The 53,708-nt window shown below is 66.6% G+C and carries 72 protein-coding genes (1 of these 72 running past the window's edge); 47 read left to right on the forward strand and 25 right to left on the reverse strand.

What is annotated here, in order from left to right; translation table 11 throughout:
• Positions 1-118: 118 nt before the first annotated feature.
• Complete coding sequence (locus CUR96_RS00005; RefSeq protein ID WP_146008082.1) at positions 119-559, reverse strand: hypothetical protein; 441 nt, start codon at positions 557-559, stop codon at positions 119-121.
• Positions 560-611: 52 nt separating this feature from the next.
• Between CUR96_RS00005 and CUR96_RS00010 the strand changes: the two genes are divergently transcribed.
• From CUR96_RS00010 to CUR96_RS00040, 8 genes are all read left to right on the forward strand, one after another.
• Positions 612-1,493 carry a hypothetical protein gene (locus CUR96_RS00010; protein WP_102191243.1) on the forward strand — a complete coding sequence of 294 codons (882 nt, stop codon included), beginning with the start codon at positions 612-614 and terminating at the stop codon, positions 1,491-1,493.
• Positions 1,494-1,618: 125 nt separating this feature from the next.
• On the forward strand, positions 1,619-1,771 hold the full coding sequence (locus CUR96_RS18510) for a hypothetical protein (RefSeq protein ID WP_180968883.1): 153 nt from the start codon (positions 1,619-1,621) through the stop codon (positions 1,769-1,771).
• Positions 1,772-1,782: 11 nt separating this feature from the next.
• Positions 1,783-2,916: an AAA family ATPase gene (locus CUR96_RS00015; protein WP_102191244.1), complete on the forward strand. Its 1,134-nt coding sequence runs from the start codon at positions 1,783-1,785 to the stop codon at positions 2,914-2,916.
• Positions 2,913-4,154 carry a vWA domain-containing protein gene (locus tag CUR96_RS00020; protein ID WP_102191245.1) on the forward strand — a complete coding sequence of 414 codons (1,242 nt, stop codon included), beginning with the start codon at positions 2,913-2,915 and terminating at the stop codon, positions 4,152-4,154. The genes CUR96_RS00015 and CUR96_RS00020 overlap by 4 nt, the downstream gene beginning before the upstream one ends.
• Before the next feature lie 60 nt (positions 4,155-4,214).
• Positions 4,215-4,496 carry a hypothetical protein gene (locus CUR96_RS00025; RefSeq protein WP_146008083.1) on the forward strand — a complete coding sequence of 94 codons (282 nt, stop codon included), beginning with the start codon at positions 4,215-4,217 and terminating at the stop codon, positions 4,494-4,496.
• Positions 4,493-4,693 (forward strand): hypothetical protein, encoded by a 201-nt coding sequence (locus CUR96_RS00030; protein ID WP_102191247.1) that lies wholly within the window; start codon positions 4,493-4,495, stop codon positions 4,691-4,693. Before CUR96_RS00025 ends, CUR96_RS00030 begins: the two co-directional genes overlap by 4 nt.
• Positions 4,690-5,844 carry a hypothetical protein gene (locus CUR96_RS00035; protein ID WP_102191248.1) on the forward strand — a complete coding sequence of 385 codons (1,155 nt, stop codon included), beginning with the start codon at positions 4,690-4,692 and terminating at the stop codon, positions 5,842-5,844. The genes CUR96_RS00030 and CUR96_RS00035 overlap by 4 nt, the downstream gene beginning before the upstream one ends.
• Before the next feature lie 489 nt (positions 5,845-6,333).
• Entirely contained in the window at positions 6,334-7,614 is a 1,281-nt protein-coding gene (locus CUR96_RS00040; protein WP_180968884.1) for an AAA family ATPase, read from the forward strand.
• Here the strand turns inward: CUR96_RS00040 and CUR96_RS00045 are convergent.
• Positions 7,611-7,829: a hypothetical protein gene (locus tag CUR96_RS00045; protein ID WP_102191250.1), complete on the reverse strand. Its 219-nt coding sequence runs from the start codon at positions 7,827-7,829 to the stop codon at positions 7,611-7,613. The two genes, CUR96_RS00040 and CUR96_RS00045, sit on opposite strands and share 4 nt — an antisense overlap.
• Positions 7,830-7,969: 140 nt before the next feature.
• Between CUR96_RS00045 and CUR96_RS00050 the strand changes: the two genes are divergently transcribed.
• The gene (locus CUR96_RS00050) at positions 7,970-8,566 is read left to right on the forward strand and encodes a hypothetical protein (RefSeq protein WP_102191251.1); all 597 of its coding nucleotides are present in this window, start codon (positions 7,970-7,972) and stop codon (positions 8,564-8,566) included.
• A gap of 51 nt (positions 8,567-8,617) precedes the next feature.
• On the opposite strand, the gene CUR96_RS00055 is transcribed toward CUR96_RS00050, so the two are convergent.
• Positions 8,618-9,256: a hypothetical protein gene (locus CUR96_RS00055; RefSeq protein ID WP_146008084.1), complete on the reverse strand. Its 639-nt coding sequence runs from the start codon at positions 9,254-9,256 to the stop codon at positions 8,618-8,620.
• Positions 9,257-9,386: 130 nt separating this feature from the next.
• On the opposite strand from CUR96_RS00055, the gene CUR96_RS00060 reads away from it, so the two are divergent.
• Together CUR96_RS00060 and CUR96_RS00070 are read left to right on the forward strand one after the other, a co-directional pair.
• Positions 9,387-9,833 (forward strand): hypothetical protein, encoded by a 447-nt coding sequence (locus tag CUR96_RS00060; RefSeq protein ID WP_102191253.1) that lies wholly within the window; start codon positions 9,387-9,389, stop codon positions 9,831-9,833.
• Positions 9,834-10,391: 558 nt separating this feature from the next.
• A complete protein-coding gene (locus CUR96_RS00070) occupies positions 10,392-11,081 on the forward strand; it encodes an N-6 DNA methylase (protein WP_102191255.1) in 690 nt (229 codons plus the stop codon).
• 26 nt (positions 11,082-11,107) lie between these two features.
• Here CUR96_RS00070 and CUR96_RS00075 read toward each other — a convergent pair whose 3' ends face one another.
• The 8 genes from CUR96_RS00075 to CUR96_RS00110 form a co-directional block, all read right to left on the reverse strand.
• The gene (locus CUR96_RS00075; RefSeq protein ID WP_102191256.1) at positions 11,108-12,109 is read right to left on the reverse strand and encodes an ATP-dependent DNA ligase; all 1,002 of its coding nucleotides are present in this window, start codon (positions 12,107-12,109) and stop codon (positions 11,108-11,110) included.
• Positions 12,110-12,337: a DUF2188 domain-containing protein gene (locus CUR96_RS00080; RefSeq protein ID WP_102191349.1), complete on the reverse strand. Its 228-nt coding sequence runs from the start codon at positions 12,335-12,337 to the stop codon at positions 12,110-12,112.
• Positions 12,338-12,544: 207 nt separating this feature from the next.
• Entirely contained in the window at positions 12,545-13,072 is a 528-nt protein-coding gene (locus CUR96_RS00085; protein WP_180968886.1) for a PqqD family peptide modification chaperone, read from the reverse strand.
• 7 nt (positions 13,073-13,079) lie between these two features.
• Entirely contained in the window at positions 13,080-13,445 is a 366-nt protein-coding gene (locus CUR96_RS00090; RefSeq protein WP_102191258.1) for a hypothetical protein, read from the reverse strand.
• Positions 13,442-13,819 carry a hypothetical protein gene (locus CUR96_RS00095; protein WP_102191259.1) on the reverse strand — a complete coding sequence of 126 codons (378 nt, stop codon included), beginning with the start codon at positions 13,817-13,819 and terminating at the stop codon, positions 13,442-13,444. Before CUR96_RS00095 ends, CUR96_RS00090 begins: the two co-directional genes overlap by 4 nt.
• A 2-nt stretch (positions 13,820-13,821) precedes the next feature.
• Entirely contained in the window at positions 13,822-14,277 is a 456-nt protein-coding gene (locus CUR96_RS00100; protein ID WP_102191260.1) for a hypothetical protein, read from the reverse strand.
• A gap of 68 nt (positions 14,278-14,345) precedes the next feature.
• Positions 14,346-15,110, reverse strand: a complete 765-nt coding sequence (locus tag CUR96_RS00105) for a hypothetical protein (protein WP_102191261.1) — start codon at positions 15,108-15,110, stop codon at positions 14,346-14,348.
• A gap of 192 nt (positions 15,111-15,302) precedes the next feature.
• Positions 15,303-16,181, reverse strand: a complete 879-nt coding sequence (locus tag CUR96_RS00110; RefSeq protein ID WP_102191262.1) for a hypothetical protein — start codon at positions 16,179-16,181, stop codon at positions 15,303-15,305.
• 144 nt (positions 16,182-16,325) lie between these two features.
• Between CUR96_RS00110 and CUR96_RS00115 the strand changes: the two genes are divergently transcribed.
• The 12 genes from CUR96_RS00115 to CUR96_RS00165 all read left to right on the forward strand — a co-directional run bounded on the left by CUR96_RS00115 (position 16,326) and on the right by CUR96_RS00165 (position 23,759).
• Positions 16,326-16,763, forward strand: coding sequence for a DUF6573 family protein (locus CUR96_RS00115; protein WP_102191263.1), 438 nt, complete (start codon positions 16,326-16,328; stop codon positions 16,761-16,763).
• A gap of 251 nt (positions 16,764-17,014) precedes the next feature.
• Positions 17,015-17,353: a hypothetical protein gene (locus tag CUR96_RS00120; protein WP_102191264.1), complete on the forward strand. Its 339-nt coding sequence runs from the start codon at positions 17,015-17,017 to the stop codon at positions 17,351-17,353.
• A 139-nt stretch (positions 17,354-17,492) separates the two neighbouring features.
• Entirely contained in the window at positions 17,493-18,068 is a 576-nt protein-coding gene (locus tag CUR96_RS00125) for a DUF6927 domain-containing protein (RefSeq protein ID WP_102191265.1), read from the forward strand.
• A 145-nt stretch (positions 18,069-18,213) separates the two neighbouring features.
• On the forward strand, positions 18,214-18,537 hold the full coding sequence (locus CUR96_RS00130) for a hypothetical protein (protein ID WP_102191266.1): 324 nt from the start codon (positions 18,214-18,216) through the stop codon (positions 18,535-18,537).
• Positions 18,538-18,599: 62 nt separating this feature from the next.
• Complete coding sequence (locus CUR96_RS18520; RefSeq protein ID WP_180968887.1) at positions 18,600-18,737, forward strand: hypothetical protein; 138 nt, start codon at positions 18,600-18,602, stop codon at positions 18,735-18,737.
• Positions 18,727-19,989, forward strand: coding sequence for a hypothetical protein (locus tag CUR96_RS00135; protein ID WP_245861036.1), 1,263 nt, complete (start codon positions 18,727-18,729; stop codon positions 19,987-19,989). The genes CUR96_RS18520 and CUR96_RS00135 overlap by 11 nt, the downstream gene beginning before the upstream one ends.
• Before the next feature lie 250 nt (positions 19,990-20,239).
• Complete coding sequence (locus CUR96_RS00140; RefSeq protein ID WP_102191267.1) at positions 20,240-20,743, forward strand: hypothetical protein; 504 nt, start codon at positions 20,240-20,242, stop codon at positions 20,741-20,743.
• Positions 20,743-21,162 (forward strand): hypothetical protein, encoded by a 420-nt coding sequence (locus CUR96_RS00145; RefSeq protein ID WP_102191268.1) that lies wholly within the window; start codon positions 20,743-20,745, stop codon positions 21,160-21,162. The genes CUR96_RS00140 and CUR96_RS00145 overlap by 1 nt, the downstream gene beginning before the upstream one ends.
• A gap of 30 nt (positions 21,163-21,192) precedes the next feature.
• A complete protein-coding gene (locus CUR96_RS00150; RefSeq protein ID WP_102191269.1) occupies positions 21,193-21,492 on the forward strand; it encodes a hypothetical protein in 300 nt (99 codons plus the stop codon).
• A gap of 32 nt (positions 21,493-21,524) precedes the next feature.
• Entirely contained in the window at positions 21,525-21,764 is a 240-nt protein-coding gene (locus tag CUR96_RS00155; protein ID WP_102191270.1) for a hypothetical protein, read from the forward strand.
• Complete coding sequence (locus tag CUR96_RS00160; protein WP_102191271.1) at positions 21,761-22,297, forward strand: hypothetical protein; 537 nt, start codon at positions 21,761-21,763, stop codon at positions 22,295-22,297. Before CUR96_RS00155 ends, CUR96_RS00160 begins: the two co-directional genes overlap by 4 nt.
• Positions 22,298-22,355: 58 nt before the next feature.
• Positions 22,356-23,759 carry a hypothetical protein gene (locus CUR96_RS00165; protein ID WP_102191272.1) on the forward strand — a complete coding sequence of 468 codons (1,404 nt, stop codon included), beginning with the start codon at positions 22,356-22,358 and terminating at the stop codon, positions 23,757-23,759.
• A 3-nt stretch (positions 23,760-23,762) separates the two neighbouring features.
• On the opposite strand, the gene CUR96_RS00170 is transcribed toward CUR96_RS00165, so the two are convergent.
• Positions 23,763-24,092: a histone-like nucleoid-structuring protein Lsr2 gene (locus CUR96_RS00170; protein WP_102191273.1), complete on the reverse strand. Its 330-nt coding sequence runs from the start codon at positions 24,090-24,092 to the stop codon at positions 23,763-23,765.
• Between the two features lie 129 nt (positions 24,093-24,221).
• Here CUR96_RS00170 and CUR96_RS00175 point away from each other — a divergent pair, with 129 nt between their 5' ends.
• The 5 genes from CUR96_RS00175 (at position 24,222) to CUR96_RS00195 (ending at position 27,314) form a co-directional block, all read left to right on the forward strand.
• Complete coding sequence (locus CUR96_RS00175; protein WP_102191274.1) at positions 24,222-25,103, forward strand: ArdC-like ssDNA-binding domain-containing protein; 882 nt, start codon at positions 24,222-24,224, stop codon at positions 25,101-25,103.
• Positions 25,104-25,205: 102 nt separating this feature from the next.
• The gene (locus tag CUR96_RS00180) at positions 25,206-26,027 is read left to right on the forward strand and encodes an HNH endonuclease family protein (RefSeq protein ID WP_245861037.1); all 822 of its coding nucleotides are present in this window, start codon (positions 25,206-25,208) and stop codon (positions 26,025-26,027) included.
• Between the two features lie 17 nt (positions 26,028-26,044).
• Positions 26,045-26,584, forward strand: a complete 540-nt coding sequence (locus CUR96_RS00185; RefSeq protein ID WP_146008087.1) for a hypothetical protein — start codon at positions 26,045-26,047, stop codon at positions 26,582-26,584.
• Positions 26,585-26,604: 20 nt separating this feature from the next.
• Positions 26,605-27,027, forward strand: coding sequence for a hypothetical protein (locus tag CUR96_RS00190; protein WP_102191276.1), 423 nt, complete (start codon positions 26,605-26,607; stop codon positions 27,025-27,027).
• Positions 27,024-27,314 carry a hypothetical protein gene (locus tag CUR96_RS00195; RefSeq protein ID WP_102191277.1) on the forward strand — a complete coding sequence of 97 codons (291 nt, stop codon included), beginning with the start codon at positions 27,024-27,026 and terminating at the stop codon, positions 27,312-27,314. The genes CUR96_RS00190 and CUR96_RS00195 overlap by 4 nt, the downstream gene beginning before the upstream one ends.
• A gap of 115 nt (positions 27,315-27,429) precedes the next feature.
• Here CUR96_RS00195 and CUR96_RS00200 read toward each other — a convergent pair whose 3' ends face one another.
• Entirely contained in the window at positions 27,430-27,948 is a 519-nt protein-coding gene (locus CUR96_RS00200; RefSeq protein WP_102191278.1) for a hypothetical protein, read from the reverse strand.
• Positions 27,949-28,048: 100 nt separating this feature from the next.
• On the opposite strand from CUR96_RS00200, the gene CUR96_RS00205 reads away from it, so the two are divergent.
• Genes CUR96_RS00205 through CUR96_RS00220 form a run of 4 tightly spaced genes read left to right on the forward strand, consistent with a single transcriptional unit; the run spans position 28,049 to position 30,008 of the window.
• Entirely contained in the window at positions 28,049-28,561 is a 513-nt protein-coding gene (locus CUR96_RS00205; RefSeq protein ID WP_102191279.1) for a hypothetical protein, read from the forward strand.
• 13 nt (positions 28,562-28,574) lie between these two features.
• Positions 28,575-29,528, forward strand: coding sequence for a DUF3560 domain-containing protein (locus tag CUR96_RS00210; protein WP_180968888.1), 954 nt, complete (start codon positions 28,575-28,577; stop codon positions 29,526-29,528).
• Positions 29,525-29,779 carry a hypothetical protein gene (locus CUR96_RS00215; protein ID WP_102191281.1) on the forward strand — a complete coding sequence of 85 codons (255 nt, stop codon included), beginning with the start codon at positions 29,525-29,527 and terminating at the stop codon, positions 29,777-29,779. Before CUR96_RS00210 ends, CUR96_RS00215 begins: the two co-directional genes overlap by 4 nt.
• A 7-nt stretch (positions 29,780-29,786) precedes the next feature.
• Entirely contained in the window at positions 29,787-30,008 is a 222-nt protein-coding gene (locus CUR96_RS00220; RefSeq protein WP_102191282.1) for a hypothetical protein, read from the forward strand.
• A gap of 55 nt (positions 30,009-30,063) precedes the next feature.
• Here CUR96_RS00220 and nrdH read toward each other — a convergent pair whose 3' ends face one another.
• The 12 genes from nrdH to CUR96_RS00280 form a co-directional block, all read right to left on the reverse strand.
• Positions 30,064-30,297, reverse strand: a complete 234-nt coding sequence (gene nrdH, locus CUR96_RS00225; RefSeq protein WP_102191283.1) for a glutaredoxin-like protein NrdH — start codon at positions 30,295-30,297, stop codon at positions 30,064-30,066.
• Between the two features lie 48 nt (positions 30,298-30,345).
• Positions 30,346-30,624, reverse strand: coding sequence for a hypothetical protein (locus CUR96_RS00230; RefSeq protein WP_102191284.1), 279 nt, complete (start codon positions 30,622-30,624; stop codon positions 30,346-30,348).
• A 15-nt stretch (positions 30,625-30,639) separates the two neighbouring features.
• Complete coding sequence (locus CUR96_RS00235; RefSeq protein ID WP_102191285.1) at positions 30,640-31,176, reverse strand: hypothetical protein; 537 nt, start codon at positions 31,174-31,176, stop codon at positions 30,640-30,642.
• Positions 31,177-31,195: 19 nt separating this feature from the next.
• Complete coding sequence (locus CUR96_RS00240; protein ID WP_180968889.1) at positions 31,196-33,211, reverse strand: FtsK/SpoIIIE domain-containing protein; 2,016 nt, start codon at positions 33,209-33,211, stop codon at positions 31,196-31,198.
• A 598-nt stretch (positions 33,212-33,809) separates the two neighbouring features.
• Positions 33,810-34,184, reverse strand: coding sequence for a hypothetical protein (locus CUR96_RS00245; RefSeq protein WP_102191287.1), 375 nt, complete (start codon positions 34,182-34,184; stop codon positions 33,810-33,812).
• A gap of 139 nt (positions 34,185-34,323) precedes the next feature.
• The gene (locus CUR96_RS00250) at positions 34,324-35,529 is read right to left on the reverse strand and encodes a M23 family metallopeptidase (protein WP_102191288.1); all 1,206 of its coding nucleotides are present in this window, start codon (positions 35,527-35,529) and stop codon (positions 34,324-34,326) included.
• Positions 35,530-35,532: 3 nt separating this feature from the next.
• Positions 35,533-37,632, reverse strand: coding sequence for a hypothetical protein (locus CUR96_RS00255; RefSeq protein WP_102191289.1), 2,100 nt, complete (start codon positions 37,630-37,632; stop codon positions 35,533-35,535).
• Positions 37,629-40,160, reverse strand: coding sequence for an ATP-binding protein (locus CUR96_RS00260; RefSeq protein ID WP_180968890.1), 2,532 nt, complete (start codon positions 40,158-40,160; stop codon positions 37,629-37,631). The genes CUR96_RS00255 and CUR96_RS00260 overlap by 4 nt, the downstream gene beginning before the upstream one ends.
• 13 nt (positions 40,161-40,173) lie before the next feature.
• Entirely contained in the window at positions 40,174-40,782 is a 609-nt protein-coding gene (locus tag CUR96_RS00265; RefSeq protein ID WP_102191291.1) for a hypothetical protein, read from the reverse strand.
• 10 nt (positions 40,783-40,792) lie between these two features.
• Positions 40,793-41,083, reverse strand: coding sequence for a hypothetical protein (locus CUR96_RS00270; RefSeq protein ID WP_102191292.1), 291 nt, complete (start codon positions 41,081-41,083; stop codon positions 40,793-40,795).
• A 2-nt stretch (positions 41,084-41,085) separates the two neighbouring features.
• The gene (locus tag CUR96_RS00275) at positions 41,086-42,108 is read right to left on the reverse strand and encodes a conjugal transfer protein (protein ID WP_102191293.1); all 1,023 of its coding nucleotides are present in this window, start codon (positions 42,106-42,108) and stop codon (positions 41,086-41,088) included.
• A complete protein-coding gene (locus tag CUR96_RS00280; protein ID WP_102191294.1) occupies positions 42,105-42,335 on the reverse strand; it encodes a hypothetical protein in 231 nt (76 codons plus the stop codon). The genes CUR96_RS00275 and CUR96_RS00280 overlap by 4 nt, the downstream gene beginning before the upstream one ends.
• 267 nt (positions 42,336-42,602) lie before the next feature.
• Here CUR96_RS00280 and CUR96_RS00285 point away from each other — a divergent pair, with 267 nt between their 5' ends.
• From CUR96_RS00285 to CUR96_RS00350, 15 genes are all read left to right on the forward strand, one after another.
• A complete protein-coding gene (locus CUR96_RS00285; RefSeq protein ID WP_219721935.1) occupies positions 42,603-43,427 on the forward strand; it encodes a hypothetical protein in 825 nt (274 codons plus the stop codon).
• An 803-nt stretch (positions 43,428-44,230) separates the two neighbouring features.
• Positions 44,231-44,932, forward strand: coding sequence for a ParA family protein (locus tag CUR96_RS00290; protein WP_245861038.1), 702 nt, complete (start codon positions 44,231-44,233; stop codon positions 44,930-44,932).
• Between the two features lie 2 nt (positions 44,933-44,934).
• Positions 44,935-45,555, forward strand: coding sequence for a hypothetical protein (locus CUR96_RS18455; RefSeq protein ID WP_146008088.1), 621 nt, complete (start codon positions 44,935-44,937; stop codon positions 45,553-45,555).
• 4 nt (positions 45,556-45,559) lie between these two features.
• Positions 45,560-46,237 carry an SAF domain-containing protein gene (locus tag CUR96_RS00300; protein ID WP_102191297.1) on the forward strand — a complete coding sequence of 226 codons (678 nt, stop codon included), beginning with the start codon at positions 45,560-45,562 and terminating at the stop codon, positions 46,235-46,237.
• Positions 46,238-46,239: 2 nt separating this feature from the next.
• The gene (locus CUR96_RS00305) at positions 46,240-47,076 is read left to right on the forward strand and encodes a hypothetical protein (RefSeq protein ID WP_102191298.1); all 837 of its coding nucleotides are present in this window, start codon (positions 46,240-46,242) and stop codon (positions 47,074-47,076) included.
• Positions 47,073-48,662 carry a CpaF family protein gene (locus tag CUR96_RS00310; protein ID WP_102191299.1) on the forward strand — a complete coding sequence of 530 codons (1,590 nt, stop codon included), beginning with the start codon at positions 47,073-47,075 and terminating at the stop codon, positions 48,660-48,662. Before CUR96_RS00305 ends, CUR96_RS00310 begins: the two co-directional genes overlap by 4 nt.
• Positions 48,662-49,522 carry a type II secretion system F family protein gene (locus CUR96_RS18460; RefSeq protein ID WP_146008089.1) on the forward strand — a complete coding sequence of 287 codons (861 nt, stop codon included), beginning with the start codon at positions 48,662-48,664 and terminating at the stop codon, positions 49,520-49,522. The genes CUR96_RS00310 and CUR96_RS18460 overlap by 1 nt, the downstream gene beginning before the upstream one ends.
• Positions 49,519-50,403, forward strand: coding sequence for a type II secretion system F family protein (locus tag CUR96_RS18465; RefSeq protein ID WP_146008090.1), 885 nt, complete (start codon positions 49,519-49,521; stop codon positions 50,401-50,403). The genes CUR96_RS18460 and CUR96_RS18465 overlap by 4 nt, the downstream gene beginning before the upstream one ends.
• Before the next feature lie 72 nt (positions 50,404-50,475).
• Complete coding sequence (locus CUR96_RS00320; RefSeq protein ID WP_102191300.1) at positions 50,476-50,670, forward strand: hypothetical protein; 195 nt, start codon at positions 50,476-50,478, stop codon at positions 50,668-50,670.
• 96 nt (positions 50,671-50,766) lie between these two features.
• Positions 50,767-51,096, forward strand: coding sequence for a pilus assembly protein (locus tag CUR96_RS00325; protein WP_146008091.1), 330 nt, complete (start codon positions 50,767-50,769; stop codon positions 51,094-51,096).
• Positions 51,096-51,542, forward strand: coding sequence for a hypothetical protein (locus tag CUR96_RS00330; protein ID WP_102191302.1), 447 nt, complete (start codon positions 51,096-51,098; stop codon positions 51,540-51,542). The genes CUR96_RS00325 and CUR96_RS00330 overlap by 1 nt, the downstream gene beginning before the upstream one ends.
• Entirely contained in the window at positions 51,539-51,955 is a 417-nt protein-coding gene (locus tag CUR96_RS00335; RefSeq protein WP_219721936.1) for a TadE/TadG family type IV pilus assembly protein, read from the forward strand. Before CUR96_RS00330 ends, CUR96_RS00335 begins: the two co-directional genes overlap by 4 nt.
• 23 nt (positions 51,956-51,978) lie before the next feature.
• Positions 51,979-52,587 (forward strand): hypothetical protein, encoded by a 609-nt coding sequence (locus tag CUR96_RS00340; protein ID WP_102191304.1) that lies wholly within the window; start codon positions 51,979-51,981, stop codon positions 52,585-52,587.
• Positions 52,588-52,900: 313 nt separating this feature from the next.
• Positions 52,901-53,644 carry a hypothetical protein gene (locus CUR96_RS00345; protein WP_245861039.1) on the forward strand — a complete coding sequence of 248 codons (744 nt, stop codon included), beginning with the start codon at positions 52,901-52,903 and terminating at the stop codon, positions 53,642-53,644.
• Positions 53,641-53,708 carry the 5' portion of a LysM peptidoglycan-binding domain-containing protein gene (locus CUR96_RS00350; protein ID WP_102191305.1) on the forward strand. 3,370 nt of this gene lie beyond the right edge of the window, so 68 of the gene's 3,438 nt are visible here — the first part of the coding sequence; the start codon lies at positions 53,641-53,643; its stop codon lies off the right edge, out of view. The genes CUR96_RS00345 and CUR96_RS00350 overlap by 4 nt, the downstream gene beginning before the upstream one ends.

The raw sequence follows: 53,708 nt of genomic DNA on the forward strand, positions 1-53,708 counted from the left end.
CCGATACCCTGAGCGCTGCGCGCTCAGGGATGAGCCACCGGCAAGCCGGCGGCCGAGGCTGCTCACGTCCGGGCCGCTGCGCGTCCCTTCGGGTCTGCCGGACTATCGGCTGCCTCACTTAGTCCCCCTGGTCCTGGAGCGATTTGAGCAAGCTCGTCTTACCCACACCGGGCTTGAGCCGTTCTGACTGGTCTCGGATGTACCTAGCTGCTGCTTCCGAGTCCATCCCCTGGTCGTGAGCTTCCTGCCAGACCTCCTGATCGATAACGACCTGGGTGGCACCCAGCTTCATCAGCGCTTCCGAAGTGGCGTCCACCCACTCGTGGAAGCCGAGCTCAACGAGCTGGAGGGCTACCCCATAGTGCCGAGCCGCGTCAGCCGCATGAGCGGCCTTGATGTCGAGGTCAGTGGCCTGAGCCGCCTGAGCGATGCTGCCGTCCCCCAGAGCCTCAGAGGCCCGCACGATACGTGCTTTGTCTTGGGCTCCTGTATCGCCGATCAGCTTCCCTGAATCAACCATCGTTCTCACCGTTCCGTCTCTTTCGCGCTGCGCGCTCAATGTCTGAGGCTATCCCTAGTCTATTGAATGTCAGATTCACTAGCAAGGAGGGATGTCCATCATGGGACACGACATCAGGATCACCATCGCCGGGTCACCGGCAATTACCGAGCAGAAGGTGCTCACCGCGATCAACGAACACCTCAGCGGGCGCGTCAACGATCTGCAGTTCGATCGCCGGGACGATGGGGTGTGGTGGGTTGCCGCGACCTCGAAGTATGAGCCGGAGGGCGTCGAGTCGTTCGCTGAGGCCATGTCCGTCATGTTCACCGCGGCGCGCGTCGAGGTCACCGACGAATGGGACTCGAAGGACGCTGACGCTGCCGGTGTCACCGAGTACGCCTACATCGCGGGCACGCGGTGCCACAACCGGGTGACCGGCCTGGTGCCGTCCGACCTCGAAGCCTCCATCGCTCGGGTGCGCGTGGCGCTGTCGGGCATGGGCGATCTGCAGGAGGCCGCGCGCTGGCTGGTAGATGGTCTGGAAGGCACCCGACGCGACGAAGAGCCGCAGCAGGTTCCCCCGACCGTGACGGCAGTGACCGTTCGCGACCGCTGGGGGAACGACTACAGCGAGCGCTTCGCGGCGCTGTTCGACTACGCCGACGTGACCGAGCAGAACGGCATCGAGCTGTTCACCACACCGGGCTGGGGTGATCGCCGACTCACGTCCCGCGAGGACATCAGCGGCCTCATCGAAGCCTGGATCGAGCACGCCGAGCAGAACACCACCACCGCCTACGGCGTCGAGTGGTTCGAGGCCGGGGACGCCTACGTCATGCCCTACTGGGACGGCGAGAGCACCGGCTTCCTCACCATCCAGGACGACGGCGACGGCGACGGACGCATCCCGTTCGAGTCCATCGTCATGACTCTCGGCATGACCGTCGATGTGACGTGGAGCGACGGCACCACCGCCGGAGGCATCGCCTAACCGCCCGCGGCGAGCGCTCCGCGATTACCAATTCGCGGAGCGCTCGCCCCTCCCCGGCTCAATGTCGGTGGCCCCTCGTAATCTAATGAATGTCAGATTCACTAGTAACCCAGGAGGGCCGATCAATGGCTGAGAACACCACCCCCGAGCAGAACGGGCAGAGCACGACCGAGCGCGTGGAGGCCGCAGTGCGCCGCCTCCAAGACCTCTACACGGTGCAGTACGGCTCCGAGTACGCCGCCCTGATCCGCCCCGCTCACGACGACTTCGACCTCTGAGGAGAACGACCATGACTACCACCACCCTTCCCACCATCCAGCGCTCCGGCGACCCCGTCCTGACCGTCCTGCGCGCCGCGGGGCGTGCGGGCGTCGCGGTTCTACTGTGGGGCGACCCCGGCATCGGCAAGTCCTCGCTGTTCGCGGCTCTGGCCGCGGCTGAGGGCGTCCACATGGAGACGGTGCTCGCGTCCCTGCGTGAGCCTGCCGACTTCGCGGGCCTTCCCGTCGTCACTGAGGCTGGGGTCGCTCTCGCGGCCCCGGCTTGGGCGCATCGGCTGATCGCCGCGGAGGACGGCTACCTGCTGCTCGACGAACTGACCACCGCCCCGCCCGCCGTGCAGGCCGCGGTCATGCGCGTGGCGCTTGAGCGGATCGTGGGGGAGGCGGTTCTGCCGCGTGGCGTCCGTGTCGTCGCCGCGGCAAACCCGCCCGAGAGCGCAGCGGACGGCTGGGACTTGCCCGCACCACAGGCGAACCGCTTCCTGCACATCGACTTCTCGGTCGCTACGGACGACTGGATCGACGGCATGACGACCGGCTTCCGCGCCCCCACGTCAGGCCGTGTCCTCGACTACAACCCCGTCCTGCGCGCCGCCGCACGCGCCGAGGTCGCGTCGTTCATCCGAACCCGCCCCGAGCTGCTCCACGCGATGCCGACCGACGCTACGAACGCGGGCCGCGCGTGGCCGTCCAACCGCACCTGGACGATGCTCGCGGACACCATCGCCTTCCTCGACCCCGGCGACACCCCGGCGAACCTACTGGCCGCGACCGGCCTGGTGGGCGAGGGCGCGGGCACCGAGTTCATCGCCTGGCGAGCGATGAATGACCTCCCCGACCCCGCCGATGTTCTGGCCGACCCGGCATCCGTGCCGTGGGCAGAGCTCGAGCCCTCCCGTGCGTGGGCGACCCTCACCGCCGTCACCGCGCACGCCACCGCAGACGGCACCAAGGCGGGCTGGCTGTCCGCATGGGCGCCGCTCGCGGCCGCGGCAGGGGCGGGCTTGCAGGACGTGGCCGCAGCGAACGCGCGGGCACTGCTCAGGTCGCGCCCGACCAACACCAACCCTCCGGCGAGCGCGAAGGCGTTCCTGTCGATCCTGAGCGATGCCGGACTGATCCCGCAGGAGGTTGCGGCATGAACCCGCAGATCCGTCCTCTGACCGCCGATGAGCGCCGCGGGCTGGCCGCGGCGCGGCTGGTGGCCGTGGAGAACGCGCCGTACCTGGCGCACGCGCTGTTCTCGACCCGCCCTGTCGCTGCCGTGGGGCTGGCGACGTTCGCGGTGGATCGGCACTGGCGGCTGTACGTCGATCCTGCGACCCTCACCGAGTGGGGGCCGCAGGTGGCCGGTGCGGTGCTGGTGCACGAGGTCAACCACCTGATCCGCGACCATGCGGGGCGGGCGGCGTCGCTGGGCGGTCAGGTCGATCACAAGCGGTGGAACTTCGCCACCGATGCCGCGATCAACGATGACCTGATCCGGGCGGGCCTGCCCCTTCCCGAGTGGGTGGTAACCCCTGCCGCGCTCGGCCTGCCGGATGCCGGTGTGGAAGAGGCGTACTACGCGGCGCTGACACCCGAGGGCAAGCCTGACGCGCCCGAGGACGGCCAGGAGGACGCGGGAGAGGGCGGCTGTGGGTCAGGGGCCGGCGATCCCGTCCAGCCTTGGGAGCCGGGGCTGGACGACCCGACGATGCCCGGTCTGGACGACGGCCAGGTAGCCATCACCCGCCGCCAGGTTGCGGAGCAGATTCGGGATGCTGTCGCGAAGGGCCGCGGCACCGTCCCGGCTGGAATGCAGCGGTGGGCCGAGAGCGAACTGACCGCACCCGCCGTGCCGTGGCGGAAGGTGCTTGCGGGCATGGTGAAGCGGTGCACGTCGCTCACGATTGGGCGGGTCACCTACTCCTACATGAAGCCCGGACGCCGCCAGATTCCCGGCATCATCACCCCGGCCATGCGCGCCCCGCGCGTGACCGCCGCCGAGGTCATCGACACGTCCGCGAGCATGGCCGACGACGACCTGGCCGTGTGCCTGTCGGAGACGAACGGCGTCATCAAGGCCGTGGGCGGATCGGTGCGCATCATCGCCTGTGACGCCGACGCCGACACCGCCCGCGTCGTCCGCAATGCCCGCGACGTGAAGCTGATCGGCGGCGGCGGGACGGACATGCGCGTCGGTATCGCGGCGGCAGAGGCGCTGCGCCCCGCCCCGGACGTGATCGTCTGCATCAGCGACGGTGGCACCCCGTGGCCGGATAGGCCGACGCGGGCGCATCTGATCGTCGTGCTCACCCGCCCGCACTTCGCGGATCGGGTGCCGTCATGGGCGCGCGTGCTCGTGGTCGATGCCGCGCAGAGGGCCGTCGCCGGATGAATGTCGGTGGCCTCCCGTATCTTAATGAATGTCAGATTCACTAGATACCGGGAGGCCACCGTGACCACCATCCGAGAGCAGATCATCGCCGAGTTCCAGGCGGAGCACGGGCGGATGCCGAGCAACGGGCTCATCCGCATCATCGAGCGCTACCGGGTTGGGGAACTCGACCCGTCCAGCGCCGAAGCGCAGAGCATCCGGGCAGACATGGCCGAGCGTGCGGCGGTGACGGCTGAGGCTCTGCATCGGTGGTTCGACATGCGCCGCGACGGGCTTCCCCTGCCGATGCCGTCCGTCGCATCGTTCGAGGCCGAGGTTCGGCGCGAGCGGGTGGCCGTATGACCGGGCTGGGCGAGCGTCACGATCCCCTCGTGGCGCTCGCTCAGCGGGCCTGCACCGCGGCGGGCACCGACCTGGACGCCGTGCTCGCAGACCTCACCGGCAGCACCCCGGATACCCGCACCCCCGCCGCGATCCGCGCCGGGTGGGACGCCCCCGACCTCACCCTCCCGATCACTCCCCGACAGGAAGAGCCATGAGCCTCGCGCTGTACACCCTCGGCGCACGTCTGCGCGCCGCGCACACCGGCATGCCGACCCCCGCCGCCGCGTACTCCCCCGCGATCCCGCCGCTGGCCGCTATCGCCGTCACGGTGGACACAGACGGGGAGCGCACTTACCTCACCGCGACGGACGGCGAGCGCACGCTCTCCGGCACCGACCGGGACGCGCTCGGCGTGCTGGCGCAGCTCGGCGCGACGATGAACGACCCGCGGCGGACGCTCATCGTCGGCACCGGGCAGGACATGCGCGTGCTGACCGCGCTCGCCCGCACCTACCCGAACACGGATGCCTCCCCCGTCGTCGGCTGGTGGGATGAGCGGATCGACTTCCCCGGCACGGATGCCGTGCACGTCGTCACAGAGAACGCCGCCCGCCGCTGGGTGCTCGGCGTACACCCCGACCTCGACAACGACCCGGCCACCTGGGCGCGCTGGCTCGGCGTGCACAGCACCGGAGCGACGATGCTCTACGACCTCGCACGGCTCACGACCACCGGGCCGCTGCTCCCCGGCATCCTGCACGCGAGCGTGCTCGACACGACCTCCTGGGATCGCTACAGCGCGCGCCTGAAAGCGGGACGCCGCTGGTGGGCGAAAGACACCCGCACCGATGCCGCGCTCGGCCTCATCAGCCGCTCCCACGCCGCCGAGTGGTACGAGTCCCTGCGCCTGGACGACCCGCGCGTGGCAGTTGCCGCCTCCCATGACGGAACCATCGTCCCCGGCGTCATCGTCGGCTGTGACGCCTTCCGGGTCACCGTCGCCGCCGACCGCCCGCTGAGCCGCCTCCGCGTCGATGCGAAGGTCACCGCCTGGCGCGGCGAGCCGATCAACGCGGGAGGCGCGGACTGCCTCACCGGCACCGTCGATGAGGCGACGATCGACACCGCCTCCCGGCTCACCATCGCGCTGACCGGCGTCCCAGTGAAGGCCCGCAAGGCACTGACCATTGGGGATCGGATCACCCTGCGCCCGTCCCGCGTCGATCCGAATATGCAGACCACCGCCCGCCGCCTCGCCTCATCCGGCTACCGGCGCGGCACCAACTGGATCGCCGGGCGCGGAACCCCCATTACCCGCCGTGGCGATGTTCCCCTGGACGTGATCGTCGCCGCCGCCGACGACTGACCGCGGCGAGCGCTCAGCGGTGGAGCAGGGCGCGCCACAAGGATCGAGCTGCTCCCCGCCGCGATAGGCGACGAAGGCGACGACGCTGCTGCTGCTCGGCACGAGTGGGATATGACCGATCGAACTGGATCGCGCCGTGCTTTCGTTCGAGGTGCCGTTCGAGAACCTTCAACGCACGACGGAACGCCTGGTAACCACTGCCCCACGCGGGAATCGTCGGACTCTCGAAGAGACAGCCGGGAACGCTGCAGAGTGCGGAGCTATCCGCGCGGCCGACGTACTTGGGGCCGACGTAGCCCAAGGCATCACCGTCTACCGCTGTCACGGTCATCTCGTGCACGATCACGATTCGATCCTCCCTCAGCGCGCCCGCTCGTGGGCTGCTACGTCATATAGGCGCGGAATCGACCTGCTCGCGGACAAGCAATGTCGGTGGCCCCACGTAGTCTAATGAATGTCAGATTCACGATGTTCTTGGAGGCACCCGCCATGAGGAAAGCACCTGTCACCGCGGCGCCGGCTACGGCCACCCCGACCGCCCCGAAGGCGTCGAGCTCAAACCCGGCAGCGAGCGAGCACCTGCGCAATCCGACGCTCGCGCGGGCGCTATTCGCGGTGTGGAGCGGGGACGCCGCCGTGGTGGTCGATTCCCCTCCCGGTGCGGGCAAGACGCGGCTCATCACGCACCTGGCGCACGCTCTGCACACCCGCGCGGGGATGACGGTCGCTATCGCCTCGCAGACGCGCGCTCAGGGCGTCGACGTCGCCAACCGCACCGCGGCGACAGGTGCGCCGACCACCCTGCTCACCGACACCGAGAAGGCCCGCCCGCGCGGCTTGCACAAGGCCGTGACGCTCACCAACCACAAGCGGCTGCGCACCGGCTCCGGCGTCATCGTCGCGACCACGGCCCGGTGGCTGTGGATGCCGACCAACCGGCTCGCACACTTCGACGTGCTGCTGATCGATGAGGCGTACCAGTTGACGTTCGCTGACCTCGGCGCGCTGGGCGCGGTGGCCGACCAGTTCGTGCTCGTGGGTGACCCCGGCCAGATCGCTCCCGTCGTGACCGGCACGGCTCGCCGTTGGGAGACTCAGGCATCCGGCCCGCAGGTGCCCGCCCCGCACGCCTTGCTCGCCGCGCACGGCGACGACACCGCTCGTCTGCGTCTGCCGCAGACGTGGCGGTTCGGTCAGGACACGACCGAGCTGCTCGCCCCGCTGTACCCGACCCTGCCGTTCACGTCCGCACGTCCGCCCCGCCACCTGGCCGCGAGCGGCGACCGGCTCCCCGAGTACCGCGCCCTGCCGGTCGCGGCGACGGGCGGCACCGCCGACCCGTCCGTGATCCAGACGGCCACCGATGCCGCCCGCTCCCTGCTCGACACGGCATCCGTCGTCACCGACGACAACGCCACGCCGCTCACCCCGGCAGACGTGGCGGTGATCGTCCCCCACGTCGAGCAGGCCGCGCTCGCCGCAGCGCACCTGGCCGACCTCCCGGACGTGTTCGTCGGCACGATCAACCAGGCCCAAGGGCTACAGCGGGAGGCCGTCGTCGCGATCCACCCGCTGCTCGGCCACGACCCCTCCGAGCGCTTCGCCCTCGACCTCGGGCGGCTGTGCGTGGCCCTGTCCCGCCACCAGGCGCACGTCACCGTCATCACCGACCAGACCACCCCCGCACTCCTGACCGACGCCCGCCGCGAGCGCCCCGACGCGCACGCGCTGACCGTCCAAGCCGAGCTACTTGACCGCCTCACCGCCTAGCCGCGTGCGACCGGCTCCTGCGTCGAGTAGACCTCGGGAGTCGGATGCCCGACACCCTTGCGGTTCTGGTGCAGGTAGGCGTTCTGCTCCGCATCGGCCTTGAAGAAGTCCCCGCCTCGAGAATGCCCCCCGCACTCGCACCGCCAGTGCCAGAACGTCGTCGTCTTGGGAGCCGAGTCACCGCCCAACAGGCGGCGCAGAATCTTCACCAGCATCGACGCCTCCCGCGTTCACTTCGACCGACGCTCAGCGTACCGACTGTCCCCGGGCGCGAGCGTCGTCGTCGTCGAGCAATGTCGGTGGCCCCTCGTATCCTGATGAATGTCAGATTCACAGTTCGAGAGAGGGATACCCCATGACCACCACCACCGTCACCCGCACCGAGGACACCGACCTCACTTGCGCCGAATGCGGCACCACCACGGCGAGCGCCTACGTCGTCACCGTCCTAGACGACACCGCCGCGGACAAGACCCGCACCGAGGTCTGCACCGACTGCCATGCCGCGCTCGCCGCAGCCCCGCAGAACCCCACCGAACGCCCGCTGACCCCCTACGACACCGGCGCGCGCGCCGAGCCCTCCACCTGGACGCCCAGCGCCTCCCACCTGGCATGCATGCCCGCCGACGACCAGGCCCGCATCGTCGCCAACTGCGCCGACGACTTCGGCAAGGTCGACTTCGACGACGACGAAAGCCACACCATCGCCACCGTCTGGGCCACCCCGCACGGCGACGGCTGGACGCTCCACGTCCAACAGCACGGCCAGCCCCTCACCCTCGACGCGCACACCGACCAGCTCGACGCGCTCGCCGCAGAGGCCCGCACAGCACTCGCGGACGTGGAGGCATCCACCGAGGCCGATTCGTTCGAGGATGTGATCGCCGCTCGCGATGCGGCCGCGGGCGTCGTGCAGCGCTTCCTCGACACACTGCGCACCAACACCGCCTGACCTGACGGCGGGGAGCGCATCGGAGGCGGTGCGCTCCCCGCCGTTGGCCGGCTAGCTGATCCGCTCGAGCGCGGCGTTGAGCTCGAGGGGCTCGAGATCTATCCACCGGTGCAGCGTGGCAACCAGGGCGATGAGGATTGCCTCGAAGATCGCGTGTCCGCCGCCGTCTTCCAGGAGAAGGGGGAGGTTGTCGAATAGCGCGTGCTCTTCGGCGTCCTGGATCATCTCGGCTGCAATCTCGGCGGTCCAGTCGTCGGTGTCGAGCATGAAGGTCGGGTTTTCCCAGTCCGGGTGCACTCCGAGGATGTCGTCATCGACGCCGATCAGGATGCCGATATCGTCGGTGCCGCCGTACCAGCGGTCGAGGACTCCGGCGCCGACGCCGATGAGCTGCGCCAGATTGGGCCGGGTGTCGGCATGGATCTTCGCCGCCCGCTCCCACAGGTCATCGGACGCACCAGTGAGGCCAATCCGGGCCAGCTCGCGCAGCGTGGCGATCGCCATTGGCCGGTCGTGGGTTCCCGGCTCCATCAGGTCGAGATTGAAGCGCTCCGCGGCATCCTGCAGCCGTGCTTGAACCTCTGCGACGGTGACACCGTCCTCCAGCTCTCCGATCTCTCCGACGAGATGCTCGCGCACGTCGCGGACGAACATGCTCCGATCTGCTGCTGCCCCGAACGCACTAGTCACCCCGGGACCGTACCGGGATCGCGCTCGCCGCGCGGCCTATTCGGTATGGCTTTCGCCCGCTCTCCGCTCAATGTCGGTGGCCCCCCGTATCGTAATGAATGTCAGATTCACTACTAGTTCGGAGGGCATCATGGCCACCATCATCAACTGCATCAGCTGCGGACGAGACATCGCCAACGGAGGGGTATGGGTCGCCTGCGCAACCGAGACCGGCTTCTGCCGCGACTGCTGCGTCCACGGGCACAGCGTCCCTGCGCCGGTCGCGGACGTGCACGAGATTCACGCGGCGGTGGAGCGGGCGATCCGTTACCACGCCCCGCTGGTCGTCGAGTTCGACAGCGGCGTGATGACGCTCGAAGGCGACGAGCTGCGCCAGGCGTGGGACGACCTCACCCTGGATGACCCGTTCACGATCCACTCCGGGATGCCGCGCCTGCTGAGCAAGATCGAGGCCGATTTCCCCGAGGAAGAGCCGACGATCTTCATCCCGCTCGGCCAGCGTCCCGATGCTGACGACCTGGATGCCTACGTGGTCAGTGAGACGGCGCGGATCAAGTACCACCTGCACACCGCCTGACGCAGGAGGGGGTGTCCGCATCGACGGGCACCCCCTCCTGAGCAGGACGCCGCGGTTACTGCTGGCGCTCCCAGACGGCGTGGGCGCGATGAAACTCCGGGCTGTCGTCCTTGCCCTGGGAGACGAGGAGGTCGAGGTACTCATTCAGCTCCGCTTGCGACAGCTCGCGCGGGTCGACCCGTTCGCGTGCGCTCGAGCGAGCTGCGCAGGCGCGGTCATTGGAGCACTCCCACCCCTCTGAGCCCCAGGGCACGAATCCGCGCGTTCCGATCCGGTGACAGAGGTGGCACATGAGGGTCTGCCCCGGCTTCCTGTCCCCCGCGCTCATCGGCTGCCCTTGGAGGCGGCGGCTGCTGCCTGGGCGCGCTGACGGCGTGCGAACACCGTGTGGTCGCTACGGCTCATGTGTCGAGTCATGCGGGCCTGCGCTTCGCGCGGGGTGCGCCCCTCGGTCGCGAAACCGCATCCGGGCTTGGTGCAGTCGATCAGTGTCTCAGTCAATGTCCGACCCCCCTCGTATCGTAATGAATGTCAGATTCACTATACAGAGGGATAGCCATGATCACCACCAAAGGCAGCACATCCGACATCCGCGCGATCGTGAAGGATCTTCGCGCCAACACCGGCAGCAACGACATGCACACCGTGTTCTCCGACTTCTGCGCCATATCCGCCACCGCGATCCGCAACAGCGTCGACCACGACGGCCACCAGGCCCGAGAGGACGACTACCTCCGCCGCATCGCCCACTACACCCCCGAGCAACTCGACCGCTTCGCCCACTCCCTGGCTCTGCTCACCCTCGAGCTGGAGCACTCACCCCGGGACGTGCTCGGCGAGATCTACATGGGCTTGGAGATCTCCTCACGCGAGCAGGGCCAGTTCTTCACCCCCTGGCACGTGTGCGAGCTGATGGCGGCACTGAACTTCCCCGACGCCGCCGCACGACTGGAGCATGCCCCGTTCCTCACCCTCTACGAGCCCGCATGCGGCGCCGGCGCCATGGTCATCGCCGCGACGCAGACCTTCGTCGCACAGGGGCTCAACTACCAGCAGCAGCTCCACGTCACCGCCGACGACATCAACCCCACCGCGGTGCACATGGCCTACATCCAGTTCTCCCTCCTCGGCATCCCCGCGCTTGTGCATCACCGCAACGCGCTGAGCCTGGAGCACTTCGACACCTGGGCCACCCCGATGCACGTCCTCGGTGGCTGGTCCATGCGCCTCGCCGCAGCACCAGCCTGACCTCGGACAACCTGGCCGCGGCGCGTTCACCGCAGCGGCCAGGTCACCGCATCCACGTCCAGCTCGGGCCGCGGCCTCAGGAACCGCACTGGATGCCGGAAGCTCTGCCCCATCATCGCGACGTCGGCGGAGATCTCCACCACCATCGGCTCCACCAGCACCAGCGGCACCCGCTCCGACCCCGACCGGTTGAACCTCGACAGGGCCCCCGGCTTCACCTCTTCCGGCCACGGATGCTCTCCGATCGGCTCCTGCAGCACCGCGCCCAACAACCGCGACGCCTTCGCACTCAGCGGCGTCGACCGCCCCGCAATCCGCAACCGCCCATCCACCCACACCCCGACCACAACCTCCCGCGGCCGCGCCCGCGAACCCGTCACCGCCGCACACACCACGTCCAGCGACTCCCGATGCTTCACCTTCCACCAGGCGCGCTCGCCGCCTTCGTACCGGCCCTCCAATGCCTTGACCACGAGGCCCTCGATCCCGGCGTCGACCATCGACTCGAACCAGCCCGCCGCCTCTGCCTCATCCGTCGTCGACGGCGACACATTCAGCGGCGGCGCCCATCCTGCGGCCGCCTCCTCGAGCAGCGCCCTCCGCTCACGCAACGACCACGCCCGAGTGTCCTCGTAGCCGTGCGCGAGCACATCGAAAGCCACAAACGACGCCGGCGCCGCACGCGCCATCCTCCGCGCCGTCTCCGCCCGCACATTCACCCGACGCAGCAGATCGTCGAACTCCAACCGCCCCTCACGCCACAGCACGACCTCACCGTCGACGATCATCCCCTCCGGGATCTGCGCGCTCGCCGCATCTAGAATCTCCGGGAACGCCCGAGACAGATCCTTACCCTGCCGCGACCACAACGACGTCGACGACCCCCGGACACAGCACATCCGGAACCCGTCCCACTTCGGCTCATACGCCACACCGCCCTGCACGGCATCCGCCCGCGGCAACCCCTCCACAGCCTTCGCCAACGCCAGGCGCAGCGGCGGGCGCAGCCCGGCCGCGAAATCCACCACTCACCCCGGAATGTCGCGGGGATCGTGCCCATACGAGCTGCGCTCCCCGATCTGCCCATCCAGGTTGCGCACGATGTGCTCCACACCTCGAGCTCGAGCAAGATCCCGACCAGCCGCCACCGCTTCATCCTTCGTGGCATGGCGAGCACCCACCTGCTCGCTCTCACCCTCGAGCCTGTTGAACCACCCGCCGTCGCGGTGGAAGGTCTCGACATCTCCTGCAGGCATGCTCTCTCCCATCTCTCAGAACACCTGCCTACCGCCCCGCACGGCCCTGCACAGACCCCTTGCGCTCGCCGCAGAAGCAACTCTGCCCGACGACACGAACCGCCCCAGACAGCATTGAGGGCCCTGCAACCCCAGCTGCAGAGCCCTCATCCCTCCCCCATCACACGGCGAGCACAGCATCCCCAGATGTGCGCTCGCCGCAGGTGTTCACGCCGCCGGTTCGAGCGTCATCGCTCCGGCCTGGCGCATGCTCTGGATGAACCAGAGCGCCTCAGATTCCAGCAGCGTACGCGGAGCGTCAGGCATGCTGTCTGAGATCTCGTCGACGAGAGTGTCCACCGTCCGTTCGCCGTCGATCATGTGCAGGAGAAGAGCACCCAGCTCCGTCACCCCGACATCGCCGGCACTGGTGCGCAGCGTGTGGAATCCGCTGGATGGGGTGGAGACCATGACGACGCTGTCGCGAAGGACGGGGATGACATTGAGGCCGAGCCAGACCGGCGTGGCGGCGAGCACGCCGCGCTGCTGCAGTGCGTCGAGGAACGTCCTGGCTTCCTCAGGGAGGTCATGGTGGATGCGCCACACCTCGAGGGAGGAGAGGAACCGTTCGGTCCGTTCGTCGAGCGTGAACTGGTGAGGCTTGAACCCGGCACGCTTGTTGATCACGAGGACGGCGCCGGCGGCCGTGCGCTCGATGTAGCCGAACGGGATTATCCGGGTGGGCTCGGTCGTCATGGTCTGCTCACTGGCCATGACGTACTCGGGGGTCTCGCGGCAAGCGCGGGTTGAAGCTGTAGAGGATCCTGTCGTTGATCCAGAGCAGCGCCGCGAAGATGGCGAGTGCCGGCAGCGTGCGAACGAGGATCGCGAGGAGCATGACGCCGAGGAGATCGAACTCCCATCGCCCGGTGATGCCCATTGCGACCATGGCTGACACGGCGGCGAAGAGGAACAGGACGATCGGGATCGCGATGATGACGAGAAGTGCCCAGCCGAGGAGGACGATCGGGGCGGATCCGAAGAGCGTGGCCTGGATTGCCCGGGCGAGGATCAGCCCGGTGCGATCGCCGAAGGAACGGTGCTGCACGGGTGCGGCGGTGGTGTTCATGCGTTCTCCATGCTGTGGCGCTGTCTCATCTCCGCGACGATCTCTGGGTTCTCCTGCCGCCAGGTCTCCCAGGACTCTTCGGTGAGCAGCCACTGCTCCCACTCGGCGGTGTCGGGTTTCGGCGTGAAGGAGTCGTGCACATCGGGGCATCCGACCGGCAGGTGGTCCATGCAGAAGTAGAGGCCGCAGCCTTCGACCTCGAGCTCGTCGCCATCGTCACCCTCGATGTACCGGCGCTCACATTTGAATCCGAGGCCGCGGTTGATCTCTCGCGTGCACTCGGGATGGTCGCAGACCCCGGGGACGCCGTAGCCGGCCCAGCGGGTAACGCCGGCATCGCGAGCGTCACTGTCCATGTACACGGCGTACCCCATGATCAGATCCCCCCTCCAACGTGACCCCACTCAGACGCCGCACTGCAGCTCAGCTGAGAGGAGTCGACGGTGAAGTACTCCCCAGCCGTCAGCTCAACGTCGCTGGGCTGACCACCACGTCGAGAGTCCCGAGGATTCAACTCGATCACGCGCTGGCCTTTCATCGCCGCATCGAGGTAGACCATCCGCCGCCAGAGTGCGCGATCGCGGGTCGGATTCCCGCGGATCAGCTGCGCGGGAGTCACCTGCAGCAGATCGAGCCCGCGCGCCATCACCTGAGGCTTCTGCCACGAACTCCGGGGGTGCGAGGCGAGAAGATCATCCAGCGACGTGGAGGGAGCGAACGGCGACCTGCCTTTGACGATCATGGTCTTCAAGAGGAAGGCCTTGCCTTTTCCGACCTTGCCCAGCACCATGACGCGGCCGGGGAGGGTGCCGTCATCGTTCGGAGTGTTCATCGTGGTTCCTTCCGTCTCGGGAGCTGCTACGTCATATAGGGCCACGGGGGCGATGCTCGCGGACACGATCAGGCGGCGATCGCCGGCGTCTGGTTCGCGATGAGCGCGCGGATCTCGTCATCATCGAGCTCACGCTCCTCGACGAGCGCTGCAGTGATGCGCTCGAGCTCGTCCGGGTGCTGCTCGAGCAGCTGCTCCGCTTCCGCCCTCGTGGACTCGATGAGCGCTTCCACGGTGAGCGGCCCTTCGTGTCGGCTGGGCTGCTTGCCGGCGGAGATGATCGTCATCATGCGGCGCTGCTGGGAGGCCATGTCAGCCATCGATCCAGCGTCGAAGTGCCCGTGCTGGTGGTCGATGACCTGCGCGGCGAAGCCGATCACCAGATCGTCATAGGCGTCATCCCACGGGGTGGCTTCCTCGGTGTGCCGGTACGAGGCGCGGCCTCCTCGATCACCAACTACGTAGACGTTCGCCGTGAGATCCGTGGCGCGCAGCAGATAAGCCGCCAGCGTGTGAGCTGCCTCGTGCCGCGCACAGCGCTCCAGGCTGGCCTCGTCCTCATGATCGACTCGCCGCTGCAGAGTGGCTGATAAGACCTGTGATCCCGGCGTAGAGACGGTGCGCCGGGATCGCAACATCCCGAACATCACCTTGAGAACACCCCAAAACACGATGAAGACCAAGACCAGCGGGGCGATAAATGCCACCGTCTGCTCGGGGTAATCACGCGCGACTGCCCATACCTCTCGGGAGACGTCGACCAGATCTGCCGGGTTGAGCATCGCGTACACGCAGACCACGACGACCACGAGGAGGACAAGGACTGCACCCATTTCGATACCCGTTTCCGGCGCCGCACGGTGCGGTGCCTCACGTCATATAGGTGCCGTCAGCAGCCCTTCGCGGACATCACCGTTTCCCGAAGGCAGCATCGCCAACGTCGATGAGGTCGACCACTCGAACCAGCTGCTTAACGGTGAGAGGGCCCGTCACCAGATGATGACGGGCCCTCTCAACGTTGAAGCTCAGTGCCTGTTCAGCATCCGGTCCTCGGCAGCCTTCCACTCACTGTCGCTGAGGAACGCGCGCCGGTACGCGGCGATCGAACCATAGAGGAACGGCCCGTACAGGACGGCGATGAGGAAGATGGCAGCCAGGCCAATCCCGATGCCGAGGATCACGCCAGTGGCCCATGGAGCCAGGGAAGTGTCCGGGATCCGCTCGAGCTGCGCCGGCAGCCAGAACGCGGTCACAGCGCTGACGATGATGAGGATGGCGGCCGCGACAGAAACCATGATCGTGGATCGGCGGATGCCCTCTCCCGCGAGCTCAGCATCCAAAGCTCGGACGAAGAGTCGATCGGCTTCCTCGTCCGGCAGCGGGACTGAGCGCGCTTGAGCCACGCGCTCCTCTCGACGTCTCCTCGAGGACAGAATGCCCATCGGAGTCACCAGGCCAATGAGGACCAGTGCGCCGATCGCGCTGATCGTCCAGCGCATGGTCGGGTCCGCGGGGGCGAACCACTCGCCGAGCATGTAAACGAACCAGCCGGCGCCGAAGATGAGGATGCCGTAGACGAACGTCATCGTCAGTCGGTAGTCGAGCTTCGCCTCGAGCTTGGCGCGCTCCTCGTCCTTCGACGGGCGAAGCCGCAGCAGGGTGCTGTACCCGAAGAGGCAGACCATGGTGACGATGAATGCGATGGGGATCAGGGAAGGCAACGGATTCTCCGCTGCGGACACGACGAGAGGTACGAGAACACCGATCGCCATCACAACGATGGTCGCGAAGAACGCGAGCGCCCCCCACCGCTTCGCAGCAGCGCTCTCCTTGCGAATGAGCGAGAAACCCACAAGCATCAGCGCCATCGCGGGGATGAGGTAGTAGGTGAAGCTTTCGTCCACGTCGCCAAACCTTTCCTTCTATCGACCGGGGGTCCCGGATAGCTTCGCACCCGCCACCGACACACGCATCATCATCCCGGAATGCAATGTCGGACCCCTCACCTAGTCTGTTCAATGTCAGATTCACTAGCGATGGAGAACACCATGGACAACAACACTCCCGACACCGACTTTTTCGCCGGCGCCGAGATCATCTCGATCTACACAGCCGAGGAAGCCGTTGCCGACGGGCTGCTCGTACAGTTCAGCCCCGCAACAGCACTGGAGGCCGGCTACGCACTCCCTGTGCTCCTCACCCGCGCTGCCTATGAAGAAGCGGTCGAGTGGACCCGCGACACCACCCTGCAGTCGGAGGACGCCCGATTCTGGGATGTCCTGACCGTGATCCGGACAGCGGCCAAGGCCACGTTGCGCGACGGCAAGATCCGGCAGACCCATGTCTACCGGATCGCGAACAGGGCCCCTTCGGGAAAGCCGAGCTCCGCCATCACTCCCGCCAAGGTGCAGCTGCAGATCTCCGCCGAGGGCTTCAACGCACTCGGTGCCCCCTGCCTGATCATCGCTCTTCCTGGCGAGGACTGACACGCAGGGGGCGTCGACTACCGGCGCCCCCTGCAACCGATCGAAAGGAACGCCGTGCCCACCTCTTCCCGCACGTGGATCTGCCCGGAGTGCAAGGCGGGCAAGCACCACAACTGCGACGGCGTCGCCTGGGACGATGACACCGACGACTTCACCAGCTGTGGATGCGACCACGCTGCAGCGGCACTGAGCAACGACGACGCAGCCCGCTCGAGCTCAGATGTGTCAGCCAGTGACGACAGACTGACCCCATGATGAAGACGCCACTCCAAGAGCTCGTCGACGCAATGCTGGATGATGCCCAGGCCACACATCCCGGGATCGAGTTCAGCATCACCCTCTCACCCGCCAATTCGCTGCTCCTGCACCGCGACGCCGACCGGCTCAACCGCCCCACCGCTGACGGCCGCGAGGGGTACTACGTCTCCCACGTGTACCGGGATTGCATGGTGTGGGACCAGCCCATCTACGAGCACCTGGTGATCGTCGGCCCCGTCACCGGCACGATCCCTGAGGCGGACGACGTCCCCGTCCGCTACGGGGATCTTCGCACCCTGCAGTTCAGCACCAACGTGCCCACCGCGGAGTAACCCGCAGCCCTTCGACGTTGTCGTCGACGCCCCGCCCTGTGCGGGGCGTCTCTCATGTGCGAGAACGTCGCCGGGATGAATGTCTGAGGCCCCTCGTAAGGTAATGAATGTCAGATTCACTACTACCGAGGAGGACCCCATGGGCGCCACTTCCACTCACAAGCCGGCTGGTCAGAAGCTCGACGAGTACTTCGCCAACTACTTCTCCCAGGCGGAGATCGTCGCGAGCTCATCACGGCGCGCTCCCGGCTTCACACCCGGGTGCGGCGACTGGCAGTACGAGTACTACGCTGCCGTCCGCTACATCGAACCGCACCCGAACGCCGGCGAGGTGTTCGCGTTCGTCGTGCTGTACACGGTCTCGCCGAGCAGCTACTACAACTTCACCTACAAAGACATGGACGAGACCGTCCTCCCGTTCGCGGCGAACCCGTCGCGTGCCGTGCTCGAGGCGCTCACCCCGACCGACTGGGAGAACGCGAACACCTGGCGCGCGCAGAGCTGGGCGAACCTCGAGCGCACGGAGGCCAAGCCCCGAGTGCGTCGCGGCTCGCGGGTCCGCTTCCCGAGCGCATTCACATTCGGCGGCGAGTTGCAGACCACGACCGAGACCGTGTTCGAGGTCGACGAGCGCGACACGCTCCGCATCGCGCAGACCGGCCAGCGGGTGCGCATCCCGCGGTGGCGACAGCTCGACTACTCCGTGGTCGCCTGACCACAGCGGGGGTGAGGCGGGCATCCAGCTCGCCTCACCCCGACGTCGGATGCACCTGGTGCAATCGACTCGGGGCGAAGGCTTGACGTTGTCTGGCATCTCCCCTATTCTAATGAATGTCAGATTCATTAGCAGGGAGCAGGACATGGCAACGAAGGCTCACACCGACACCGTCGACATCATCATCGAGATGGCCGGCTACGGCATCGGCTACTGGACATCCAGCGCCGTCATCGACACCGACGCCCGCACGTACACGGTCACCGAGGAGGCCAACGGCGCCACGCATGTCCTCACCGACACGATGATCCACAAGGCGCTGCGCGAAGCCGCCAAGGAGCACCCGGCCGCCAAGGCGACGCTGCGCGAGTACCGCGCCCGCGAAGAGTTCATCGGCGGGGAGCTCGGCTCCGACGACGCCGACACCATCATCCAGCTGGCCGCCCTCGGCGAGCTGGTCTACGGCTAACAGACCCCCGGCCCGCGGCACCAGTCGCGGGCCGGCAGGGCCACCATCACGAGGGACATCCCATGGGCAAGACGATCACCAACTATCCCGCCGGCGCGGCGGACTGGGCCACGATCAGCCGCTGGGTCGACGAGAACCGCCCCGACCTCATCCCCACCCTTCCGACCTCCTCGACCGCGGAGACAGACCATGAGCACTGAGACCATCACCTGGGTCCTCACCCCGGCAGAGTTCGCCGCAACACAGGAGCGCGCCGCGAAGATCAACACCCGCGCAGCGAAGCGCGGCTTCACCGGCCGCCTCGAGGTCACCGGCGTACCCCGCGAAGTCACCGAGACCGACGAAGCAGGCCTGCCCCGCACCCGCACCGTCGTCGACGCCCGCATCACCGGCGAAGCACCCAGCTACAACGGCTGGAGCTTCCTCGCCGCCGTAGACAGCATCGAGACGGCAGACGGCCACGACTTCATCCTGCGTACCGCACCCGGTATCGAGGAGTCCGGCGTCGACCGGAGCCAGCTGGTCGCCGGCCGCTGCCAGCACTGCAACACGATCCGCACCAACCGTCGCTACACCTACCTCGTCCGCAACGACGAGACCGGGCAGACCGTCCAGGTCGGCTCCACCTGCATCAAGGACTTCACCGGCTGGCAGGGCAAGCCGATCTTCCTCAGCGTCGACGAGATCTCCGAACAGCTCGAGGACCACATCGGCGGACTCTCCGCCGGGCGCCCGGAGTACTCGCCGGAGACGATCATCGCCGCCGCCTGGGCGATCAGCCGCCTCTTCGGCTGGGTGCCCGCATCCGCCACCGGCCGCACCTCCACCCGCGACCTGGTCGTCAGCTATCTCTTCGGGACCTCTCGCGGCGATCGCGAGCTGCAGCGCGACGTCGCCCCGCACATCCCCGATGCCGCCCCCACGGCGCGCGCGATCATCGCGGCTCTGCTCGAGGGGCTGGATGGCGCCGGCGACTACGTCACCAACCTCCTGGTGTGCCTGCGCGCACCTCACGTCGAGCACCGCCACTTCGGCATCGTAGTCTCGGCGATCGCGGCCTACGAGCGGATGACCGGTGCGACCGCGCAGCGGAAGGCGGAGGCCGAGGAGCGGGCCCGCCAGCAGGCGCAGATCCGCTACGCCGGCAACAAGGGAGAGAAGATCACTGTCACCGGCACCATCACCCGCCTCATGCCGTTCAGCGGCAGCTACGGCTACACCCCCAAGACGACCATGCTCGTCATCGTCGAGGGCGCCGGCATCGCCGCGAAGATGTTCACCGCCGCCAACTGGGCGTGGGAAGTCACCCAGGGCGACCAGGTCGTCATCGCGGGAACAGTGAAGGACCACGAGGAGTACAACGGCGTCCAGCAGACCGTGCTCACCCGCCCCAAGCTCGTCAGCAAGGCTCCGACAGCTGCAGCTGCGCAGGACGCACCCACCGACGATTGACAGATCCCACGCGAAGAGGGCCGGCGCGATCTCGCCGGCCCTCTTGCATGCCCCGCCTCATCGAGATATCCTAATGAATGTCAGATTCACTATTCGAGGAAGGAGCCTCCGCCAGATCACTGGCTACCGCACCCGGGATGTCCGCGAAGACCCCGCTGCAGCGCCTATATGACGCAGAGGGCCCGTCGCATCCGCGACCGGAAGCTCTGAACGATCGATACGCGCCGCCTGGTGCTGAGGACTTACTGCCATGACTCGAACCGCGCTCACCATCTACCTCGCCGATCCCTCGCCGGACGCGCTGCCCCCGACTCCGATCCTTATCGACGAGAACTACTACGTCCGCGCAGGGCTCGACGAGCGCAACGGCGCCCGCCTGGTCGGATTCAGCCCGCGCATGGCCATCGCCGTCAGCGTCTGGGCACACCAGGCGATCCGCAACCCCGCCGCAGCCATCGGGCTGCAGCCGAGCTTCATCCTCGAGGGGCACGTATGGCGCCACCCTCTCCTGGTGGCCAGCCTCACCGTCCGCGATCAGGGCAGCGTCCGCGTCGTGATAACTAACACCGCCGACCACAGCACCACGACGCCCTACAGCGGTGATGACGAGGCAGTCGCCGAACGGGTCGCCGCGGCCTGGGGTGCCCTGCCGGGCTTCACCGCCAGTGTCGTCAAGCGCCCCTCAACCGTCACCACACTGCCGCAGCGCACCAGCACCCCTTCTACCCTCGAGACCGGATCCCTGGAGAACTGATGCACACCCTGACCACGACCCCGCGCATCACTCTCCAGCGGCACGCCACCATCCAGGAGTCGCGGACTCCGATCGGGTCCGGTCGCTCACACCTGGCTGAGACCCTCGTCGATCTCGCGCAGTCCGCCGATCGTCAGGCCGCTCGCGCCGTCGACGTCGACGTCGACGTCGACGTGACCATGAGCTCGCAGCTGTTCATCCTCGGCGACCAGCTGCGCACGATGGCACATCACGTCGACCAGAACAACGATCGCGACGCAGCCCTCACGCTGCTTGATGACGCCCGGGTCCGCGTGGCCCGTGCCATGGTCCGACTCGACGCCCGCGAACGTATGTCCGCGACGCCGGCGCCGGACTCCGTATATGACGTAGGAGACCCCAACGACGTCCGATCCTCGAACGCCGCTGTAGCCCCCTGATCGTCAGGTCACTACAAAGGAGAAGAGATCATGTCCACCATCCAGGCACCCGCACCCACCGACACCACCGTGTTCGTCGGAACGGTCAGCTCCCCGCCGAACGTCATCCGGTTGCTGCCCGATCGCCGCGCTCACGTGTCTTTCCACCTCGACACCGGCGACGCTCATGGCGTGAACGTCCACGTCGACGGATCACTCGCCGAGCTCGCACGGATCACCATCCACCGCCGCGACCACGTCACGGTCACCGCGGCGAAGGTGTACCGCAGGAACTCCACCCAGCGCACCCCCGATGTCGACGCCCAGGCGTTCGACCTCATCCCCGCCTGAACCCAGCGCGGAAAACCCGAGAAGGAAACCCCATGGGCCGCATCTACACCGTCAACGGCAAGCCGATCGACATCGACGACACTACCGCCGTCCAGGCACTCAGCAACGAAGAGTTCACCGAGCTGTTCACGCTCGTCAAGGACACGGCACCCGTCGACGGCGAGCACGCCATTCCCCCAGTGCGCGTTGATCGGGAGCCCGGTGAGGGATTCATCATCACGCCTCGGCCGACAGTGCTCCCGGCCGAGGAAGCCCCGGAGGAGCAGTCGTGATCCCGCCGTGTGACTTCGAGGACGCGAGCATCTTCAACATCCTCGCGACGTTCCGGCGAACGACCTGCGGGATGGCAGCGGATGGGTTGCTCGCGTACCCCTACCTGCTGCAGTGGATCTTCGGCATCGTCTTCGCCATCACTGCCCTCGTCGCCATGCTGGCCTTACTCCCCGTCAAGAACTCTCGACCACTGCTGCAGATCGCACGGTGCGCATTGACCGGAACCGTCTGGTTCCTCTTGCTCCTCTTCGGCGATGTCGCACGGATGATCATCGGCCGCGAGTTCGTGCCGGCGATCGCGGATGCCGTCCAGCAGATGGGATGGACCTGGGCCGGAATCCTCTACCTGTTCATCCTGATGCTCGTCGGCGCCATCGTCCTGGTCGCCCTCGTCCCCGCAGGGTGGATCTACCTGCTGGTCCGGATGGGCAGGCCGAAACGCACGATGCCGGTGCACATCTCGGAGCCTGCTGCCGCTCCGCTGGCGGCGGCCGCGGCCTCTGAGCTTCCGCGATGGGGCGGGCGGCAATGAGCGCCAGACGCCTCGTCGCCCGTGCCCGTCTGTTCTTCGAGATCTGACGGGCACCGCCATGTGCGACGACATCGATCACGGCGGACGCCGCTGCCCCTCGTCAACCGCCGACGGACAGCGGGCACGGCGTGCGCAGAAGCGCGAGCAAGATGCCGACGATCGCCTGCAGGCATTCATCGGCGCGACCCCCTTCCGACCCGAATCGGGCGACCTCATGCGGATGAGCTCACGACCGAGCTACTACGACAACGACGAGTGGATCGAATACGACGAGTCGATGCATCTGTCGGCTGAGCGCCACGGCGTGGAGATCATCGACGCTCGCAACGCCGCGGGACTCTGGGAGGGCGAGTCGGAACCAGCCGGCGCCTATCTTGTCCGCGCCGAACGCTTCGAGGACATCACCGCCTGGGCCGGCGAAGTTGCCGGCAGGTACAACCAGGACGGCGTCATGGCCGGATACTTCACCCCGGACGGTCCCGACCAGGTCCTCTCCTTCACCGGTGACGCGGTCGACGACGAGCGCGTCGAGTCCGTTCTGGAGACGCTGCGAGCTGCAGATGTTCCGGGCGGACGCCTCTACGACGGCCGCCTCGAGATCGCCGTCCAGTCGGCATACCCGCTCCCGCCTGCAGCCGTCGACATCCTGTCTCGTCGACTCGGCACGACAGCGGAGACCGCACCGGCGAGGGTCGAGTTCATCGACGCGACCGAGGATCACCGCCGGCACACACCGATCAAAGAGATCCAGATGCTCCGGCAGAACTATGCCGACACGCACGGATTCCCTCGCCGGCAGCGGATGCCTCACCTGACCGAGCAGGACGACATCGCTGCAGCTCGCGCCTACGACGCTGCACCCCATGAGCCGCGGCATCCGCGCGTAGCCCGGTCCTACCGATACTTCCGCCAGCACATCGCCGCGCAGTGGGACATGCTCGTCGACGCCGGCTACACCTTCGATCCCTGGCATGGCGACCAGGAGCAGCCCTACAGCGACTCCGCGGCAATGCTCGCGGATCTCCGCGACAACAAGCACCTCAGCTACTTCCGAACTGACGTCTCCCAGAACACCGAAGGCGCGCTGCCGCCGGACCACCCGATGGCCTCCATGGTGACGGTCACCATGCCTTCCGGAGAGCGCCGGCGCATGGTCGCCAACGACGTCTTCCGCGCCGTGCACGACGCCCTCGCCCATAGTGAAGGACACCAGTTCGGACCGTTCGGAGAGAAACGCGCCTGGTGGACTCACCGAGCCTGCCTGCCCCGTGAAGCACGCCTGGCACTGTGGAACGAGACACGAGCTCAGAACTGCTGGACGAACGCTGGCCCCCACATGACCGCCGTCGACGGGGCCGGGTCGCCCCGTCTACTGAACCGTAGCGACGGCGGGTGGCTCCCCCTGACCCAACGCCCCTACGCCGAGCAGAAGACCGTCCGAGTGCACCCCTCGCTGCTGTAGCGGCTACTGACCCCGCTGCGTGTACAGGTCCATCACCTGCTGAGGGATCCGGCCGCGGTCAGACACCGCATGCCCTTGCTCCCTCGCCCATGCGCGAACCGCATCCAGATCTGCGGACGCACGACGCCGCGCAGGCTTCGCCGATGCCCCGACACGACGGGCCGCGGAGATGAACGGCTGCAGCGCCCCGTGCAGCTGCTCAGCGTGGGTGCCGCTCAGGTCGATCTCGTACGACTTCCCGTCGACGCCGAAACGGACGGTCTCGCCATCGTCCGGATCCAGGACCTGACCGTCCAGGTCGTCGACGAGCTGGTGGATGATCTTCTGCGCCATGAACAGAACGCTACCGGCGCCGCGGACTCCAGAACGGATCTTCCAGCCGTGGCGCTTGACAGTGTCGGTGGCACCGCTTACTCTAATGAATGTCAGATTCACTAGTTGTTCGCCCGAGGAAGGCCCATCATGACCACCACGAAGACCCGCCGCGCCCCCCGCCGGACCGCTGAGGAGCGCGCCGAGGAAGCCAAGCTCCTGCACGACCGACTCACCACCCAGGTCGCAGCCCTCGCCGACTCCGACGCCTGGAAGTCGTTCCTCCGGCTCTCCGGGGTCGCCCGCAACCGCAGCCTGAATAACCAGCTGCTCATCCTCTCCCAGCTGCCCACCGCCACCATCTGCCTCGGCTACCGCCAGTGGGAGCAGCTCGGCCGCCACGTCATCAAGGGACAGAAGTCGCTGTCGATCTTCGGCTTCTCCCGCAAGACGGTGACGGAGACCGACGAAGAGTCCGGCGAGGAGAACACCCGCAGCTGGAACCGCTACCCGATCCTGCGCGTCTTCGACATCTCGCAGACCGAGGGCGATGACCTGCCCGTCACGCTCCTCGAGGGCGACGACGACGCCGGGATCTTCGACCGGGTCGCCGAGGTCCTCCGCGGCCGCGGCTGGGACGTCGCGCTCGAGGAGATCGCCACCCCGGGCCTGAACGGCTACACCCGCTACGACACCCGCGCGGTGCGCGTCAACGTCGCCCTCTCCCCCGCGCAGCGCGCCAAGACTCTCCTCCACGAGGCCGGGCACGCCACCCTCCACACGCCGGAGGACACCGCCACCCCGATCGCGCACCGCGGTCAGATCGAAACCGAAGCCGAGTCGGTCGCCTACGCACTGGGCTCCATGCTCGGCATCGACACCTCCGCCTGGTCGATCGGGTACGTCGCCTCCTGGTCCGACGGCGACGTCGACCTCATCCGCGCTACCGCCGCCAACGTCCAGCGGGCCGTCGCCGATCTCGGTGACGCGCTCCTCGGCGAGAAGCCCATCGGGGCCGCTCTCGCCGGGTGAAACATCCGGAGGGGCGGGACGCCATCCACCCGCCCCTCCGGATGTCCGCGAAGGACCCGATATCGGGCCTATATGACGAGGAAGACCACCCCAGGAGATGACATGACCACGAACCGCACACTCATCCGCACCGCTACCCGCATTCTCACCGGGCGCAACATCTTCACCCGTAGCGCCCGCCGCATCCTCGGAGCCGGCGCGGTCCTCCTAGTCTTGCTCGTCATCGGATACTTCATGCTCTCCGGACGCGAACTCCCCTCGTTCCAGCCGGGCAGCTCTCCCGTCTTTCCTGCACCAGCTGTCCCAGCTGCTCCCAGCCCAGACGACGGTACGCCGGCGGCGCTAACCCCCGAGGCCGGTCAGGCGCTCGTGCAGCTCGACCAGCTCACGATCGCCGAACCGCTGCAGACCCCGTACAACCGCGACGCTTTCGGGCAGCGATGGGCTGACGTCGACCGCAACGGATGCGACACCCGCAACGACATCCTGCGCCGGGACCTCGTCGAAGTGACCACCAAGCCCGGCACCCGCGACTGCGTCATCCTGACCGGCACCCTGCATGACCCATACACCGGGACGACGATCTCCTTCACCCGAGGGCAGGGTACGAGCGAGCTCGTTCAGATCGATCACGTCATCCCGCTGGCCTGGGCTTGGCGCAATGGCGCTGCCGATTGGACCGACGAGCGGCGCGAGCAGTTCGCGAACGACGCCATCAACCTTGCCGCCGTCGACGGCTCGGCCAACCAGTCCAAGAGCGACCGAGGCCCCGCCCTCTGGATGCCGCCGGCGTCCGGCTACCACTGCAGCTACGCCATCGGCTTCGTCCAGGTCCTCGACAGCTACGACCTCACCGTCCCTACCGAAGACGCCACCGCGCTGCGCTCCACGCTCACCAGCTGCAGCACGACCGAAGGGAACTGACGATCATGGTCGACCAGATGACGGATCTCATCGTGGGCAGCATCTACCAGGGAGGCGCCGAGGGCCGACGCGCGCCGGCACCCGAGAGCCCCACCCGCACTGTGCTGCTCGCCAAGATCGCCGCAGCTCGCATCGCGGCCTGGGACAGCGAGCAGGAGAACGCGCTCGATGCGCTGCTGGCCGTGCTCGACTGGCACCGCCCGACGCAGATCTGGAAGCAGGTCTTCAAGCCCACCTACATCGGCGATCGCTACCTCGGCGTCGGCTGCCGGTCCTGCAACTGGCGTGCCGCCTCGGACTGTCCCACGGTGCGCGCGATCGCCACGGCGTTCCGCGTCACCCCCGAGCCCTGGATCCCCGGACGTCAGGACGATGCATCCGCTCTCTCGAGCGGCCTGGAAACCGTCGCCCGTCAGGCCGTCATCGAGGTTCTCGACGCAGCCGTCACCTCTCGCGCCCTCGCGATCGGTGATCCTTCCCTCCGCCAGGAGGTCACCGCCGAGGCGACCGACTCGGTCTGCCAGCTCTTCACCGACTTCCTCAGCGAACCCCGCTGAGCATCCGAACGGAACCGACCATGATCCAGAAGCTGCGCAGCGTCACCATCAGCGACGAATCCGGCGTCGACTACACCGACCTGTTCGCCGACATCGCCCTCGATGACTACGAGCTCATCGGCGATCACACCGGCATCCGCTCCGTCGACGCCAACATCCCCGCCGACCCATTCGCACCACGCGCCAACGAAGTCGGCCCCCTCGGCGCACTCCTGGACCGTTGGCTGCAGTCGCAGGCGCAGTCCGACACTCGAGCAGGCTGGCAGTACCTCGACGTCTACGACGTGCACACCATCGCATTCACCGACCACACCACCGAGGACCGTGTGCAGTTCATCAACATCCTCGGCGAGATCCTCAACCAGCGCCGCGGCTATCGGCTGCGCGTCCTGGCCGATACCCTCGACCTGCTCATCTCCTTCGACCTGGAGCAGACCCGATGACCCTCCACCTCCCCGACTGGCCCACACTCGCAGCCGGCGACCGCGTCCTCATCCGCGATCGCGCCACCGCGCTCGAGCGGATCACCACCGTCGCAACCTCACTCCCCGATGCCGAGGGCGAAGGGCCCGGTTTCATCGACGACACCGGCGCCACCATCCGGCACTTTCACTTCACTGCCCGACCCGTCGCACCCCGCAGCGAGCACCCCCTGCAGGCCGACGTCGACAAGATCTTCTGCGAGCTCACAGGCCCGCAGACCTACAGCGGGAGAACCCTCTCGCGGTAAGATGAGACCGGCACCCGGCCGTTGAGGAGATCCCTCCTCGAGAACTAGTGAGTCTGACAATTTGCCAGTCCTCCGGCCGGGTGCCTTTTCTATGCCCAGCTGTCGGATGCCGCCTTCAATCGGCCGTCTCCTCAAGCAGCTCCATCCCGGCCCGGATATCAGGTCTCCAGCCGAGCAACTCGTCGTCGACGTCGTAGACGTCCCAGCCATCCTTCGCACCCGCTCGGAGCGTGCCGGCGAACTTGCGGTTTGTCGCCCACGTCACCTTGTGCGCACCCGTCTGAATGTTCAACGAGGCGCGCATCCGGCCATGGAGGGTGACGCCCGGAATGATGACGCGCGCTGTGGGTCGACCGGGCTCCGCCACTGTTTGACGCGTTGCTGATGTCCCCGTGTGCGGAATCGCCGTTGGGCTGGCAGCTGTCACCGGATCCTCTTCGGCCGCGGGTGGCTTGTCGGGGAAGACGTGCTGGTCGATTTCGACGATGAGGCCGGAGATCGCGAACACGAGCAGGAGCACGATCATCCACCCCTGCGCGTACATCGCATCCACTCCCCCGAACCCGGCGAGCCCGGCGACGACGAGGAGCAGGGCGCCGGCGACGGCGTAGCAGCCGTTCTTGAAGAGGATCACGTCTCAGAGCGTAGGCGCGTCGACGGACCCATTGACTCACCTAATGAATGTCACGTATATTAGTGAATGTCAGATTCACTACCTCTTGAGGGGGCTCATCATGCGAGCACTACCTGTCAGCCGTGACGTCATCGACCTGCTCGTCACCGCGGCATTCATCAGCACCACCGCCTACCAAGACCAGCACCAGACACCAGCGCAGCTCGTCGCCGAAGCTGACCGGATGGGTCAGCTGCTGTGGGACGAGAACCACCGCAGCGTCAGCTTCGCGCACATCATCAACCTCCCGGCGCCGTCCTACACCTGGCAGCCGGTCTTCGAGATCTCCTACGAGATCGACGTCGAGCAGGCGCTGCAGATCGAACGCTGCCGGCTGTTCTTCGCGGAGGTCAGCTGCCAGCATCACGGCTGGGACGGCTCCGAGGCCCGAGCATTCACCGACCGGCTCGGGCACGCGATCGATCGCCACCTCGCCGGCCACCGGATCGTCGACTCTGCCGAGCATGCCGGCGTCCTCGAGTACGAGGGCCTGTCCCGCGCGCTCGAGGAGTGGGAACGTCCGGTCGGGTTCCGCCACCGCCTCACCGCCGACGCCGCCGCAGCGGTCGTGTGACCGGGAGCTGATCATGGACCTCACACTCACGCACACCGCAGCGGACGGCACCATCCTCGAGGGAACCAGCCGTGGCGACGCCGCAGGGCGCATTCTCCGCGGCCGCGGTTGGCGATTCAGTCGCGCCATCACCGCCTGGTACATCCCGTACTCGCGCGATCGCGAACCCAAGCAGCACCTCATCGACACCACCGTCCAGGCACTGCAGTCCGCCGGCTTCACCGTCGACGTCACGATCGACACCACCCGCCGCGCCGCCGCGGAGGTCGAAACCGACCGGGTCGACCGCGAGGCTGCCCGCGCCGAGCATCTCGCCCACCGCGCTGACCGCAAGCTGCAGGCCGCCGACGAGCAGGAGGCCCAGGCGCTTGCCGCGCTCCGTCGCGTTCCGCCCATGGGAGAACCGATCAAGGTCGGGCACCACTCCGAGTCCGGGCATCGCACTTCAATCCGGAAGGCGGATGCTGCGATGCGTCGCTCCGTCGACGCCGACGCGGAGGCGACCCGCGCACGAGCACGCGCCGAGCTCGCCGCCCACGCGACCGACCGCCGGTACGAACCGATCGCCGTGGCCAACCGCATCGCGCGTCTCAACACCGAGATCTCCGCCTGCACGAAGAAGCTCGACGGCTACTCGCACACCTTCGCGGGCGGGTACATCGAGACCTACCCGCCCGCCCACGGCGCCTACGCGCAGCGGCTCACCCGCACCCGCGACGCCGCCGTCGACGAGCTCGCGTACTGGGAGGCCATCCGCGCCGAGCAGATCACCTCCGGCCAGGTCACCGAGTTCACCCGCGATAACGTCCACCGCGGCGACTGGATCCTCTACTCCGGCGCTTGGTGCCTGGTCACCCGCATCAACCCGAAGAGCGTCTCCGTGCGTACCCCGCACGGTGCCACTGGCACCGTCCCGTATACCCACATCCGACAGCACCGTCCCGCCTCGACAGGAGCCACCTCATGAGCATCGCCGCACGCCACCATCGCACCGCGGCGAAGCTCGCCGACGCACAGATCCAAGCAGCCTTGTTGCAGCGCCTGACCCGGATCCTGATCACGCTCGCCACCCTCGCGCTTGCCGTCGGTGGCGCCTGGGTGGGGATCGTCTTCCACGAGTACATCGACCGGATCATCATCACGGCCGTGGCCCTGGTGGTCGTGCCGTACGCGATCTATCACGTGGTGCGGTTCTTCCGGGATACCGACGACGAGTGAGCTGAGCGTGCCGACCTACAGCGTTCAGTGGAGCCAGACGGCGACAGTCACCGCGACCGTCACGGTCGACCTCGACGTGCTCGCGCAGTGGGCGGCGGATGCCGGCGTCGCGACGCTGCAGGACGGAGAGGTTGCATCGGCCAGCGCTCAGGTGCTGCGAGGGTCGCTCGAGCACAACCGGCACCTGCGTGAGCATCTGATCCGGTTGTGGGCTGCATCTCACGTCTGAGCACCACGCACAGCGAGGCCCCCGCCGGTTCGTCCGGCGGGGGCCTCGCTCATAGTCAGACGAGTCGAGCAGCGAGCTCGTCGATCTTGTCGGGACGGAACCCCGACCAGTGGCCTTCGTCTGTCACGACGACGGGGGCTTGCAGATACCCCAACGCCTTGACCTGCTCGACGGCCTTGGGGTCCTCCGACAGGTCGTGGATCTCGTACTCGACGCCCTTCGCGTCGAGGGCCCTGTATGTCGCGTTGCACTGAACGCACGAGGGCTTCGTATAGACCGTGACTGCCATGGACTTCACCTCCTTTCTAGACTTGCGGATTTGAGCATCCCGCGAACCTCAGACGCGGGCCGTCTCCCGGCGTTTCGCCCACACCCCGATGGCGATCGCGATCAGCAGGAATGCGGCCAGCACGAGGATCTGCACGCCGCCCAGGCCGATGCCGTCGGCGAACGGGATGATCACGGCCGATCCCTGCTCGAGGAGATGGAACTGGAGCATCCAGTCCCGGACCGGGGCGAGGATCGCGCCGGCCGAGATCACCCCGGTGACGAGAGCGAACGAGACGACGAGGCAGATGATGATCCAGTCGTCGGTGTTGTCCTTCTGTCCTTCCATGACGGTCGTCCTTCCTCAAGCCCGCATGAGCTGGTGATCGCGGGTTGTTCCGTCGACGGGGATCCGGACGGCGAGGTTGTCTCGCATGTCAGCGGACAGCAGTTCCATGTCCGGTGTGTTCGCGCCGAGCAGCACGTGGATCTTCGCCGAGCGTGCCAGGCTCAGCAGGTCGCGGAGCTGTTCGGTCACTGCCCGGGCTTCCGGTTCTGCCCGCGCGGCACGAGTGAGAGCCTCACCCTCGTCGACGACGAGCAGGATGGGATCCAGCGTTTCCCTCGAGGAAGGGTCGGACATCAGCTGGGAGTAGCGCTGCTCCATCAGCACCCAGATGTCGGTGATGATCTCCTGCTGCTTCTCGATCGTGTCTCCCCGCTGCACCGACCAGCCCGCAGCGGAGAAGTCTGCGGCGATGTTGCTAATGAGGGTGGCGCGCTCTTCGGTCGTTCCTCCGACGGCGATGCAGTGCGCATCGAGCGCGGGACGCCAGGTCGTCGGCGGGGTCGCGGCCGCGCGGATGGGAACGGTGAAGAGGGTGTAGTCGTTGTTCGTCATGGTTGCTGCTCCTTCGTGTTCAGGCATCCTGCGGGTGCCGGTAGGTGAGGACCTCGTTGTCGGCGACGGTCAGCAGACCGTCCTCGCCCGACTCGAGATCGCGGTATTCGATGGCAAGCTGCTCGTCGTCGACGACATCGGGCTCGATCCCTTCGATGACGCCCCAGAGATCCAGGGCGAGATCGATCGCGACGAGATCTCCGACCTGCAGGTCGGCAGCCGGCCCTTCCTCTGCACCGAGATATCCGTCGTCGGAATCGGATGCGGTGTCGTCACTCACGTCGTCCGGGTCTTCCTCGACGAAGCGGACCCGGTCGCGGCTGGTGAGTGAGATCACGTTGGACGGTTCCGGCGGAGTCACGACCGAGACGAAGTCGGGATCGAACGGGCCGATCTTCGCGGCGAGCCACTGGTAGTAGTCCGGGTCGATCGGCACTTCCATGTCCTCGTCGGCGTATGACGGTTCCGGATCCACGATCATCGACCGGCCATAGCGCGCTTCGCCTGGACGCAGCGTGTCGAGGTGTGCCCACTCCTCGACCTCGTCGCGCTCGAGCTTGGCCGGGTCCGGGGTGTAGTAGGCCTGGATCTCGACGGGCAGCGACTCGGCGTTGAGCGTGACGCCGCGGCCGCGCTTGTTGCGGGGGATCGCGACGCCAACGGCGAAGCTGTCCCACATCATGTTCGCGCCCTGTGGGGAGAGGCGACCGAAACTGACTCGGGCGCCGAAGTTGTCGCGCATCTCGCCGCCGAGGAACTCGACGTCGGGGCGCTGCAGGCCGAGGAGCATGTGGATCTTCGCCGAGCGGGCGAGGCGGGCGAGGTCGGAGAGCAGCTCGAGCACGGGTGCCTGTGCAGGAGCGCCCTTCGGCTTGACGGTTTTGTACCACCGCTGCACACGCGCTTTGAAGGTGGCGTACTCGTCGATGATGAGCGCGAGGGGTTCGAAGTCCTCGAGACGGGCCTTGCCTTCCTCGAGGAGGGAGTACCGCTCTTCCATCAGCTCGTGTGCGGCGTGCAGCATCCGCACCTGGTGTTCGACGCGGGCGCCGACGAGCTCGACGTTGGGCCAGTCGCGGAAGCCGGTGAACTCGATGCGCTTGCCGTCGATGACCCAGATCCGCCAGCCGGCGTGTGAGAGGTGCGTGAGGACCGTGTGCTGGAAGGAGGTCTTTCCGGATCCGGTTCCACCGATGACCAGGCAGTGCGGGGATACGGACGGCTGCCAGTGCTGAACGATGCCGTCCTCATCGATGCCGATAGGGATCATGAACTTCTTGTAACTGGCGTGGTTCAGTCCGAACGCAGCGCCGGGCACCGTGTGCTTGATCATGTCGGGCATCTGCGGACGCAGCTGGAACTTGACCAGGTCCGCCTCGAGATCCCACTTGGCTCGCCACCGGCCAGGGAGCATCGCGTTGATCGTCTTCTCGATCTTGAGCCGAAGGGGTGGACTGGACATCCGGGGGCCAACGTTGTGCTTGACCTCGATCTCCTTCACAACACCCTCCTCCTCAACGATGGAGAGCGAGGCGGAAGGGTCGATGATCTGCTTCACCACATCGACGGCGCGCTGATGGTCACGGCTGACAGGCTCGGCCGTCGGTGCGATCTCGACGACGAGGACGCACTTGCGTGGGTCATGCTTGCGGACCTGGTAGGTCTCCCCCAGCCGTCTCTCGAGCGCGCCGAGGATCTGTTCGACGAACCGTGGATCGTCGTCGACGACCTGAGCGGCATATCGGATTCGCACACGGCTGGGTGTGCCGACCCATCCCTTCGTCCATCGCAGCGGCTGCACGAGCTCACGGCTGATCTCGTTCGCGGAGAGAAGAGGAAGGATCGCCTCGACGGCAGGATCCATCACTCCCTCACGCTGGAACTGTCTCACTCCAGCCGCGATCGCCAACCCGGCGACCAGCACGGCCCCCACCCAGATGAGCGGGACCAGGTCCGTGAAGGGGAAGTAGACGTTGACGGCTGTGACCAGAGCTGCGGCCGCGAGGACCAACAGACCCGGGACCAGACCATTCAACTGTCGGCGCGGAAGCAGCCTCACCCCGGACTGTCCGAGGTGCGGTGGTCGCGCCGGCGGTCGCGCAGTGCGTGTCGCCATGATGACCTTTCCGAGCCGACGACCATCGCCAGCTCTACGTCATATAGGCGGCGTGATCGCGCACTCGCGGACATCGCTCATTCCCGAGGCTCATCACAGCTTTGACGCACTCGTGATGTCCCCTGGCGATACGCCAGCGCTTCTGATCTACCCGGTGGGTCAGTGGTGGCCGATCGGTGGATGTCCGGCACGCATGGTGGCACGTCTCCGCTACATCAACCGGTGGATCTCCGGGAGCCCTCCGCTTGACACCAGTGATAGGATTGCCCGGGACTAGGCCCAAAGGGTCGACGGACCCGGGCAAACCCACCACCGGCGTAGCTATTTCCATACCGACATGCCACCGGTAGTCGTCCTGCTACATCACCGCTGATCCACCGGGAATCATGCGGCGCATGCCCGGTGGACGGTCTGGGAGCACGGTCACCCTCGTCGTCGGGACACCACCGACATCACCGCTGCGGCCCACGATCGCGGGCACCTCTTGTGCGGACGCGGGCTGCGGCCGCCGGCACATTCAGCTGGGGTTGTCGTCCTGCTGGCTCGCTTTCGCCTGAGCCTCTTCACGGCGGCGAGCCCATTCGGCGCGCTGCCATTCGCCTTGCCGTTCGGACGCGACTCGATTGATCCCGCGTGCACCTTCGGGTGCCGGCGGGAAGGGCTGGCCGTCGTTGTGCAGCTGCTCGAGGCGTTCGGCCTCCTGAATGAGCACGAGCTCGACGAGGGCATTCAGCGAGGGAGCACCATCCTCGAGCTCCTTCGTGCCCCACCATGCCGCCTTGAGTCGATCCTGCAGGGCGGCAGGCAGATAGTACGCGATCGTTCGATAGCCGGTCGCGGTGGTTTTGGCTGGGCGTCGGCGCGCAGCACGTGGGGAGTCAGAGTCAGGCACTAATCACCGTCTGGAAATGAAGGGGGCTGCCCCCTTCGGGTGGGGGTGTCTGTAGCCTACCCGCCTGGTTTCCGCTCCCCCACTGCCGGTTTCCATATCGGGAGATCCGCGGAATACCGTGGGTTTCCAGGTCGATAGGTCAGCCGCGGCGGCAGCTGCCATCTGCGGGGCACAGCTCGATGCCGTACAGCCGCATGAACGCTTCCGGATCCACCCACCCGGCTGGTCCGCCGAGCGCTTCGGAGCGCTGCAGGGACGCGACCTGCGGGTTGGTGTTGTTCTCGACGTTGATCCTCAGGTCCAGGTGGCAGCCTCCGGAGGGCGGGACGTTGCCCACTGCTCCGATGCGCTGGCCGGCGGTCACGGTGTCTCCCACGTTGACGACCCGGTCGCTCTTGTACATGTGGAGGTAGCTGACCACGAATCCGTCTGGGTGCTTGATCGACAGCCACAGCGAGCTGCTCAGCGTGACCTCTCCGGGAAGGACCGCGTAGACAGGGGAGCCGCAGGGCCCGGGCCAGTGCTGCATGTCCACGGCGGGATGCCAGGAGGAGGCACCGGGAACGGTCACGTCGCGAGGGCCGTACCCGGAGGTGAAGTTGAATCCCGGGTCGAGCGGCAGCGCAGCTCCACCCAGCTCGCCTCCATCGCAGGTGACGGATCCGGATGCGGTAGCGACGAGAGTCTTGGCGGCTGATTCCCACTTGTTGTATGCGTCGGGGAACGCGGAGACCTGGACCTTCTGCGCGGCCACACCGAGCTCCATGCTCTCCCAGCCACGGATGTCGAGGAGTCCTCGAGGAGAACCGCCGTTAGGTCCTTCCGGGCCGCCGAAGAACGCCTTTGCCGAGTACTCGACGTCCATCGTCTCGGCGACCGTTCCCCAGCCTGCCGAGGGCCGTTGCTGGAAGACGCCGAGGCTGTCGTGGTCCTTGCCATCACGATCGTGCGGGATGTTCGCGGACTCGGGGTAGGTGGAGGTGTTGGCGTAGATCCAGAGGTTGGATTCCTGCAGGGCGGTCATCAGTGCGATGACCTGCCCGTTCGTGGGCACTTTCAGCTGCTGCGCGACGGCGATGATCTTCGCTGCGTTCTGGACCTGGGCGGCCTCAAGAGAGACCGTGCGGCCGTTCACCTCGACGTCGACGCCAGCGAGGGTCCCTGTGTTCGGTGTGCAGCTGCCGGATCCTCCCATGGAGGTCGCCACCATGATCATGACCATGGTGGTGTAGCCGGCGAACGCCAGAACGGGCACGAGGATGAGCGAGATCACCAGGAAGATCCATCGCTTCTTCCCGGGGGCCTCATCTTCCTCGAGCGTGGGGTCGGGGGCGGTGAGAACCACAGGTCACCGCCTAGCGGTCACGAGCATCTCGCGCACCGCCTGGCTGCGCGCCGTCGGCGCTGCAGGAGGAAGCGAGGAGATGTCGAACACTGTCGGCCGCGGTGCGGTCGGACGCACGTGTCCGTTGCCGTTGGAGTCGACGACGATGCGGGCTGCGGTCTGAGGCGCCGGCTGCGCGGCGTGCACGGTTTCCCTCGCCACGATCACAGCAGGGTTGCGGCGCTGCTGCTCAGGCTGGGGCGCAGGACCGTTGTTCTCGGCGGCTTTCTTCGCGACGTGGGTTCCTGCCGCGTTGACCGCGCGAGATCCGACCTCGAGTCCGGCTGCGGCGACGAGGCCCGGGACGCCGGCCTTGGCGCCCTTGGCAATGCGGACGGCGGTGAATGCCGCGTCAACGGTCTTCGCCTTCGGCGTCGTGGGTCCGCCAGAGCCTGCAGGAAGCGCGAGTCGGGATCCAGAGCTGCCACCGTTGCTTCCGCCGGTGGGAAGGGCGCCTGCAGTGCCTCCGGGGCCGCCAGGCCCTACCTGAGGGCCGCCGAGTGCTCGCGGGGAGCCTGGGGCCCCTCCAGGGCCGCCCCCGGGCACGTTCCGGAGGGTCCCGATGTCGTCGAGCCCCCGGGAGGGTGTGGAGCCGTAGTTGTTGAAGCTGAGGGACCTGCTGTCGGTCATCTGATCGGGGCGACGCAGCGCTGCCGACGCGATCGTGGTCACGGCGCCCATGGCGGCGACGGCCTTGACCGCGTCCTTCTCCCGGGCACCGTTCTTGCCGATCCCGAAGCGGGAGAGCTGCTCCGCCATCGTCCGTCCGGCCTTCTTCGCGGCCCGCCTGGTCCGCCACATCAGAACCAGGACGACCACGAGGGTAAGGTCGGTGAACAGCGCCTGAGCGATGAGCGGGATGCCGAGGTCGGCGATGCCGCTGATCGCCGAGACGGCGATCTTGAGGACAGCGGCCATGACGACGGCCATCATCGCGATCGCGACCAGACCCATGAAGGTGTCAGCGAGCGAGCGCCACAGGGGGTAGCGGTTGATGGGCAGGATGCCGAGGTAGACGTGCCACATCGTTTTCATGGCGCTGATGAGGAACCCGAGGACTGTGACAAGGAATAGGATCCCGGCGATGAGGGGGAAGCCCAGCATGGTGAACGGGCTCGTGCTGAGGGTCGCGGCGGTGACGACCTGGCCGAAGTTCGGGTTCTCGTTGGCTTTCTTCGCCGCCGGGTCGCAGCCGTTGACTGAGTCGCGCACCTCGTTGCCGCCGGTGTTGATCGGCGCGGCGGCGATCATGGTGTCGTTGAAGCCGGCGGCGCACTGCCCGTCCAGCGTCTTGCCGAATGCGATGGTCTGGGCGGGCACGCGGACGAAGAGGTCGATCAGCTGCGAGCTCACTGCGGCGGTGAGGAGGTGCTCGGTGTCGAGTTCGTGGTTGTTGAAGTCTTCCGCCACGACGGCGGCCGCGATCTCTCCTCCGTACTGCTGCGCGGTGTCGAGGGCGCCGTTGGTGGCGGTCAGGGTGGCGATCGGGTTGGCGAGCATGCCCGTGGCCAGGACGGCGCAGGTGGCGGAGATGAAGACCTCGGACCAACCGCTGGCGTGCTTGCCGACGAGGATGGCGATGCCGGCGACACCGCCGGAGATGACCAGCGCGAAGGGGATCCAGGCGATCTCGCCGAGGAAGTCCTTGAGCAGCTCGGCGATGACACCGAAGGGGAAGGCGATGACGTCGACCCAGGCGAAGCTGAGGAGCCAGTTGCAGAACCAGATCATCCACGACAGAACGGCGACGTGGCCAGTCCAGATCGGGTCGAGCCAGGCGGCGACCAGTGCCTTCTCCCAGTTGAACAGGTCGCCTCGATCGAGCGGCAGCTTGGCGTAGTTCGCCAGGGGTACGCCGGAGCTGTCGGTGATCTCGCCGCCGAGCATGAACGGCACGGAGGCGGTGTCGGCGTGCGCGATGGTGTTGCCGAAGAGGACGATCATCACGTCGATGAATACGACGGTGAGGATGCGAGCCCACCAGGGGTGCACGTGGATCCAGAACCGGAAGCGCCAGAACCCGTTGCTCAGGGCCTGGAAGGTGCGGAGGTAGAAACCGATCATGCGGGCACCGCCGAGGGTGTCGACATCACGGCAAGGCGCCGGTCTTCCCGCTCGGGCAGGGTCTTGGTGAACCGGCCCGGGGTGCCGGACTGGTCCCGCATGATCCCCTCACCGCGGCGTTCCGGTGCGACCTTGCCGTCCGCGCCGAGCGGGGAGAGGTCCTCGGTGACGACGCGAACGAGATCCGGGTCGGCTTCCTCGCCGGTCAGCCAGGTGACGGCGCGACGAGCGAGGGCGACGTCGGTCTGTCGCATGACGTAGCGGGTACGGAGCAGTCCGCGGGTCTGCTCGTCTCCGAAGTCCTCCGGGTCGTGGCTGCCGAGGGCGAAGAACGCGTTGTGCTTGCGGCCGTCGCGGATGCCGATCTTGAGGTCGCGCAGCCCTTCCGGGGACTGAGTGATGTGGTGGCACTCGTCGAGGTAGGCGCCGGCGAGCTCGCCAGGGTTCATGAAGCAGACCTGGCGGGTGATGCCCATGAGCATCGCGTACATGGAACGGCCGAAGATCTTCTCGAGCGGCATCTCCTCGAACAGGTGCGCGAGCTCGAGCTCGGAGCGGTCAGGAAGCGCCAGCCCACGGGTGGAGAAGATGATCGCTCGGGAGTCGAGATCCAGCGGCGGCAGGCCGTCGTTGAAGAGCACCTCGCCGATGTCCTTCGAGGAGATCATGGTCAGCAGGTCCAGCAGCTCGGTGGTCTCCGGGCTGCTCATTCCCTGGAGCTCCTGCATGAGGCGGGCGAGGCTGGTGATGTTGTGGGAGGCGGCGAAGTCGGGCTCCATCAGCTTCGACAGCGCCACACCCTTGGTGTCGCGGGGGCGGATGCCGAGCATCGTTGCGAACAGGCTCTGCACCATGCGGGCGCCGACGCGGGGTCCGAATACGCGCAGCGGGTCCAGAGTCATGGTCGGTTCCATGAGGTCGACCACGGCGGTTCCCTTGCCGAAGCTCGAGGCGAACTGCGCGTACTCGCGAGCCTCTGTACGGTCGATCGCGACGATGCGGCCCAACCGGTCGAGCACGGCGCCGAGGTCGCACTTGAGGAGCACGCTCTTTCCGGCTCCGAGCTCCGCGACGACGCCGAAGGAGGCGTTGGTGTCGGCCTGGATGTTGCCGGCCGGGTCGCGGAGGATCGGCGTGTGCCGGGCGGTGGACGTGTTCGTGCCGAAGCGGAAGCCCTTCGAGTCCCCGAGTTCGTTGCTGACCATCGGGACCCCAGAGGCGAAGTCGCGGCCGGTGGTGATCTGCGCGAGCTCACGGGTGGCCTTGTTGGTGGTCACTCCGGGGAGCATCTGCCACCAGAGGGCCTCCTGGTAGCCGAGCGGGGCCTCGAGGATGAAGTCGGCTCGCTTGTACTCGTCCGCGATGAACTTCGCCTTCGCCTTCGCCAGTTCCGGGGTGGGCGCTCCGACGGCGAACAGGATGGTGCCTTGGACCTCGACCTCTTTGTCGCTGCGGTTGAGTGCGGCGTGGTAGGCCGCGAGCGTCTCTGCCACCTCGGCCAGGTCACTCCCTCCGCCGGTGATGGTGGCTGATCCCTCCTGCTGCAGGTACTGCTCATCCAGGGCGTTCTCTGCGCGCTTGTTGCGGACCTTGACCTCCTCCGCGGGGGTGATTTCCATGCGTACCGCCCAGTCGATGTCGACGTTCGGGAGCTGGTCGACGTGGGAGAGCCACTCCACACCGGGTGACATCCATCCGCCCTTCGGGCCGGACACGAGCGCCTGGATGACCTGGTAGCTCGGCTCTTCGACAGCGGAGGATCCCTGCACCTTGAGGTAGCGGCGCTTGAAGGGGAGGAACTGCTGTCCGCTCTTCGGGTCGATGTCGCTCTGCCCACCCTCATCGATCCACGGGTTGGGCATGCTCGAGGGCATCTGGAAAGGCGTGTAGTCCGCCTCCGCGAACCGGTCCTCGTTGATCGGCGCCGGCGCGGGGACCGGGGCAACGGTGTCTGATGCGAGGCCCCTCTGCTGGGAGTGCAGGGCGATCCACACCTGCTCGGCCGCGGTGGAGCGGGTCGGCTTGAACGCGGCGGGGATCCGGTCCTCGATGTCGTTCGCCATCCGCATGGCCAGGTCGATCTCCTTCTGGCCGGGAAGCTGTACGGGCAGCGACAGGGCATCGCGCATGGCCATGTCGGCGGTGCGGAATGCGCTCATCGCGCGTCCTTGGAGGGAGCCAGCGGTGAGCGGTACGGACAGCCAGAACTCTCGGGTGCCGAGGCGTACGCGCTCCAGCGAGTCCAAGGTCAGGAGGACCTCGTCTCGCCAGTCGGGGGCGTCGTCGATCGGGATCCCCTCGAGCATGCGGTTGACGATCTCTCCCGGATCGAGGTCTGCGCACAGGCCCATCAGCAGCGCCTCACCCCGCAGGCTCTGGAACAGCGCCTGGTGGTGTGCCTTGACGAGTTCCTTCTTCTGCTTGCTCGCGTAGGCGTACGTGAGCGGGCTGAGTCGCCAGGTCGCCCAAACGATGCCAGAGCGTGTCCACATCAGGTGGTTCGTCATCGCGGTTGCGGGGATACGCATCATCGGCCTCGTTTCAGTCGTCAATCGTCGTCGTGTTGGTGGAGGGTGCGGAGGTCTCGGTGCGGGCCTGGAGGAGCATCGCGGTGACTCCGCTGAGGGCGGGCCGAGCTGAAACTGCTGCAGGCAGCGCCTTCGCAGGCTGCGGTGCAACAGGGGCAGGAGTCGGTGCCGTCTCGACGACGACCGGCTCGGTGGGTGCCGGCGCTACGGGGCGGTTCGTCCCGGTAGCGATGAAGCTCTTGCCGGAGGCGCGGTGTGGGGGCCGGATCCTGAGCGCTGATCCGCGGTACCTGCCGGCGCTGCTGCGGGTCATGGCCGTCAGGCCGCCCGTCAGCACGCTGAACAGATTCCGTCGGGTCATCGGCAGGCGTCCAGCCCCCCACGCGGCCACCCAAGCGATTGCGCCGGCGAGAGGGAAGTCGATGAGCGGAGTGCCAGTCCCCCACGCGCTCTGCGTGACGCACGCGACGATCAGCACCACTGCGAGCACAAGGCCCTGGGTGATCGTGTAGGGACCTCCGATGAGCTTCGTGCCGTCGGGGAGACGACCGAGAAGCTTCCGGAAACGGCGGCTGCGCGTGTAGAACCGCGCAACCTCCTTCTCTTCGACTTCGTATGCCATGGCGGAGTCCTTAGGCCGCCAGGGCGAGAGCTGCGGTCGGGGCCGACTCGTACACGACGATCACGGATGCGGTCGCGTTCACGGTCTCTTCCCGGATCAGCCCGCTGACCCAGTTGCCGCCGACGACGGCGAGGAAGATCGCGAGGCCGACTGCGATACCAGCGATGATGACCGTGGTGAAGGCGAACTTCGCCTTGGCCATGACGATGAATCCGACCACGCTGGCGATCAGGATGACGGCTCCCTGGAACGCCGTGGTGGCGTTGGCCATGAGCCCGTTGAACCAATCAAAAAATCCCATTGTCAGTTTCCTTTCGAGTCACCGGTGCCTGTTGGCGTCGGCTTGGGTGTGGGGTTTCCCTTCCCCTGGGTGGGGTTGGCCTGTGGGGCGAGGTCGATGTCCGTGACCTCCCACCGCTGACCGCGACCGGTCAGGGTGAGTGCGTATGTCGCCGTTGTGAGCTGCTCGAGCGGCGTCGTGAGGGTGACGGTCGCCAACGCTCGGGCCGTCTCACCGTCTGCGGGAGCCTCGACGGGGTCTGCTTCGGTACGCAGATCCACGACCTCCAGCTGCGCGAACGGTGCCGGCAGGATCGCGGTGAGGTCCGAGCCCGGTGTGATGAACCTGTCCAGCTCGCCGGATCCGGCCAGATATGCGCCGAGGAACGAGGTGACTGTCTGAGCGAAAGGTTCACCGGCGGCGACGCTGGTGCCGTAGACGAGCGCGGTCGTGTCACCGGATGCCGGAGGGGCGATCGGTGAGGGCAGCCCCACCACCCGGAGTGCGTCTCCGTCGACGGCGACGGCAACCTGGTAGTACCTGCGGGGCGACGTCTCGACGTTGCCTTCCTCTTCCAGGCTGATCTCGCTCACGTTGGCTGCCACGACGACACTGACGAAGGGGCCGCCTTCAACAGGGGTGACGGAGACCAGAGTCAGATCGCGGTAGATGAAGGGCACCTGCGAGAGCTGCCTGATCGCGGTCAGGTCGACGTACTCCCCCAGATCTCCGGGCTGGTCCTTCGTCGCCTTGAGCCACGACCCCACGAACCCGACCGCGTAGGCACCCGCTGACTGCTGCGCGACGGACAGTCCTCCGGGCCCCTGCTCGGTCGGCGCCGCCAGTACCTGCTCCGGCTTCACGAAGTGCATTCCGAGACTCACGACGCCGGCGCCGATCGCGACGTACAGAAGACCGCTGAGGACCTTGCCACTCAGCTCGCGTCCGCGAGTCCAGTTGCTGCCCCGGCCTTCGACGACCTTCGCCTTCTTGGCCTTCGGCTCCTTCACCTCGACCTCGGCCTGATCCTTCTTGCGCCGCATCATGCACCCCCCTGCAGCTCGAGCTCCGTCACCCGTCGCGCGGCCGGCGCAGCATCTCCGAGCTCCGCCACAGCCGTGAGCACATCGCCGTGCCTAGCTGTGTCGAACGGACGATCCAGCACCTTCGCGACGGCGTCCTGAAACTGCTCCTCCGCGCGGATAACGCGGGCCGCATCCGGAACGAATGCGGTCCACCTGCTGTCCTCGTCACCGCTCATCTGGTCGATCACGGTTGGTCCCTTCGGTCGCCTGGTCGGTACCCCGTCATGGGGCTTCACGTCATATAGGCGGCGATCCGAGTCCTTCGCGGACACAAGAACTTCGAGAACTTTGCCCCTCACTCCCCCACGGCAGTCCAAGGACAGTTGAAACCCACGATGATCTGGGGTTTCTAGTACGCCCGCGCAGCCACTTAGTGGACGTGCATCGAGGTGGATCGAACGAGTTCTGAGCGGCCAGTTCTGTTTCCAGGATTCGAACTACAGGCGCTGAGGAACGTGGCCTTCGTCAACCGACGACGTATCCACGAAGGGCCATTTCTTATGTACGTCTCCAGCTCTGCACGCACTCTCGAGCGCGATCTCATTGCCGATTGGAACCGCAACATCGCGGACATCCCCCACACCTACGAGGGGCTCGGCACCTACACCGGCGAAGAGGTTCTCCACCTCATCCGCATGAAGCAGGATCAGGGCGCCCAAGACGGGCTACTGCTTGCTCTGCTCTCCCTCGAGCACGGCGGAGACCGCGTCGCTGGGCAGGTGATCGTGAAGTCGTTCCTGCCGCTGGCATTCCGTCTCGCACGCACCTCGGCAGCAACCCGGGACATCTTCCGCGTCTCCACCACGGATGCCACCGCGACGACGATCAGCGTGCTGTGGGAAGTCATCCACACGTACAAGGTCGACGAGTGGACACACTCGGTCGCCGGCTACATCCGGGGTCAGATGCTGCACGTCTTGGAGACCAGCTTCATCACTCCGAAGGACGTCGAGAAGATCTCCGTCGACGAGCAGACCTTCAACGAGATCGTGGATGTCCCCTCCCTCGAGGATGAGCCCATGGCGGTCTTCCAGGACCTCATCACCGTTCTCACCTGGGCCGTCGACTCCGGCACGCTCCGCCGCGACGAGATCGAGATCCTCGTCCGCATTGAGCTGGCCGTTGGCGACCCCGGCAGCGCACGCGACGAGCTGGCTGAGGAACTCGCTGTCAGCCGCGAGACGCTCAACCGCCGGCTGCACCGCATCCGCACCAAGCTCATGACCGCTGTCAGCGGTGACCTGAGCGCGAAGCTTCCCTACGCATCCCGCCGCAGCTGATCAGCTCGCGGGACCCACGAACGGACAGGGCCTCTGGATGGCCCCTGGAGGCCCTGTCATCTCTTTCACCGCTCCGCTGCACCTAGAACGCCCCGTTAGGCGCTCAGATCGCAGCACAGGACCTCTGAGGCCGAAATGCACACCCACCACTCCCCCTCCCAACGCCCATCCGGCACCTGGCGTCGCACTACCGCTGTAACGTCGGTAGTGCTCCCGGCACGCATGCCAGCAGGCTCAGCGACATCCCTGGCGCAGACCTTGCGCGTCGCACACCGGACACGTTGCACACGCCCCCCGCTGGACTTACGCCTGATCTACCGGGAACAGAGCGGAAACCTCCCGGGCGGTGTAGCGCTACAACTGGCGGCATGTGTAGCGGACGATGTAGCAAGTGATGTAGCGGATGATGTAGCGCTCTGCTTGTGCAGTGCTTACGCAGGGTTGCCGGGTTACATGCCGCTGAGTATCCGACACATATGCGCAAGCACAGCACATCCGTTGCGTAACCCTGGTGCATCTCTTGCGGTCGAATATCTAACACGCTTGCGGACACCAACCGCCATGCTCCCAGCGTCCTTGCGCAGTGCTAACAACAGTTCTGGCGCATCGAATGCACACAGATTGCGGTTACGCTCCGGTAACACTCCCGGAGTGTCATCTATACAACTCCGCTTGCTTAGCGGTAGACTCCCGCACATGATGCGAAAAGTTGCTGGCATATCTGCCACTGAGTCAGCGGTGTCACACCGCATGACTGTTGCCCTATCCACCGCTAGGACCACCGCAGTACAGGCGGTGATCTTGTGAGCATCGCTCAGGCCACGATCCACTTCACCCGTGTGGTGGCGGTTGCCGCGCAGAAGGGCGGAGTCGGGAAGACGACGATCGTCATGATGCTCGCCGCCATCCTGTCTCGCTGGTTCAAGGTGCTCGTCGTCGACGTCGACCCGCAGAAGTCGACAACGAAGTGGGCCAACAGGGGAGAGGAAGATCTTCCCTTCGACTTCGCAGACAGCCTGGACCCTGAGGCTCTCGGAAAGCTCAAGGATCTGCATGAGTACGACGTCATCCTCGTGGACACACCGGGCCACCACAGCGACCGCGACATCCTCGACGCCGTCCTGGACATCTCCGACTTCGTTATCGTCCCCACCGAGCCGACGGCCCTGTCGCTCGACTCGATCCTCGACACCCTCCGCGACCACATCATTCCGAAGGGCTTGCAGTACCGCCTCCTGGTGAACAAGGTGCGCCCGCAGCGTGGCACCGACCACACCGAGTCCTGGCTCGACCTGTTCGACAAGAACGAGTGGATCCCGGGAGAAGTCGGCTTGCCGCGCTTCCGCCAGTTCATCCGCCTGTCTTCACCGGTCGAGGACGCACCGGGCGAGGGCACGGTGGTCACCCAGTTCTACGACAACCGCAAGAACCACAACGCAATCTCCGATTTCGCAGCGCTTGGCACTGAGCTGGCCGCTGCGTGGGCCACTGAGAAGAGGAGCTGACCATGGCAAGGAAGAACCTGGGAGCACTCGTGCAGAGCATTGGCGCTCCGGCCGAGTCACCCACAGCTGAGAAGGCAGAAACCCCGCAACCGGAGGCGCCGGAGACGACGCCCGTAGCGCAGACGCAGGTCGTCGAGGAGACGCCGGCACCCGTGGCGAAGAAACCTGCGCGCCCCACCGCTAAGGCGGCCGCTGAACCGGTAGGGGAGGAGGCTCCAGGAACCAGCGACGCCGCTGCCACTGCCGGCATCCAGGTGATGATCCCCCAGGACCTCAACGACCGCCTGCAGGACTACCTCAAGAAGCGCAAGATCTCCCACGCAAAGCTGCTGATCGAAGCGATCGAGAAGACCTACAAGCGGCTTCCCCAGCTGGTCAACGAGGCGCAAGGGCTCGAGGACGACGACGAGGACGACGACGATCGGGTCTTCCTCTTCGAGCGTCCCGCCCGTGAGCGTCAGCAGACCGCCGGCGCCCCGCGCGCAAAGCACCATGTCCGTCTCACTCCCAAGAACCGGAAGCTGCTGGACGTCGTCACCGAGTACGCCGGCGCCCCGTCCAGGAACTTCATGATCACCGTCGCCTACGACGCATACCTCCCGCCCATCAAGACAGAAAGCTGAGCCCATGAGTACGCCAGACACTGACCGCAAGACCCTCGAGGACGCCGAACAGGCGGTGGAACGCAAAGCCGCCGTGCAGCGGCCGACAAGATCCCGCCGGCGGCCGATGCTCTACGCCATCGGCACAGCATTGATCGTCCTCGCAGGCATCGGCATCTACTTCGGAGTCACCAACACGACCCGGACTGTCAGCGTCATGGCCACGAACACCGACATCGCGCGCGGTGACACCATCACGGTCGAGGACCTCAAGCCGATCGAACTCGCAGGTGGCCAGAACCTCGACGCTATCAAGGCCGCGGACGCACAGGACCTCGTCGGGACCACGGCGCTCGTCGACCTGCCAGAAGGAACGCTGCTGACGACGAAGAACGCGGGGGAGGGGCTTGAAGTCCCCTCATCCTCTTCGATCGTTGGCGTCACGGTCACCAGCGCACAGATGCCCGCCTACCCGCTCGCCGCCGGCGACAAGGTCCGCATCGTCGAAACCCCCGTCAACCAGGGCGACCCGCCCATCGACACCCCGAAGAGCTTCGACGCGGTCGTCTTCACCACGACCTACAACAGCGAAGCCAAGGTGTGGACTGTCGACCTGATCGTCCCGAAGACCCTCGCACCAGACATCGCAGCACGCTCGGCCACCGGCCGCGTGGCCCTGATCCTGGACTCGGCGGGGCAGTAACCATGGCCATCATCACCCTCGCCTCCGTCACGGGCGCACCAGGTGTGAGTACGACCGCGGTTGCCCTCGCCCTGCAGAACCCCAAGCCCACGATGCTCATCGAAGCCGACATCTCCAGGACCAGCAGCATCCTGCCCGGCACACTGCAGGGCCAGGTGCAGCACACCACCGGCCTCACCGAAGCTGCCGTCGCCGACCAGCGCAACGACCTCACCGCGCAGGTCCTGTGGGACCAGACCGTCGAGCTCGCCCCGGACACGGTCCTCGTACCCGGCTTCCGAACCCTCAGCGGCGCCGCCGGAACCACGCCCGGATTCTGGCGTGAGCTCATCCACGCGGCAACACCGCTGGAGACCTCCGGCTGGGACGTGATCATCGACCTGGGCCGCCTGCGCTTCAACGACATCCGGATCCCTCTCATGCGCGAGTCCGACAGCGTCACCCTGCTCGTCGACGGCACGCTGCCCACCACGGCAGCCGTGTTCAGCCACACCCACGAGCTCGACGAGTACGGCCGCTCCGTGCCCCGCGGATGGCTGCTCACCGCACTCGGAGAAGTCGGTCACGACTCCTACGTCGACCTGATCTACACCGAGCGTCCTGAGGGCCAGTGGACCTACCCCAGCCAAGACGCACCCAAAGCCCTCGGCCTCAAACTGCTCGGCAAGCTCCCCTGGGACCCGAAGAACGCCTCCCCGTACCTGTGGGGAGCCAACGGCCCCCGCAACCCCAAGAAGGCACCGTATGTGCGCTCCATCGACGCGCTGCTTACCGCCTACACCGACACCATCGGCGAGCGAAAGCTCAGCCTCGAGATCGAACAGGAGGCCGCCCAGTGAGCACCTTCGACGAGAACGCCCAGCCCGCCGGCGTAGACCCGGCCAGCCTGGATTCGCTTCCGTTCTTCGCGCAGCCGAAGACCCCGCAGCCCACCACGCGAGAAGAGCAGCTCGCCGCGAACCTGACCAGGTCGGCAATGCGACGCGGATCCGTCCCTGCCGGCACGCACCCGACCGAACCCCAGCAGGCCGCCGACACGATACCAACCAGCGCGTTCGGCGCCGCTGCCGACGAGCCGCAGACGCTCGAGGAGCGCAGCGCTCTTCCGTGGGACGACGTCAACAAGATCCGAGACAAGGTCGCACGGGTCCTGTCCGAGACTCTCGCCGAACAGATGAACATGCCCCTCGAGATGCAGAAGCAGCTCGCCCAGGGTCACATCAAGGACAACATCGCCGCCGAAGTCGCCAAGCAGGCCCGGGACAACGTCAGCACCGCGTGGACCACCCGCCTGCAGAACCGCATTCAGCGCGCCGTGTTCGACGCGCTGTTCAACCTCGGACGCCTGCAGCCCCTCGTCGACGAGCCCGGCGTGGAGAACATCCACATCGGTGGATTCGATAACGTCTGGCTCTCCTACGACGACGGCCGCGTCGTCCGTTACGAGCACGCCATCGCCGTCAGCGATGCGGACCTCGTCCAGTCCATCAACCTGCTCGCTTCCCGTGAAGGCAACCGATCCTTCACGACCGCGCGACCCCGCCTGCACCTGGACCTCCCCGGAGGCGCACGACTCGCGGCGATCGCGCACCCCACCGCCGACCGACCCACGATCGTCATCCGAATCCACCGGCTCGTCGACGTCACCCTCGACGACCTGGTCAGGCGCGGCACCCTCACACCACTGGCCGCGAAGTTCCTCCGCGCCGCGGTGCGCGCCGGCGTCTCGATCGTCACCTCCGGATTCCCCGGTGCTGGCAAGACCACGCTGCTGCGTGCGCTCGCCGACGTGATCCCTGCGAGCGAGAAACTCGTCACGATTGAGATGGAGCGCGAGCTGTACCTGCACAAGCTCCCCGATCGGCATCCGCGCGTCGTCTCGCTCGAGTACCGGCCGGGGGAGGGCGAGCCTGGACCTGACGGCAAGCTGCCCGGTGAGATCACGCTCGAGGATCTCGTCGCGGACACTCTCCGCCTCGACACGCAGCGCTTCATCATCGGTGAGGTTCGCGGCCCCGAGATCTACGCGATGATGCAGGCCATGCAGTCCGGCGTCGGCTCCCTGTCGACCCTGCACGCGGCCAGCGGCCACGAGGCCATCGACCGCATGGCCTCGCTCATGCTGTCCAAGGGGCAGAACGTCACCCCGGTGTACGCCTACCGGATGATCGAGCAGAACATCAGTCTCGTCGTCCAGATCGCGAAGATCGTCGACGCTGAGGGGAAGCCGAAGCGCGTGATCACCGAGATCAGCGAGATCCAGCCGGGCGAGGAATCCAACGGGTTCCGCCCGGTGGCTCACCAGCTGTTCCGTTGGGACCGTGCCACGCAGATGCTCCTCCCGAACTCCCAGCCATCGCCCAAGCTGGCCGAGATCCTGCATCACGCAGGCTTCACCGAGACCGATATGAGGGGGGCAGCCTGATGGGTCAGCCACTACTCGCTCTCGCCGTCGTCGTCTTCGTGATCGGCGGCATGGTCCTCCTGTACGCGACCCTCGGGAGGGAACGCGCTGCAGGGACGCCGACGCGGCGGAGGTCCCGCCGCAAGATCCAGGTGACGACGTCGCAGCGGAACACGATCATCGTCGGTGCGGTGATCGGCCTGATCGCTGCGGTCCTCACCGGATGGTGGCTCCTGGTCATCGCCGTACCGACCGCACTGATCGGGATCCCGTGGCTGCTGCGCGCCGGCCCCGAGGATGCAGCGATCGAGCGACTCGACGCCCTCGAGTCCTGGACCCGCAGCCTCAGCGGCCTCACCGTGTCCGGCCAAGGCCTCGAGCACACCATCGAGGCGTCACTGCCCAGCTGCCCAGAACCGATCCGCCCGCAGGTCACTCAGCTTGTCGCCCGGATCAACTCCCGGATCCCGACCGATGTCGCCCTCCAGGCCTTCGCCGACGACCTGAACGACGCCACCGCCGACACTGTCGTGATGCATCTCAAGCTCAAGGCAGATCTGCGAGGCAACGGACTGGCCGCGTCCCTCAAGGACCTCGCTGCAGCGATGTTCGAGCGCATCAAGGCTCGTCGCGATATCGAGGCGGAGCGCTCCGGCCACCGCAACGAGGCGCGCATCGTGACCTACCTCGTGATCGGTCTGCTCGTGGTCCTGGTGCTGTTCCAGCAGTACTCCGCCCCGTACGGGACGCCCATCGGGCAGATGCTGCTCGCCGGCTACCTCATCGCGTACGGCTTCGTGCTGTTCATGATGCGCAAGGTCAGCCGGGGCAAGCCCGAAGCACGACCCCTCGTCTCATCCAAGTCCGGAGGCGCCAAATGAACATGATCATCACGCTCGTCATCCCGGCGATGCTCGGAGGCCTCGGCCTCACGCTCATCGTCGCGGCGCTGTTGCCTACGCAGCCCAGCCTCGCCGGCGCGATCGAACGGATGGGGTCGACCAGCGTCGCCACCACGGACGGTGTCCAGTCCACGATGCAGGAGCGCTTCACCGGCGCGACCATCCGCCGGCTGCATGGCACCTCGCTGTTGAAGACGCCCACGGCCGACCTGAACCTCATCGGGATGTCCGTGAACAGGTGGGTGTGGCAGAAGATCCTCCTGGCAGCCCTCGGCCTGATCCTGCCCCTCGCCATCGGCGTTGTCGCCTCTGTACTGGGCCTGGTGCCGATCTACATCCCCGCACTCCTCGGCCTGCCGCTCGCGTTCGGTGCCTGGTTCCTGCCGGACATCATCATCCGCGACCAGGCGACGGAAGCCCGGCTCGAGTTCACCCGCGCCGTTGCCGTCTACTACGAGCTCATCGGCTCCGAGCGCGCCCGCGGCGCCTCGCCCTCCGAAGCCCTCGAGTCCGCAGCCAGTGTGGGCAAGGCGTGGCCGTTCGTCCGCATCCGCACGGCGCTCACCGAGGCCCGGTACTCGCTCATGGCATCGTGGGACGCTCTCGAGCGCCTCTCCAACGAAATCAAGGTGCCTGAGCTTGGCGATATCGCCCGAGTAATTAGGCTCTCAGGGGAGGAGGGAGCGTCCATATATGAGACACTCAGAGCACGCGGTCAGAGCTTGCGGGACCGCCTCCTCAACGAAGAGAAGAGGGGATCGAAGTCAACAACGAACGGGATGATCGTGCTGATGGCACTCACGGGAGTGCTCTTCCTCGCGATCCTGGGGACTCCCGCTCTTCTCGACGCTTTGCTCTAACAATCAAAGATCGAATGTCCGCGAAGGTCTGATCCAGACCCTTATATGAAGTAACGACCGGAAGGAAGCACCATGAGCACAATGAGTCGGGAGTTCCGCTCCCGCATGAAGGGACGCGTATCGCGCGTCTTCGAGACCCCGGAGCGTGGATCCGTCACGCTCGAGCAGGTCATCTGGTACGCCGTCATCGGCGCCGCCGCTGTCGTCGTTGTCGGCCTCCTCGTCGCGGCCATCATGTCGTACGCGGGCCAGGTCCCCACGGGCTGACCGGGATCTCCACCAATGCAGTTCAAGCACCTCTTTTCACCGGTCAGGGCACGAGACGCCCTGACCGGTGAAAAGGGTGCCGTCACGCTGGAGAACGTGATCACCTTCTCCGTGATCATCCTCGTCTTCGGACTGGGCCTCCACTTCGGGATCCAGCTGCACGCCAACAACATCGCCCACCAGGCGGCGCAGCTCGCCTGCAACAACGCCCGCGCCTTCAACAGCACCGCGGCCGCCGGCACCACCATCGGGGAGGCGATCATCAACGGCTCGAACTCTCCCATCGAGGGCGGCAACGTCGCAGTCAGCCGCTCTGCGACCATCGTCACCGCCAGCGTCACCGGCCAGACCAACAGCTTCGTCCCCGGACTCGTCACCAGCGTCGAGCAGGTCGTCACCTGCCCGACCGAGAGGTGGGTGAACTGATGCGCAGCATCCGCAACGCGATCGCACGCCTCAAGGGGGAGCGCGGCACCGGCACACTCGAGATGGCCATCATCGGCGGCGCCTTCATCCTCGTCCTCGTCCTCGCTGGTCTGCTCGTGCGCGTCACCCAGACCGGCAACGCCGTCGAGTCCGCTGCCGATGCTGCAGCCCGTGAAGCTTCCCTTGCCCGCGACACCGGGCAGGCTCAGAACGCCGCAGCGACCATGGCGAACATGTCACTCGCTCAGGCCGGCGTCGACTGCGTCAACCTCGTCGTCTCGATCGACTCCGCAGGCATCAACGCACCGCTCGGAACCACCGGGACCGTGTCCGCCACCATCACCTGCACCATCACCGTCAGCAACAGCGTCCTCATCGGACTTCCCGGCACCCGCGAAGTCACCGCGACGGCGATCTCACCCGTCGACGCTTACAGGGAGCGATGACCATGATCCGCATCGTCCGCAAGCTGCGCGCCGCCATCTCCGACGAGAAGGGCGGTGCCACCCTCTGGTTCGTGATCACGACCCCGGTGATGCTGATCTTCCTTCTGATGAGCAGCGACGTCGCTGAGAAGATCCAGACCGAGACGAACGCCTACAACGTGGCCACCGCCGCAGCCCGCGCCGGCACCAACGCCATCTCCGGCCAAGTCGTCGCCAACGGCACCACCGCCGTCGACTCGATCAAGGCCGCCAACGCCGCCAACGGATACCTCAATGCAGCCGGCTTGCCCGGCAGCGTCTCCGTCAACGGCGACCGCGTCACCGTCACGATCGACACCACCTACGACACCCGGTTCCTCCCCATGGACCTTCCCGTCCGTGCCGAAGCCACCTCACAATTGCTCACCCAATAACCCCAGCGAATTGGAGCCCAGCCATGATCCTCAAGCGCACAATCGCAGCAGCCGCCACCTTCACAGTGGCAGCCCTCTTGATGACCGCCTGCGCTCCCGCAGCCGTCGAGACTCCGAAGCCCACACAGACCACCGCAGCTCCAGAGACGATGGCACCTGTTGCACCTCCGGAGTCCGAGGAAGAAGCCGTCGCCGCGGCCGAGGAAGTCCTCACCAAGTGGTTCGAAGTACGTGGCGAAGTGAACGCCGCCGGCGGGACCGACACCGAACAGCTTGAAGCCCTCTCAACAGGAACTGCACTTGAGCGTGTCCTCGCTGATGCGGAGCAGATCGCGAACGGCCCACTCCTGAATGTTGACGAAGTGAACATCGATGGACCCATCAAGACGGAAGGCGCGATCACATACGAGTCGAAGTCTGCGTATGGGCAGGAGTGGGAAGGCGTCGAGAACGGCCTGGTCACCATCAATGCGTGCCAGGACGGCACGGATTACAAGCTCTTTGCAAGTGATGGATCGGAAGGGATGCGTCCCGCCGAGCTTCGCACCACGTTCGACTACCAGGTTATTTACGACGCTAGCCGTGAGGCCTGGCTTGTCTACGACCTGATCAGTCTGGGCGAGACCTGCTAACGAACGTTCCGGGGGGAACATCATGCTGAGACGACGACTAACCGGCCTAGTGGCTGCCGCGGCCCTTCTCTTGGGGACGTTGCTCGCGTCGGCAACCCCCGCAGCTGCTGCGGGTGGCACGTGGTGCGACCCTGTCTCTCTCCAGTGCTACCTGATGTTGGATTCGCCCCCGAGCGATCCCTCACCGAATCCTGACTCCAGCGGATGGACCGCAGGCGCGGCGGAGTGCTGGGCTCGCACGACAGCCGAGAACGCGAAGAGTTACCCCGAGGATCAAGTTGCGACTTACCTCGGAAGCGCACAGAACTGGTACGTGAAGATCAACTGCGGCGACGGGTTCCGCTATTGGTCGAACAACCGCCAGTGCTACGTCGCGATGGTCGACGGCGTATGGCCCGCGCGCCCTGCCGGCATCGACCAGGAAGCAGGCTACTACCGTTGCTCCCCCCACGTGGACATGCCCTCCACCATCACCTCGTATTTCTGGAGCAACACCATCCCGCCGGGCCTGACGGTCTACACGCCCGGTATGGCCGCTCGGAAGCTCATCGAGACGTTCCAGATCCGCGGGATCGACATCGGCATGGCGCCCGAGGTCAACCCGGCCTGGGGCCACCGCCGCTCCTACGTCGGCGTCCCGATCTGGCTCTGGGTCGACAACCCCCAGCCGCTGACCTGGGGGCCCTACACCGAGACGGCAACCCTCGGCGGACAGACGATCACCGCGACAGCACAGGTCACATCAGTGATCTGGAACATGGGCGACGGAGCATCGACAGTCTGCGGAGGAACGGGCACCCCGTACAACGCCGGCATCGGTCTGCAGCCATCTCCGACGTGCGGCTACCGGTATGCGACGACCTCCGACCGGAACGCCAACGACCGCTACACCGTCACGGCCACCTCCCAGTGGACCGTCACCTGGACGGCCCTCGCGGGACCGACCGGAACCATCAACCTCACTGCCACCTCGGCGGACGAGCTCGAGATCAACGAGCTGCAGACCGTCATCGTCCCCAACGACAGCACCACCGACACCTCGGGAGGTACACCGTGACTCGCATCGGAAAGGGCCTGGGATCTCTGATCCTGCTTCTCGTCCTGCTGGTCGGCATCCCCGC

The organism is Microbacterium aurantiacum (genome assembly GCF_002872075.1).
Taxonomy (GTDB): Bacteria; Actinomycetota; Actinomycetes; order Actinomycetales; family Microbacteriaceae; genus Microbacterium; species Microbacterium aurantiacum_A.

Bases quoted from the DNA above. Each gene is read 5' to 3' on its own strand.
- CUR96_RS00010 (WP_102191243.1), top strand. From the start codon at position 612: ATGTCCATCATGGGACACGACATCAGGATCACCATCGCCGGGTCACCG.
- CUR96_RS18510 (WP_180968883.1), top strand. From the start codon at position 1,619: ATGGCTGAGAACACCACCCCCGAGCAGAACGGGCAGAGCACGACCGAG.
- CUR96_RS00015 (WP_102191244.1), top strand. From the start codon at position 1,783: ATGACTACCACCACCCTTCCCACCATCCAGCGCTCCGGCGACCCCGTC.
- CUR96_RS00020 (WP_102191245.1), top strand. From the start codon at position 2,913: ATGAACCCGCAGATCCGTCCTCTGACCGCCGATGAGCGCCGCGGGCTG.
- CUR96_RS00030 (WP_102191247.1), top strand. From the start codon at position 4,493: ATGACCGGGCTGGGCGAGCGTCACGATCCCCTCGTGGCGCTCGCTCAG.
- CUR96_RS00035 (WP_102191248.1), top strand. From the start codon at position 4,690: ATGAGCCTCGCGCTGTACACCCTCGGCGCACGTCTGCGCGCCGCGCAC.
- CUR96_RS00040 (WP_180968884.1), top strand. From the start codon at position 6,334: ATGAGGAAAGCACCTGTCACCGCGGCGCCGGCTACGGCCACCCCGACC.
- CUR96_RS00045 (WP_102191250.1), bottom strand. From the start codon at position 7,829: ATGCTGGTGAAGATTCTGCGCCGCCTGTTGGGCGGTGACTCGGCTCCC.
- CUR96_RS00050 (WP_102191251.1), top strand. From the start codon at position 7,970: ATGACCACCACCACCGTCACCCGCACCGAGGACACCGACCTCACTTGC.
- CUR96_RS00060 (WP_102191253.1), top strand. From the start codon at position 9,387: ATGGCCACCATCATCAACTGCATCAGCTGCGGACGAGACATCGCCAAC.
- CUR96_RS00070 (WP_102191255.1), top strand. From the start codon at position 10,392: ATGATCACCACCAAAGGCAGCACATCCGACATCCGCGCGATCGTGAAG.
- CUR96_RS00080 (WP_102191349.1), bottom strand. From the start codon at position 12,337: ATGCCTGCAGGAGATGTCGAGACCTTCCACCGCGACGGCGGGTGGTTC.
- CUR96_RS00085 (WP_180968886.1), bottom strand. From the start codon at position 13,072: ATGACGACCGAGCCCACCCGGATAATCCCGTTCGGCTACATCGAGCGC.
- CUR96_RS00090 (WP_102191258.1), bottom strand. From the start codon at position 13,445: ATGAACACCACCGCCGCACCCGTGCAGCACCGTTCCTTCGGCGATCGC.
- CUR96_RS00095 (WP_102191259.1), bottom strand. From the start codon at position 13,819: ATGGGGTACGCCGTGTACATGGACAGTGACGCTCGCGATGCCGGCGTT.
- CUR96_RS00100 (WP_102191260.1), bottom strand. From the start codon at position 14,277: ATGAACACTCCGAACGATGACGGCACCCTCCCCGGCCGCGTCATGGTG.
- CUR96_RS00105 (WP_102191261.1), bottom strand. From the start codon at position 15,110: ATGGGTGCAGTCCTTGTCCTCCTCGTGGTCGTCGTGGTCTGCGTGTAC.
- CUR96_RS00115 (WP_102191263.1), top strand. From the start codon at position 16,326: ATGGACAACAACACTCCCGACACCGACTTTTTCGCCGGCGCCGAGATC.
- CUR96_RS00120 (WP_102191264.1), top strand. From the start codon at position 17,015: ATGATGAAGACGCCACTCCAAGAGCTCGTCGACGCAATGCTGGATGAT.
- CUR96_RS00125 (WP_102191265.1), top strand. From the start codon at position 17,493: ATGGGCGCCACTTCCACTCACAAGCCGGCTGGTCAGAAGCTCGACGAG.
- CUR96_RS00130 (WP_102191266.1), top strand. From the start codon at position 18,214: ATGGCAACGAAGGCTCACACCGACACCGTCGACATCATCATCGAGATG.
- CUR96_RS18520 (WP_180968887.1), top strand. From the start codon at position 18,600: ATGGGCAAGACGATCACCAACTATCCCGCCGGCGCGGCGGACTGGGCC.
- CUR96_RS00135 (WP_245861036.1), top strand. From the start codon at position 18,727: ATGAGCACTGAGACCATCACCTGGGTCCTCACCCCGGCAGAGTTCGCC.
- CUR96_RS00140 (WP_102191267.1), top strand. From the start codon at position 20,240: ATGACTCGAACCGCGCTCACCATCTACCTCGCCGATCCCTCGCCGGAC.
- CUR96_RS00145 (WP_102191268.1), top strand. From the start codon at position 20,743: ATGCACACCCTGACCACGACCCCGCGCATCACTCTCCAGCGGCACGCC.
- CUR96_RS00150 (WP_102191269.1), top strand. From the start codon at position 21,193: ATGTCCACCATCCAGGCACCCGCACCCACCGACACCACCGTGTTCGTC.
- CUR96_RS00155 (WP_102191270.1), top strand. From the start codon at position 21,525: ATGGGCCGCATCTACACCGTCAACGGCAAGCCGATCGACATCGACGAC.
- CUR96_RS00165 (WP_102191272.1), top strand. From the start codon at position 22,356: ATGTGCGACGACATCGATCACGGCGGACGCCGCTGCCCCTCGTCAACC.
- CUR96_RS00170 (WP_102191273.1), bottom strand. From the start codon at position 24,092: ATGGCGCAGAAGATCATCCACCAGCTCGTCGACGACCTGGACGGTCAG.
- CUR96_RS00175 (WP_102191274.1), top strand. From the start codon at position 24,222: ATGACCACCACGAAGACCCGCCGCGCCCCCCGCCGGACCGCTGAGGAG.
- CUR96_RS00180 (WP_245861037.1), top strand. From the start codon at position 25,206: ATGACCACGAACCGCACACTCATCCGCACCGCTACCCGCATTCTCACC.
- CUR96_RS00185 (WP_146008087.1), top strand. From the start codon at position 26,045: ATGACGGATCTCATCGTGGGCAGCATCTACCAGGGAGGCGCCGAGGGC.
- CUR96_RS00190 (WP_102191276.1), top strand. From the start codon at position 26,605: ATGATCCAGAAGCTGCGCAGCGTCACCATCAGCGACGAATCCGGCGTC.
- CUR96_RS00195 (WP_102191277.1), top strand. From the start codon at position 27,024: ATGACCCTCCACCTCCCCGACTGGCCCACACTCGCAGCCGGCGACCGC.
- CUR96_RS00205 (WP_102191279.1), top strand. From the start codon at position 28,049: ATGCGAGCACTACCTGTCAGCCGTGACGTCATCGACCTGCTCGTCACC.
- CUR96_RS00210 (WP_180968888.1), top strand. From the start codon at position 28,575: ATGGACCTCACACTCACGCACACCGCAGCGGACGGCACCATCCTCGAG.
- CUR96_RS00215 (WP_102191281.1), top strand. From the start codon at position 29,525: ATGAGCATCGCCGCACGCCACCATCGCACCGCGGCGAAGCTCGCCGAC.
- nrdH (WP_102191283.1), bottom strand. From the start codon at position 30,297: ATGGCAGTCACGGTCTATACGAAGCCCTCGTGCGTTCAGTGCAACGCG.
- CUR96_RS00230 (WP_102191284.1), bottom strand. From the start codon at position 30,624: ATGGAAGGACAGAAGGACAACACCGACGACTGGATCATCATCTGCCTC.
- CUR96_RS00235 (WP_102191285.1), bottom strand. From the start codon at position 31,176: ATGACGAACAACGACTACACCCTCTTCACCGTTCCCATCCGCGCGGCC.
- CUR96_RS00255 (WP_102191289.1), bottom strand. From the start codon at position 37,632: ATGATCGGTTTCTACCTCCGCACCTTCCAGGCCCTGAGCAACGGGTTC.
- CUR96_RS00260 (WP_180968890.1), bottom strand. From the start codon at position 40,160: ATGCGTATCCCCGCAACCGCGATGACGAACCACCTGATGTGGACACGC.
- CUR96_RS00265 (WP_102191291.1), bottom strand. From the start codon at position 40,782: ATGGCATACGAAGTCGAAGAGAAGGAGGTTGCGCGGTTCTACACGCGC.
- CUR96_RS00270 (WP_102191292.1), bottom strand. From the start codon at position 41,083: ATGGGATTTTTTGATTGGTTCAACGGGCTCATGGCCAACGCCACCACG.
- CUR96_RS00275 (WP_102191293.1), bottom strand. From the start codon at position 42,108: ATGATGCGGCGCAAGAAGGATCAGGCCGAGGTCGAGGTGAAGGAGCCG.
- CUR96_RS18455 (WP_146008088.1), top strand. From the start codon at position 44,935: ATGGCAAGGAAGAACCTGGGAGCACTCGTGCAGAGCATTGGCGCTCCG.
- CUR96_RS00300 (WP_102191297.1), top strand. From the start codon at position 45,560: ATGAGTACGCCAGACACTGACCGCAAGACCCTCGAGGACGCCGAACAG.
- CUR96_RS00305 (WP_102191298.1), top strand. From the start codon at position 46,240: ATGGCCATCATCACCCTCGCCTCCGTCACGGGCGCACCAGGTGTGAGT.
- CUR96_RS18460 (WP_146008089.1), top strand. From the start codon at position 48,662: ATGGGTCAGCCACTACTCGCTCTCGCCGTCGTCGTCTTCGTGATCGGC.
- CUR96_RS18465 (WP_146008090.1), top strand. From the start codon at position 49,519: ATGAACATGATCATCACGCTCGTCATCCCGGCGATGCTCGGAGGCCTC.
- CUR96_RS00320 (WP_102191300.1), top strand. From the start codon at position 50,476: ATGAGCACAATGAGTCGGGAGTTCCGCTCCCGCATGAAGGGACGCGTA.
- CUR96_RS00330 (WP_102191302.1), top strand. From the start codon at position 51,096: ATGCGCAGCATCCGCAACGCGATCGCACGCCTCAAGGGGGAGCGCGGC.
- CUR96_RS00335 (WP_219721936.1), top strand. From the start codon at position 51,539: ATGACCATGATCCGCATCGTCCGCAAGCTGCGCGCCGCCATCTCCGAC.
- CUR96_RS00340 (WP_102191304.1), top strand. From the start codon at position 51,979: ATGATCCTCAAGCGCACAATCGCAGCAGCCGCCACCTTCACAGTGGCA.